Source organism: Achromobacter sp. ACM02, from assembly GCF_014851605.1.
GTDB classification, from domain to species: domain Bacteria; phylum Pseudomonadota; class Gammaproteobacteria; order Burkholderiales; family Burkholderiaceae_B; genus Achromobacter; species Achromobacter aegrifaciens.
Window position 1 is genome coordinate 113,037 of record NZ_JACUZY010000009.1, and the last position, 56,369, is coordinate 169,405.

49 protein-coding genes, 1 tRNA gene and 1 other RNA gene (2 of these 51 cut by a window edge) are annotated in these 56,369 nt (G+C 66.5%); 17 read left to right on the forward strand and 34 right to left on the reverse strand.

Features of this window, described 5'->3' with window-relative positions:
• Window positions 1–608, forward strand: the 3' portion of a protein-coding gene (locus tag IB258_RS24995) for a histidine phosphatase family protein (protein WP_013395601.1). The gene continues 37 nt to the left of window position 1, outside the view; the window shows 608 of its 645 coding nt (coding positions 38–645); the start codon falls outside the window, past its left edge; its stop codon occupies window positions 606–608.
• 4 nt (window positions 609–612) lie between these two features.
• On the opposite strand, the gene IB258_RS25000 is transcribed toward IB258_RS24995, so the two are convergent.
• The 3 genes from IB258_RS25000 to carA form a co-directional block, all read right to left on the reverse strand.
• Window positions 613–1,377: an SDR family oxidoreductase gene (locus tag IB258_RS25000; RefSeq protein ID WP_054451375.1), complete on the reverse strand. Its 765-nt coding sequence runs from the start codon at window positions 1,375–1,377 to the stop codon at window positions 613–615.
• 89 nt (window positions 1,378–1,466) lie between these two features.
• On the reverse strand, window positions 1,467–4,706 hold the full coding sequence (gene carB / locus IB258_RS25005) for a carbamoyl-phosphate synthase large subunit (RefSeq protein WP_054451376.1): 3,240 nt from the start codon (window positions 4,704–4,706) through the stop codon (window positions 1,467–1,469).
• 10 nt (window positions 4,707–4,716) lie between these two features.
• The gene (gene carA, locus IB258_RS25010) at window positions 4,717–5,871 is read right to left on the reverse strand and encodes a glutamine-hydrolyzing carbamoyl-phosphate synthase small subunit (protein WP_059380170.1); all 1,155 of its coding nucleotides are present in this window, start codon (window positions 5,869–5,871) and stop codon (window positions 4,717–4,719) included.
• Between the two features lie 219 nt (window positions 5,872–6,090).
• Here carA and tal point away from each other — a divergent pair, with 219 nt between their 5' ends.
• A complete protein-coding gene (gene tal / locus IB258_RS25015; RefSeq protein WP_192353344.1) occupies window positions 6,091–7,044 on the forward strand; it encodes a transaldolase in 954 nt (317 codons plus the stop codon).
• 62 nt (window positions 7,045–7,106) lie between these two features.
• Here the strand turns inward: tal and IB258_RS25020 are convergent, their stop codons facing one another.
• The 17 genes from IB258_RS25020 to IB258_RS25100 form a co-directional block, all read right to left on the reverse strand.
• The gene (locus IB258_RS25020) at window positions 7,107–7,634 is read right to left on the reverse strand and encodes a carboxymuconolactone decarboxylase family protein (protein ID WP_192353345.1); all 528 of its coding nucleotides are present in this window, start codon (window positions 7,632–7,634) and stop codon (window positions 7,107–7,109) included.
• Window positions 7,635–7,646: 12 nt separating this feature from the next.
• A complete protein-coding gene (locus IB258_RS25025) occupies window positions 7,647–8,441 on the reverse strand; it encodes an ABC transporter permease (RefSeq protein ID WP_054451381.1) in 795 nt (264 codons plus the stop codon).
• A 3-nt stretch (window positions 8,442–8,444) separates the two neighbouring features.
• Window positions 8,445–9,254: an ABC transporter ATP-binding protein gene (locus tag IB258_RS25030; RefSeq protein ID WP_054451383.1), complete on the reverse strand. Its 810-nt coding sequence runs from the start codon at window positions 9,252–9,254 to the stop codon at window positions 8,445–8,447.
• On the reverse strand, window positions 9,247–10,287 hold the full coding sequence (locus IB258_RS25035; protein WP_054451384.1) for an ABC transporter substrate-binding protein: 1,041 nt from the start codon (window positions 10,285–10,287) through the stop codon (window positions 9,247–9,249). Before IB258_RS25035 ends, IB258_RS25030 begins: the two co-directional genes overlap by 8 nt.
• An 11-nt stretch (window positions 10,288–10,298) precedes the next feature.
• Window positions 10,299–11,558, reverse strand: coding sequence for a CaiB/BaiF CoA-transferase family protein (locus IB258_RS25040; RefSeq protein WP_192353346.1), 1,260 nt, complete (start codon window positions 11,556–11,558; stop codon window positions 10,299–10,301).
• Between the two features lie 68 nt (window positions 11,559–11,626).
• A complete protein-coding gene (gene recR, locus IB258_RS25045) occupies window positions 11,627–12,235 on the reverse strand; it encodes a recombination mediator RecR (protein ID WP_054451387.1) in 609 nt (202 codons plus the stop codon).
• A gap of 19 nt (window positions 12,236–12,254) precedes the next feature.
• A complete protein-coding gene (locus IB258_RS25050; protein WP_042794716.1) occupies window positions 12,255–12,581 on the reverse strand; it encodes a YbaB/EbfC family nucleoid-associated protein in 327 nt (108 codons plus the stop codon).
• A 45-nt stretch (window positions 12,582–12,626) separates the two neighbouring features.
• Window positions 12,627–14,786, reverse strand: coding sequence for a DNA polymerase III subunit gamma/tau (locus IB258_RS25055; RefSeq protein WP_192353347.1), 2,160 nt, complete (start codon window positions 14,784–14,786; stop codon window positions 12,627–12,629).
• 214 nt (window positions 14,787–15,000) lie between these two features.
• Window positions 15,001–15,098, reverse strand: an RNA gene (gene ffs / locus IB258_RS25060) — signal recognition particle sRNA small type.
• A 286-nt stretch (window positions 15,099–15,384) separates the two neighbouring features.
• Window positions 15,385–15,747: a cupin domain-containing protein gene (locus tag IB258_RS25065; RefSeq protein ID WP_119450609.1), complete on the reverse strand. Its 363-nt coding sequence runs from the start codon at window positions 15,745–15,747 to the stop codon at window positions 15,385–15,387.
• A 28-nt stretch (window positions 15,748–15,775) separates the two neighbouring features.
• Complete coding sequence (locus tag IB258_RS25070) at window positions 15,776–17,062, reverse strand: FAD-binding oxidoreductase (protein ID WP_119450608.1); 1,287 nt, start codon at window positions 17,060–17,062, stop codon at window positions 15,776–15,778.
• 8 nt (window positions 17,063–17,070) lie between these two features.
• The gene (locus tag IB258_RS25075) at window positions 17,071–19,311 is read right to left on the reverse strand and encodes a N,N-dimethylformamidase beta subunit family domain-containing protein (protein WP_119450607.1); all 2,241 of its coding nucleotides are present in this window, start codon (window positions 19,309–19,311) and stop codon (window positions 17,071–17,073) included.
• Window positions 19,312–19,359: 48 nt separating this feature from the next.
• The gene (locus IB258_RS25080) at window positions 19,360–19,668 is read right to left on the reverse strand and encodes a small subunit of N,N-dimethylformamidase (protein ID WP_119450606.1); all 309 of its coding nucleotides are present in this window, start codon (window positions 19,666–19,668) and stop codon (window positions 19,360–19,362) included.
• 26 nt (window positions 19,669–19,694) lie between these two features.
• Window positions 19,695–20,486, reverse strand: coding sequence for an ABC transporter permease (locus IB258_RS25085; RefSeq protein ID WP_119450605.1), 792 nt, complete (start codon window positions 20,484–20,486; stop codon window positions 19,695–19,697).
• A 1-nt stretch (window position 20,487) separates the two neighbouring features.
• The gene (locus IB258_RS25090; protein WP_175162059.1) at window positions 20,488–21,324 is read right to left on the reverse strand and encodes an ABC transporter permease; all 837 of its coding nucleotides are present in this window, start codon (window positions 21,322–21,324) and stop codon (window positions 20,488–20,490) included.
• Between the two features lie 16 nt (window positions 21,325–21,340).
• Entirely contained in the window at window positions 21,341–22,387 is a 1,047-nt protein-coding gene (locus IB258_RS25095; RefSeq protein ID WP_175162062.1) for an extracellular solute-binding protein, read from the reverse strand.
• 28 nt (window positions 22,388–22,415) lie between these two features.
• Window positions 22,416–23,495 (reverse strand): ABC transporter ATP-binding protein, encoded by a 1,080-nt coding sequence (locus tag IB258_RS25100; protein WP_175162064.1) that lies wholly within the window; start codon window positions 23,493–23,495, stop codon window positions 22,416–22,418.
• Between the two features lie 146 nt (window positions 23,496–23,641).
• Between IB258_RS25100 and IB258_RS25105 the strand changes: the two genes are divergently transcribed.
• On the forward strand, window positions 23,642–24,436 hold the full coding sequence (locus IB258_RS25105) for an IclR family transcriptional regulator (protein WP_119450601.1): 795 nt from the start codon (window positions 23,642–23,644) through the stop codon (window positions 24,434–24,436).
• Between the two features lie 24 nt (window positions 24,437–24,460).
• On the opposite strand, the gene IB258_RS25110 is transcribed toward IB258_RS25105, so the two are convergent.
• The 4 genes from IB258_RS25110 to IB258_RS25125 form a co-directional block, all read right to left on the reverse strand.
• On the reverse strand, window positions 24,461–27,907 hold the full coding sequence (locus tag IB258_RS25110) for an exodeoxyribonuclease V subunit beta (RefSeq protein WP_192353348.1): 3,447 nt from the start codon (window positions 27,905–27,907) through the stop codon (window positions 24,461–24,463).
• A gap of 3 nt (window positions 27,908–27,910) precedes the next feature.
• Window positions 27,911–30,574, reverse strand: coding sequence for a PD-(D/E)XK nuclease family protein (locus tag IB258_RS25115; protein ID WP_119450668.1), 2,664 nt, complete (start codon window positions 30,572–30,574; stop codon window positions 27,911–27,913).
• A gap of 88 nt (window positions 30,575–30,662) precedes the next feature.
• Entirely contained in the window at window positions 30,663–30,827 is a 165-nt protein-coding gene (locus IB258_RS25120; RefSeq protein WP_192353349.1) for a hypothetical protein, read from the reverse strand.
• A gap of 7 nt (window positions 30,828–30,834) precedes the next feature.
• Window positions 30,835–32,034, reverse strand: a complete 1,200-nt coding sequence (locus IB258_RS25125; protein ID WP_192353350.1) for an MFS transporter — start codon at window positions 32,032–32,034, stop codon at window positions 30,835–30,837.
• A 309-nt stretch (window positions 32,035–32,343) separates the two neighbouring features.
• Between IB258_RS25125 and IB258_RS25130 the strand changes: the two genes are divergently transcribed.
• Window positions 32,344–32,418 (forward strand) — tRNA-Arg (locus IB258_RS25130).
• Window positions 32,419–32,793: 375 nt separating this feature from the next.
• Window positions 32,794–33,993, forward strand: a complete 1,200-nt coding sequence (gene pbpG, locus IB258_RS25135) for a D-alanyl-D-alanine endopeptidase (RefSeq protein ID WP_225588909.1) — start codon at window positions 32,794–32,796, stop codon at window positions 33,991–33,993.
• A 90-nt stretch (window positions 33,994–34,083) separates the two neighbouring features.
• Here pbpG and IB258_RS25140 read toward each other — a convergent pair whose 3' ends face one another.
• Window positions 34,084–34,470: a ribbon-helix-helix domain-containing protein gene (locus IB258_RS25140; protein ID WP_054451398.1), complete on the reverse strand. Its 387-nt coding sequence runs from the start codon at window positions 34,468–34,470 to the stop codon at window positions 34,084–34,086.
• A 224-nt stretch (window positions 34,471–34,694) separates the two neighbouring features.
• Between IB258_RS25140 and adhP the strand changes: the two genes are divergently transcribed.
• Entirely contained in the window at window positions 34,695–35,720 is a 1,026-nt protein-coding gene (gene adhP, locus IB258_RS25145; protein ID WP_054451403.1) for an alcohol dehydrogenase AdhP, read from the forward strand.
• Window positions 35,721–35,789: 69 nt separating this feature from the next.
• Here the strand turns inward: adhP and IB258_RS25150 are convergent, their stop codons facing one another.
• The 4 genes from IB258_RS25150 to IB258_RS25165 all read right to left on the reverse strand — a co-directional run bounded on the left by IB258_RS25150 (window position 35,790) and on the right by IB258_RS25165 (window position 38,939).
• Window positions 35,790–36,368, reverse strand: a complete 579-nt coding sequence (locus IB258_RS25150; RefSeq protein ID WP_054451405.1) for a DJ-1/PfpI family protein — start codon at window positions 36,366–36,368, stop codon at window positions 35,790–35,792.
• 135 nt (window positions 36,369–36,503) lie between these two features.
• A complete protein-coding gene (gene ybaK, locus IB258_RS25155; protein WP_054451406.1) occupies window positions 36,504–36,992 on the reverse strand; it encodes a Cys-tRNA(Pro) deacylase in 489 nt (162 codons plus the stop codon).
• 41 nt (window positions 36,993–37,033) lie between these two features.
• Window positions 37,034–38,017 (reverse strand): site-specific tyrosine recombinase XerD, encoded by a 984-nt coding sequence (gene xerD, locus IB258_RS25160; RefSeq protein WP_119450596.1) that lies wholly within the window; start codon window positions 38,015–38,017, stop codon window positions 37,034–37,036.
• A gap of 16 nt (window positions 38,018–38,033) precedes the next feature.
• Window positions 38,034–38,939 carry a LysR substrate-binding domain-containing protein gene (locus tag IB258_RS25165; protein WP_192353351.1) on the reverse strand — a complete coding sequence of 302 codons (906 nt, stop codon included), beginning with the start codon at window positions 38,937–38,939 and terminating at the stop codon, window positions 38,034–38,036.
• Window positions 38,940–39,124: 185 nt separating this feature from the next.
• Here IB258_RS25165 and IB258_RS25170 point away from each other — a divergent pair, with 185 nt between their 5' ends.
• The 4 genes from IB258_RS25170 to IB258_RS25185 all read left to right on the forward strand — a co-directional run bounded on the left by IB258_RS25170 (window position 39,125) and on the right by IB258_RS25185 (window position 43,751).
• Entirely contained in the window at window positions 39,125–40,807 is a 1,683-nt protein-coding gene (locus tag IB258_RS25170) for a thiamine pyrophosphate-binding protein (RefSeq protein ID WP_054452204.1), read from the forward strand.
• Window positions 40,808–40,920: 113 nt separating this feature from the next.
• Window positions 40,921–42,114 carry an acyl-CoA dehydrogenase gene (locus IB258_RS25175; RefSeq protein WP_054451413.1) on the forward strand — a complete coding sequence of 398 codons (1,194 nt, stop codon included), beginning with the start codon at window positions 40,921–40,923 and terminating at the stop codon, window positions 42,112–42,114.
• Window positions 42,115–42,237: 123 nt separating this feature from the next.
• Window positions 42,238–42,591, forward strand: coding sequence for a nuclear transport factor 2 family protein (locus IB258_RS25180; RefSeq protein ID WP_054451417.1), 354 nt, complete (start codon window positions 42,238–42,240; stop codon window positions 42,589–42,591).
• 173 nt (window positions 42,592–42,764) lie between these two features.
• Window positions 42,765–43,751: a TRAP transporter substrate-binding protein gene (locus IB258_RS25185; protein WP_054451421.1), complete on the forward strand. Its 987-nt coding sequence runs from the start codon at window positions 42,765–42,767 to the stop codon at window positions 43,749–43,751.
• 10 nt (window positions 43,752–43,761) lie between these two features.
• On the opposite strand, the gene IB258_RS25190 is transcribed toward IB258_RS25185, so the two are convergent.
• The 5 genes from IB258_RS25190 to IB258_RS25210 all read right to left on the reverse strand — a co-directional run bounded on the left by IB258_RS25190 (window position 43,762) and on the right by IB258_RS25210 (window position 49,761).
• Window positions 43,762–44,205: a MaoC family dehydratase gene (locus IB258_RS25190; protein WP_054451423.1), complete on the reverse strand. Its 444-nt coding sequence runs from the start codon at window positions 44,203–44,205 to the stop codon at window positions 43,762–43,764.
• A 69-nt stretch (window positions 44,206–44,274) separates the two neighbouring features.
• Window positions 44,275–45,510 (reverse strand): benzoyl-CoA 2,3-epoxidase subunit BoxA, encoded by a 1,236-nt coding sequence (gene boxA, locus IB258_RS25195; RefSeq protein ID WP_054452206.1) that lies wholly within the window; start codon window positions 45,508–45,510, stop codon window positions 44,275–44,277.
• Window positions 45,511–45,564: 54 nt separating this feature from the next.
• On the reverse strand, window positions 45,565–46,992 hold the full coding sequence (boxB, locus tag IB258_RS25200) for a benzoyl-CoA 2,3-epoxidase subunit BoxB (RefSeq protein WP_054451425.1): 1,428 nt from the start codon (window positions 46,990–46,992) through the stop codon (window positions 45,565–45,567).
• A gap of 58 nt (window positions 46,993–47,050) precedes the next feature.
• Window positions 47,051–48,709 carry a 2,3-epoxybenzoyl-CoA dihydrolase gene (gene boxC / locus IB258_RS25205; RefSeq protein ID WP_192353352.1) on the reverse strand — a complete coding sequence of 553 codons (1,659 nt, stop codon included), beginning with the start codon at window positions 48,707–48,709 and terminating at the stop codon, window positions 47,051–47,053.
• A 143-nt stretch (window positions 48,710–48,852) separates the two neighbouring features.
• Complete coding sequence (locus IB258_RS25210) at window positions 48,853–49,761, reverse strand: helix-turn-helix transcriptional regulator (RefSeq protein ID WP_042794737.1); 909 nt, start codon at window positions 49,759–49,761, stop codon at window positions 48,853–48,855.
• A 176-nt stretch (window positions 49,762–49,937) separates the two neighbouring features.
• Here IB258_RS25210 and IB258_RS25215 point away from each other — a divergent pair, with 176 nt between their 5' ends.
• The 7 genes from IB258_RS25215 to IB258_RS25245 all read left to right on the forward strand — a co-directional run.
• On the forward strand, window positions 49,938–50,408 hold the full coding sequence (locus IB258_RS25215) for a DUF4863 family protein (protein WP_192353353.1): 471 nt from the start codon (window positions 49,938–49,940) through the stop codon (window positions 50,406–50,408).
• A gap of 73 nt (window positions 50,409–50,481) precedes the next feature.
• Window positions 50,482–52,041 (forward strand): benzoate-CoA ligase family protein, encoded by a 1,560-nt coding sequence (locus IB258_RS25220; RefSeq protein WP_119450591.1) that lies wholly within the window; start codon window positions 50,482–50,484, stop codon window positions 52,039–52,041.
• A complete protein-coding gene (locus IB258_RS25225; RefSeq protein WP_054451434.1) occupies window positions 52,038–52,862 on the forward strand; it encodes an alpha/beta fold hydrolase in 825 nt (274 codons plus the stop codon). The genes IB258_RS25220 and IB258_RS25225 overlap by 4 nt, the downstream gene beginning before the upstream one ends.
• A 37-nt stretch (window positions 52,863–52,899) precedes the next feature.
• Window positions 52,900–54,060, forward strand: a complete 1,161-nt coding sequence (locus IB258_RS25230) for an ABC transporter substrate-binding protein (RefSeq protein ID WP_054451436.1) — start codon at window positions 52,900–52,902, stop codon at window positions 54,058–54,060.
• Window positions 54,061–54,085: 25 nt separating this feature from the next.
• Window positions 54,086–54,967 carry a branched-chain amino acid ABC transporter permease gene (locus tag IB258_RS25235; protein WP_042794742.1) on the forward strand — a complete coding sequence of 294 codons (882 nt, stop codon included), beginning with the start codon at window positions 54,086–54,088 and terminating at the stop codon, window positions 54,965–54,967.
• A gap of 2 nt (window positions 54,968–54,969) precedes the next feature.
• Window positions 54,970–56,052, forward strand: coding sequence for a branched-chain amino acid ABC transporter permease (locus IB258_RS25240; protein ID WP_119450588.1), 1,083 nt, complete (start codon window positions 54,970–54,972; stop codon window positions 56,050–56,052).
• A protein-coding gene (locus IB258_RS25245) for an ABC transporter ATP-binding protein (RefSeq protein ID WP_119450587.1) crosses the window boundary here: on the forward strand, window positions 56,045–56,369 show its 5' end (the start). It continues 440 nt past the right edge of the window; only the first 325 of its 765 coding nucleotides appear in the window; its start codon is at window positions 56,045–56,047; the stop codon falls past the right edge of the window. The genes IB258_RS25240 and IB258_RS25245 overlap by 8 nt, the downstream gene beginning before the upstream one ends.

Genomic DNA, 56,369 nt, shown 5'->3' on the forward strand with positions numbered 1-56,369 from the left:
ACTGGAACCGCCAGCGCCGCCTGCAAGGCTGGCAAGACATCCCCCTGAACGAATTCGGCGTCAACCAGGCCAGCCTGCTGGCCGCGCGCATGCGCGAAGAGGCCCGCCACACGCCCATCCACGCCATTTACAGCAGCGACCTGCAGCGCGCCCACGCCACCGCCGTGCCCGTGTCCGAACAGCTGGGCCTGCGCGTGCGCGTGGAGCCGGGCATCCGCGAGCGCGGCTTCGGCGTGCTGGAAGGCCTGGACCATGAACGCATCGATGTGCTGGCCCCCGAAGCCGCTGCCGCCTGGAAGAGCCGCGACCCGCTGCGTCCGCTGGACGGCGGCGAAACGCTGGGCCAATTCCAGTCCCGCGTCATTTCCACCGTGGACGACATCGCCAGCCGCCACGACGACGAACGCATCCTGATGTTCACGCACGGCGGCGTGCTGGACATCATCTGGCGCCATGCCTCGGGCGTGCCGTTGAACGGGCCGCGCGACGCCTCGCTGCTGAACGTCAGCATCAACCGCGTCGGCGTGCAGGGCCGTAAATGGCAGGTGCTGGACTGGGGCGACGTGGGCCACGTGACCGACGAAGTCGGCAACGACGTGGTGCCGTGAACGCTTAGCGCGCGCGGCGCGGCTTGCGCGGCGCGTTGCGTGCCAGCCTGTCGTAGACGGCATTGGGCAACAAGCGCATCAGCTTGGCCACGATGCCCATCTGCCACGGAATCACCACATAGGACGCGCCCCGCCCGATCGCGCTGCGCGCGCGGCGGGCGAAGGCGTCTGCTTCCATCAGGAAAGGCATGGAATACGGGTTGTGGGCCGTCATCGCCGTCTTGATGTAGCCGGGCGCGATCGTCACCACGTCTATGCCTTCGGCGGCCAGCTCCAGCCGCAGGCTTTCGCAATAGGTCACCACCGCCGACTTGGACGCGCTGTAGGCGCCCGCGCCCGGCAGCCCCCGCACCCCTGCCACGCTGGCGATGCCCACCAGCCTGCCCGACCCGGCCTGGCGCATGGACGCGATGAAGGGTTCGAAGGTTGCCACGGTGGCCAGCAGATTGGTGTCGACGATGGCCTTGAAGACGTCGTAGTCCTCGCCATGCTCGGTCAGGGTGCCGGCGCTGATGCCGGCGCTGGCGATGACCACGTCCACCCGGCCCTGGCAAAAGGCAATGAAATCCTGTGCCGCGGCATGCAGCGCCTGGCGGTCGCGCACGTCCACTGCATAGCAGCGGTGCTCGCCGGGCAGGCTGTCGGCCAGTTCGCGCAGCGCGTCCTCGCGCCGGCCCAGCAGGCCCAGCGTGGCGCCCGTAGACGCGTATTGCTGCGCCAAGGCGCGTCCCAGGCCGCTGCTGGCGCCGGTGATGAAGACTCTTTCCATGTGTGCCTGATGCCTGTCGTAGCGTTGCGGAATCGCGTTGCAAAAAAATAGGGCACGCTTTCGCGTGCCCTATTGTGTCGCTTGCCGGCTTAGCCTTGCAAGGAAGCGTGCAGCTCCTGCAGCGGATACACCTGCAGGCCCAGGCCTTGGCGCAGGTATTGCATGCCTTCGACCGCGGCGCGGGCGCCGGCGATGGTCGTGAAGAAGGTCACGCGGGCGGCCAGCGCCTGGGTGCGGATGGTGCGCGAATCAGCGATGGCGTTACGGCGCTCTTCGACGGTGTTGATGACCAGCGAGATCTCGCCGTTCTTCACCATGTCGACGATGTGCGGACGGCCTTCGGTGACCTTGTTCACCAGTTGAACCGGAATGCCGGCGGCTTCGATCTCGGCAGCCGTGCCACGCGTGGCGACCAGCTTGAAGCCGAGCGCGTGCAGGCCGCGCGCCACTTCCACCGCCAGGGGCTTGTCCTGGTTCTTGACGCTGATGAACACCGTGCCGGATTCCGGCAGGCGCACACCCGCGGCCAGCTGCGACTTGACGAAGGCTTCGCCGAAGCTCGTGCCCACGCCCATCACTTCGCCGGTCGACTTCATTTCCGGACCCAGGATGGTGTCCACGCCCGGGAACTTCACGAACGGGAACACGGCTTCCTTGACCGAGAAGTAAGGCGGCACGACTTCCTTGGTGATGCCTTGCGCAGCCAGGGTCTGGCCGGCCATGGCGCGCGCGGCGATCTTGGCCAATTGCAGGCCGGTGGCCTTGGAAACGTAGGGCACCGTGCGCGAAGCGCGCGGGTTCACTTCCAGCACGTAGACGTCGCCGCCCTGGATCGCGAACTGCACGTTCATCAGGCCGCTGACGTTCAATGCCTTGGCCATCATCGTGGTCTGGCGCTTGATCTCGGCGATGACTTCCGCCGACAGCGAGTACGGGGGCAGGCTGCAAGCCGAGTCGCCCGAGTGCACGCCGGCCTGCTCGATGTGTTCCATGACGCCGCCGATGAAGACGGTTTCGCCGTCGGCCAGGCAGTCCACGTCCACTTCGGTGGCGTTGTTCAGGAAGCGGTCCAGCAGCACCGGCGAGTCATTGCTGACCTTCACGGCCTCGCGCATGTAGCGCTCGAGGTCCTGCTGCTCGTGCACGATTTCCATGGCGCGGCCGCCCAGCACATAGCTGGGACGCACGACCAGGGGATAGCCGATTTCGGCGGCGTGGGCCAGGGCCTCGCCTTCGGTGCGCGCAGTGCGGTTGGGCGGCTGGCGCAGGCCGAGCTTGTTGAGCAGCTTCTGGAAGCGCTCGCGGTCTTCGGCCACGTCGATGGATTCAGGGCTGGTGCCGATGATGGGCACGCCGTTGGCTTCCAGGGCGCGCGCCAGCTTCAGCGGGGTCTGGCCGCCGTACTGGACGATCATGCCGACCGGGTTTTCCTTGTGGACGATTTCGAGCACGTCTTCGAGCGTCAGCGGCTCGAAGTACAGGCGATCCGAGGTGTCGTAGTCGGTGGACACGGTTTCCGGGTTGCAGTTGACCATGATGGTCTCGTACCCGTCATCGCGCAGCGCCAGCGCGGCGTGCACGCAGCAATAATCGAACTCAATGCCCTGGCCGATGCGGTTCGGACCGCCGCCCAGCACCACGATCTTCTTGCGGTCGGTGGGCGCGGCTTCGCACTCTTCCTCGTAGGTCGAGTACATGTAGGCCGTGCGGGTGGCGAATTCGGCGGCGCAGGTGTCGACGCGCTTGTAGACCGGACGCACGTTCAGCTGGTGGCGCAGCTTGCGCACTTCGGATTCCGAGGAATCCAGCAGGAAGGCCAGGCGGCGGTCGGAGAAACCGCGGCGCTTGAGTTCCCACAGCGTGGCGTAGTCCAGGTCAGCCAGCGTCTTCTGTTCCAGCGCCAGCTCGATGTCGACGATTTCCTTGATCTGCGACAGGAACCACGGATCGATGTGCGTGATGTTGTGCACTTCGTCCAGCGTGAAACCCTGCGCGAAGGCATCGCCCACGTACCAGATGCGTTCCGGACCGGGTTCGCCCAGTTCGACCTGCAGCTTTTCGCGGTCGGTGGTCTTCTGGTTCAGGCCGTCCACGCCCACTTCCAGGCCGCGCAGCGCCTTCTGGAAGGATTCCTGGAAGGTGCGGCCAATGGCCATGACTTCACCCACTGACTTCATCTGGGTGGTCAGGCGCGCGTCGGCAGTGGGGAATTTTTCGAAGGCGAAACGCGGCACCTTGGTGACCACGTAGTCGATCGAGGGCTCGAACGAGGCGGGCGTGGCGCCGCCGGTGATTTCGTTCTTGAGCTCGTCCAGCGTGTAGCCCACGGCCAGGCGCGCGGCGACCTTGGCGATGGGGAAGCCGGTAGCCTTGGACGCCAGCGCCGACGAACGCGACACGCGCGGGTTCATCTCGATGACGATCATGCGGCCGTTCTTGGGATTGACGGCGAACTGCACGTTCGAGCCGCCCGTATCCACGCCGATCTCGCGCAACACCGCGATCGATGCGTTACGCATGATCTGGTATTCCTTGTCGGTCAGCGTCTGAGCCGGCGCCACGGTGATGGAGTCGCCCGTGTGCACGCCCATCGGGTCCAGGTTTTCGATGGAGCAGACAATGATGCAGTTGTCCGCCTTGTCGCGGACCACTTCCATCTCGAATTCCTTCCAGCCCAGCAGCGACTCTTCGATCAGCAGTTCGCTGGTGGGCGAAGCTTCCAGGCCGCGGCGGCAGATGGTTTCGAATTCTTCGGCGTTGTAGGCGATGCCGCCGCCCGAACCGCCCATGGTGAAGCTGGGGCGGATCACGGCGGGGAAACCGGAGGTGCCGACTTCGGCCGCGATGCGGCGCTGCACTTCCCAGGCTTCGTCCATGCTGTGGGCGACGCCCGACTTGGCCGATTCCAGGCCGATGTCGGTCATGGCCTGCTTGAACTTCTGGCGGTCTTCGGCCTTTTCGATGGCGTGCTCGTTGGCGCCGATCAGCTCGACGTTGTGCTTCTTCAGCACGCCGTGGTGGGCCAGGTCCAGGGCGCAGTTCAGCGCGGTCTGGCCGCCCATGGTGGGCAGCAGCGCATCGGGCTTTTCACGCTCGATGATCTTTTCGACGGCTTGCCAGGTGATGGGCTCGATGTAGGTGACGTCGGCCGTTTCCGGATCCGTCATGATCGTGGCCGGGTTGCTGTTCACCAGGATGGTGCGGTAGCCCTCTGCCTTGAGCGCCTTGCACGCCTGTGCGCCGGAATAGTCGAATTCGCAGGCCTGCCCGATGATGATGGGGCCGGCGCCGATGATGAGTATGCTTTTTAGGTCTGTACGCTTGGGCATGATGCAATCTTTACTTTTGGCCGGACATCAGGGCGATGAACTTGTCGAACAGTTCAAGGATGTCGTGCGGACCCGGGCTGGCTTCGGGGTGACCCTGGAAGCAGAAGGCCGGGCGGTCGGTGAGCTCGAAGCCCTGCAGCGTGCCGTCGAACAGCGAGACGTGCGTCACGCGCGCGTTGGCCGGCAGGCTTGCCGCGTCGACAGCGAAACCGTGGTTCTGGCTGGTGATGAACACGCGCTTGGACTGGAGGTCCTGCACGGGGTGGTTGGCGCCGTGGTGGCCGGTCTTCATCTTGAGCGTCTTGCCGCCCAGCGCCAGGCCCATGATCTGGTGGCCCAGGCAGATGCCGAACACCGGCAGCTTCTTGTCCAGGAAGGCGCGCGTGGCTTCGATCGCGTAGTCGCAGGGCTCGGGGTCGCCAGGGCCGTTGGACAGGAACACGCCGTCGGGATTGAGCTTCAAGACTTCCTCGGCGCTGGTCTGGGCCGGCACCACCGTCAGGCGGCAGCCGCGGTCGGCCAGCAGGCGCAGGATGTTGGTCTTGATGCCGAAGTCGTAGGCCACGACGTGGAACTTGGACTGGTCGGGCTTGGAGAAGCCCTCGCCCAGTTGCCAGGTGCCTTCGGTCCATTCGGCGCGATCCTTGAGCGACACCACCTTGGCCAGGTCCTGGCCGGCCATGCCGGCAAAACCGCGGGCCAGCTCGACGGCGCGCTCGGCGTCGGTGCCGACGAAGATGCAGGCGCCCTGGGCGCCCTTTTCACGCAGGATGCGGGTGAGCTTGCGGGTGTCGATGCCGGAAATGGCGACGACGCCTTGCTCGGAGAGGTACTCAGGCAACGATTGCGTGGAACGGAAGTTCGACACGCGGGCGGGACAGTCGCGGACCACCAGGCCGGCGGCAAAGACGCGCTTGGCTTCCACGTCTTCGGCGTTGACGCCGGTATTGCCGATGTGCGGATAGGTCAGCGTGACGATCTGGCCGCTATAGCTGGGATCGGTGAGAATTTCCTGGTACCCGGTCATCGCGGTGTTGAACACCACTTCGGCAACGGTATGCCCAGGCGCACCGATCGACACGCCTCGAAAAATGGTACCGTCCGCCAGAGCCAGAATTGCAGGAGGGAAGCGGTTGATCCCCTCGGGAAAGAGTTGCGGCAGCACAGTAAACCCCGGTTTTAGAATCGATAATCAAACCTTCGGATTATACCTTGAGCGGCCGTTTTTCTCGGGGAACCGCGCCAAATAAGGCCGGAAACGGGGTTTTGGCCTGTTTTTCCGCGTCCCGCCGTCCCCCTCCGCCGTCCGGCCGGCAGCGCGCCTGCGGCCTCGGTGATACGCTAGGACACCTTCAACCCTAGCCTGCAGCGAGCCGTACCGTCCATGCCCAGCCAACTTGACGCCCTGCGCAACCACACCACCGTCGTCGCCGACACGGGGGATTTCGAAGCGATGAAGGCGTTGCGTCCCACCGACGCCACCACAAACCCGTCCCTAATTCTTAAGGCCGTCCAGCAGGACGCCTACCGTCCCCTGCTGGAAAAGACCGCGCGCGAACACCGCGGCGCGCCCACTGCCGAACTCATGGATCGCCTGCTGGTGGCCTTTGGCCGCGCCATCCTGGACATCGTGCCCGGCCGCGTGTCGACTGAAGTCGACGCCCGCCTGTCCTTCGACACCCGCGCCACCATCGAACGCGCCCGCAGCCTGATCGCCCTGTACGAAGCCGCTGGCGTGCCGCGCGAGCGCGTGCTGATCAAGATCGCCTCGACCTGGGAAGGCATCCAGGCGGCCCGCGCCCTGCAATCGGAAGGCGTGCGCTGCAACCTGACCCTGCTGTTCTCGCTGCCGCAGGCCGTGGCCTGCGCCGATGCCCGCGTGCAGCTGATCTCGCCCTTCGTCGGCCGCATCTACGACTGGCACAAGAAGTCCGCCGGCGCCAACTGGGTCGAGGCCGACAATGCCGGGGCGCGCGATCCCGGCGTGCTGTCCGTCACGCGGATCTACCAGTACTACAAGCACTTCGACATCCCCACGGAAATCATGGGTGCGAGCTTCCGCAACGTGGGCCAGATCCTGGCGCTGTCGGGCTGCGACCTGCTGACCATCAGCCCCGAGCTGCTGACCAAGCTGGCCGGCACCGAGGGCGACGCGCCCGCGCAATTGCGCGCCGACGACGTGCCCGCCAACATTGCCCCCATCGGCGCGGACGAGGTCACCTTCCGCACCCTGCTCAACGAGGATGCGATGGCCAGCGAAAAACTGTCGGAAGGCATCCGCCTGTTCGTGGCGGACGCGGTCAAGCTGGATGCGTTGATCGAGGCGCAGCGCGCCTGAGCGCGACTTTCCGCTGCCACATCCGCAAGCATGCGCGCGGCCCTTGCGGCCGCGCGCGTACGTCAGCGGTGATCGTGTGAATGCACCTGCAGCGCTTCCAGGAAGCGCGACACCATGTTGTAGGCCGCCACCGTCGCGGTCAGCTCCACGATGAGCTTTTCGGAGCCCATCGCCGCCTTCGCCGCCTGGAACACCGGTTCCGGCACCTGCACATGTCGCGTCATGGCATCGGTGTAGGCCAGCACCGCCCTTTCGCGTTCATCGAACAGGTCTGACGCTTCCCAATCATTGAGCGCGTCCAGCTGCGCTTGCGAAACGCCTTCCTTCAGCGCGATCGGCGCATGCTGGTCGGCCTCGTAGGGCGCGCCGTTGATGGCCGCCACGCGCATGATGACCAGCTCGCGCAGATCGCCAGGCAAGGTGCTGAGCTGGCGGATCGAGGTCAGGTAATTGAGCCAGCCGCCGGCCACCGCGGGGCTGTGCAGCAGCATCTGGTACAGGTGCAGGACGCTGCCGCGTTCGGCGACGATGCGGTCGACCAGAGGCTTGGCTTCGGGATGGGTCAGGTCGGCGTAGGGTAGACGGGCCATGGGAAACTCCGGTCAGATCTTTTCGGTTTCGCCGGACCTGGGCTGCCATTTCATCAGCCGCTTTTCGCCCATGCCGACGATGGCGTCCAGCACCAGCGCAAAAGCCGTGAGCACGATGATGCCCGCGAACACGGTGTTGACGTCGAAAGTGCCTTCGGCCTGCAGGATCAGGTAGCCCACGCCGCTGGCCGAGCCCAGATACTCGCCCACCACCGCGCCCACGAAGGCCAGGCCCACGGAGGTATGCAGGCTGGAAAACACCCAGCTGGTGGCAGACGGCAGGTAAACGTGCCGCAACAGCTGGCGGCGGCGCGCGCCCAGCATCCTGGCGTTGTCCAGCAAGGTGGGGCTGACTTCGCGCACGCCCTGGTAGACATTGAAGAACACGATGAAGAACACCAGCGTCACGGCCAGCGCCACCTTGGACCAGATGCCCAGGCCGAACCACATGCCGAAGATGGGCGCCAGGATGACGCGCGGCATCGAGTTGGCGGCCTTGATGTAGGGATCGAGGATCGCGCTTGCGCCGGGCGACAGACCCAGCCACAGGCCAAAGGCCAGGCCGGCGATGGTGCCGATGAAAAACGCCAGCACGGTTTCGGTCAGCGTCACGCCCAGGTGGGTATAGATGTCCGCGTTGGTCACGAACCAGGCCCAGATGCGGCCCCACACTTTCAGCGGCTCGCCGAAAAAGAAGGCCACCTTGGGATCGCGCGACGCGAAATGCCAAACGAGAAGAATGATGACGAGCAGCAGCAACTGCCAGAAGCGCAGGCTGGCCGAACCGGGTTTGATCAGCTTGGACATGGCCTAGGCTCGCTTCTGTTGGGCGTAGCCCTTAAGAACTTCTTCGCGCAGCACGCCCCAGATGGCGGAGTGCAGCTCCACGAAGCGCGGATGCGTGCGCACTTCGGCCACGTCGCGCGGACGCGGCAGGTCGATGGCGAATTCGCCGATGGGGTGCGTGCCGGGCCCTGCCGACAGCACCACCACGCGATCGCTCATGGCGATGGCCTCGTCCAGGTCGTGCGTGATGAAGAGCACGGCCTTGCGCTTGGCCATCCACAGGTCCAGGACCTCGTTCTCCATGAGCTGGCGCGTCTGGATGTCCAGCGCCGAGAACGGCTCGTCCATCAGGATGATGTCGGGATCGCGGATCAGCGTCTGCGCCAGCATCGTGCGCTTGCGCATGCCGCCCGACATCTGATGCGGATAACGGCCCTCGAAGCCGCCCAGGCCCACGCGGCGCATCCATTCGCGGCCGCGCTCCAGCGCCTGTTGCCGAGGCACGCCGGCAAAGTCCAGGCCCGCCACCACGTTGTCCAGCGCGCTGCGCCAGGGCAGCAGGGCCTCGCCCTGGAACATGTAGCCGGCCCGCTCATTGATGCCGGACAGGGGCTGTCCGAACACCTTCACGCTGCCCGAGGACGGCGCCAGCAAGCCGGCGCTGACGTTGAGCAGGGTGGACTTGCCGCATCCGGTCGGACCCACCACCGACACGAACTCCCCTGGCGCGATGGCCAGGGTCGTGTCGCTGACGGCGGTGTAGCGCTGCGAGCGGTCGTCGCGGGAGACAAAGGTGCAGCTGATGTTTTCCAGCGACAGCGCGGCTTCAGCCATTGGGGTACTTCTCGTTGGCGCGGCGCGCGTAGTCGTTGGTCCAGACCTTGGACGGGTCGATCTTGGAGCCGTCGAAATCCGCCTGGTAGGCAGCCAGCGCCTTGAGCGCAGTGGCGGCGCCATCCTCGGGGATCAGGCCGTCCGGCGACAGGCCTTCCAGGCTCTTGGCGATGGCGGCCTTGTAGACGGCCGGATCGCCCAGCAGATAGGTTTCCGGCACGACCTTGGCGATTTCGTCGGCGCCGGCCTTCTGGATCCACTTGTCGGCGCGCACCAGCGCGTTGGCCAGGGCCTGGGTGGTGTTGGGATTGGCGTCAAGGAAGGCCTGCGGGGCGTACAGGCAGCCCGCCGGCATGTTGCCGCCGAAGATTTCCTTGGTGTCCTTGAGCGTGCGCGTATCGACGATGATCTGGATGTCGCCCGGCATTTCCAGCATCGACACCACGGGGTCGGTGTTGGAGATGGCGTCGATCTGGCCGCTGCGCAGCGCGGTCACTGCGCCGGCGCCGGCGCCCACGCCGATGATGGACACATCCGAGGCCTTCAGGCCGTGCTTGGCGAGGAAGAAGCTGACCACCATGTTGGTGGACGAGCCCGGCGCGGTCACGCCGATCTTCTTGCCCTTCAGGTCGGCGGCGCTCTTGTAGTTGGGCAGGTTCTTCTTGGACACGCCCACGCCTATCATCGGCGCGCGGCCCTGCAGCACGAAGGCGCGGTAGGCCTGGCCCTTGGATTGCATGGACAAAGTGTGTTCGAACGCGCCCGACACGATGTCGGCGCTGCCTCCCACCACGGCCTGCAAGGCCTTGGAGCCACCCGCGAAGTCGGCGATGCTGACGTCCAGCCCTTCGTCCTTGAAGTAGCCGCGGGCTTCCGCGATGGACAGGGGGAGATAGTAGATCAGCGGCTTGCCGCCGACTGCGATCTGGACCTTGGTCTTCTCCAGCTTCTGCGCGCGCACGATGGCGGGCGCCATGCCCATGACGCCGGCGGCGCCGGCCATCTTGAGCAGATCACGGCGAGTGACTGACATGTGCTTGTCTCCTAGTTGTCGGGCAGACCGATAGCGCCGGTCTTTGCCAGCTCTTCTATAGCCGCTGAATCATACCCCAGCGATTTCAGGACTTCCTCGGTATGTTCCCCTAATACGGGCCCCACCCAGCGCGTCTCGCCGGGCGTCTCCGACAGCTTGGGCACGACGGCCGGCAGCTTGACCGGCGTGCCGTCAGGGAAGCGGTGCTGCTCTATCATGCGGCGCGCCAGGAACTGCGGATCGCTGAACATGTCGGCCACGCTGTAGATCTTGCCCACCGGCACGTCGGCGCCCTTCAGCGCGCCCAGCGCCTCTTCGATGCCGCGCACGCCGCACCACTGCTGGATGGCGCCGTCGATCTCGTCCACGCGCTTGGCGCGGCCGTCGTTGCGCACCAGCCCCGGATCCGTGGCCAGATCGTCACGGCCGATGGCGCGCATCAGCCGGTGGAAGATCGCGTCGCCGTTGCCGGCGATGACGATGTTCTGGCCATCACGGGTGGTGTAGGTATTCGAAGGCACGATGCCGGGCAGCGCGCCGCCGGTGCGCTCGCGCACCACGCCGGCCACGTCGTACTCGGGCACCAGGCTTTCCATCATGTTGAACACGGCCTCGTACAGCGCCACGTCCACCATCTGGCCCTGCCCTGCCTGGCACTCCGCGCCCTGCTTGCCGTTCCAGCGTCCGCCGGTGGCGTCGCGGTGCCGCAGCGCCATCATCGCGCCGATCACGCCGTGCAAGGCGGCGATGGAATCGCCGATGGAGATGCCCACTCGCAGGGGCGGCCGGTCGGGATGGCCCGACACGTAGCGCAGCCCGCCCATGGATTCGCCGATGGCGCCAAAGCCCGGCTGGTCCTTCATGGGCCCCGTCTGCCCATAGCCGGACAGGCGCACCATGATGAGCGCGGGGTTGATGGCGCGCAGCTGCTCGTAGCCCAGCCCCCACTTCTCCAGCACGCCCGGCCGGTAGTTCTCGACCACCACGTCGGCGTCCAGCGCCAGCTTGCGGGCGATCTCCCGCGCGCGTGGATCTTTCAGGTTGAGTGCGATGGATTGCTTGTTGCGGGCCTGCACCGTCCACCAAAGGGAATTGCCCTCGTGCAGATGGCGCCAGCTGCGGATGGGGTCGCCGCCGCCCGTGCCGTCAGGCCCGTGGGGCGTTTCCACCTTGATGACATCGGCGCCGAATTCGCCGAAGATGCGCGCGGCGAACGGGCCGGCAATGAGCGTGCCGAGTTCCAGGACCTTCAGTCCGGTCAGCGCTGACATGGCTTGTCTTCCTCACGGTTTTTGCCGTTGCCGATACGTTGCCGGCAAGGCGTTCTGGTACTGCGGAATCAGGTGGTCTTGCGCTCCATCAGGGCCCAGGCGATGGTCCCGGCGTCGACGTATTCCAGCTCGCTGCCGGCAGGCACGCCGCGCGCCAGCCGCGTGACCCGCAGGCCGCGCTCGCCCAGCGCTTCGCCCAGGAAGTGGGCGGTGGTTTCGCCTTCGGCGGTGAAGTTGGTGGCCAGGATGACCTCCTGCACCACACCGTCGGTCGCGCGCTTGATCACCCGCTCGAAATCCAGCTCGCGCGGACCGATCCCTTCGAGCGGCGCGACGCGGCCCATCAGCACGTAATACAGGCCGCGATAGCCGTGGCTGGACTCGATCATGTTCTGATCGGCCGGCGTCTCGACGATGCACAGCAGCGAGGGATCGCGCTTGGGATTGATGCAGGTGCCGCAGACTTCCTCTTCCGAGAAACTGTTGCAGCGGGCGCAATGCTTCAGGTCCCGCACCGCGCCCGCCAACGCCTGCCCCAGCATGTCCGCGCCTTGCGGGTCATGCTGCAGCAGGTGATAGGCCATGCGCCGGGCAGAACGCACGCCCACGCCGGGCAGGCGCCGCAGCGCCTCGATCAGCGAGACGAGCGGCTCGGGTTCAGGCAGTAGCGGGTCCATTGCGGCTTTGGGGCTGCGTTCAGAACGGCAGCTTCATGCCCGGGGGCAGCGGCATGCCGGCGGTGACCGAGGCCATCTTTTCCTGCGAGGTGGCTTCGGCCTTGCGCAGCGCGTCGTTGAACGCGGCGGCGACCAGGTCTTCCAGCATGTCCTTGTCGTCGCCCAGCAGCGACGGATCGATGGCCACGCGCTTGACGTCGTGGCGGCAGGTCATGGTGACCTTGACCAGGCCGCCGCCGGAGGCGCCTTCGACCTGGATCTCGGCCAGCGCGTCCTGCGCCTTCTTCATGTTTTCCTGCATTTGCTGCGCCTGGCGCATCAGGCCGGCCAGTTGTCCTTTCATCATGATCGATGCTTCCTTGAACGAGGGGAATGAGAGATGGCCGCCGCTTCAGGCAGCGGCGGCGGGGGAATCTACGTGGCGGATCGAGCCGGCGACGACCTGGCCGCCGAAATCGGCGACGAGCGCCTGTACGAACGGATCGACCGCGACCGCCTCTTCGGCGGCCTGCTGGCGGGCGGCGCGTTCGGCCTGGGCCACGGCATGCGCCGTCGCCTCGCCCGTCACGCCGACCTCGACGTCCAGCCGTATGCCTTGGCCGAAATGTTCGCACAACACCGTCTGCAGACGGACGCGGCTTTCGCTTTCGGCCAGCGTCTTGACGGCCACGCGCAGGATGACGGCATCGCCCTGCACGCCGGCCCATGCGCTCTGGCGCGCCAGTTCCGCCGCCAAGCCGGTGACCGGCAGGCGCGCAGCCAGCTCGGGCCAGGTTTCCGACGTCATGTCCGTCAGGCGGGCGCGCGACGACTGCCGCTTGCGCGCGGGCGCCGGACCTTCGCGGCGGGCCGCTGGCGGCGGCGCAGCCGAGGGCGCGCTGGCCAGGGTTTCGAAATCATCGTCGTCGGGATCCGACGTAAAGCCGTTGTCCGGCGCAAAGCCGCCTTCGGCTTCGAACGGGATTTCTTCGTCGACCCAGGCGGGCGGGCCTTCGCCATCATCGGCTTGGGGCGCGGGCGCGATGGCTGCGGCGGTCGCGGGCGTGATCGCCAGCGCGGCCGAACCAGCGGTCTTGCCAGCTTCGGATTCGGACATGGCCGGCGCATCGGCAGGCAGTTCTTCCCAGGGCGGCACGCTGCCGGGCTGGGTGGCTTGCGAAGTTTGTTCCAACGCGGCCGGTTCGGGTTCCGCCGCGGCAGGCGCCGGTTCAGCCTTCTGCGCGACGGCTGCGGGAGCCGCGGACTCAGCCGGAGCAGGAGCCTGCGCGGCCACGGGCGGCGCCGGAATCGCGGCGACCGGTGCAGGCTCCGCAACCGCTGGTGCGGCTGCGGGCTGAACGGCTGCCGGCGCGGGCTGGGGCTGCGCCGCGGCGGGCGCAGGCGCGGCAACTGCCGCCGGCGCTGCGGCCGCATCGGCAGTCTGACGGGCCGGCGCGGCGGGCGCTTCGAGCGCGGTCTGCGGGCCGGCGTCGCCATTGAGCGCCAGCATGCGCAGGCAGGCCATGATGAAGCCCGCGTACTCGTCGGGCGCCAGGGTCAGTTCGCTGCGGCTGTGCACCGCCACGGAATAGAACAGCTGCACCGCGTCCGGGTGCAGAGCCAGCGCCAGCCGGGCAATGTCGCCGGCCAGCGGATCCTCGGCGGGGGTCACGCCGCGCACGCGCTGCTCGATGGCGACGCGCGACAGCAGCACGGCCAGGTCGGCCAAGGCGCCAGCATAGGACAGGCCGCGGATGGCCAGTTCATCCGCCACCGCCAGCACGCTCTTGGCGTCGCCAGCGGACAGCGCATCCAGCAGGCGCACCAGATGCCGCTGGTCGATGGTGCCGAGCATGCCGCGCACGGCGTCCTCGGTCAGGTTGCCAGCGCTATAGGCAATGGCCTGGTCGGTCAGCGACAGCGCGTCGCGCATGGAGCCCGCGGCCGCCTGCCCGATCAGCCGCAAGGCCGGCACGTCGAAGCCCACCGCTTCCTGGCCGAGCACGGCCTGCAGATGGCCGACGATGGAATCGGCCGGCATCTGCTTCAGGTTGAACTGCAGGCAGCGCGACAGCACCGTCACCGGAATCTTCTGCGGGTCGGTGGTCGCGAGGATGAATTTGACGTGCGGCGGCGGCTCTTCCAGTGTCTTGAGCATGGCGTTGAACGCATGCCCGGTCAGCATGTGGACTTCGTCGATCATGTAGACCTTGAAGCGCCCTGCTCCCGGCGCGTACACCGCCTGCTCCAGCAACTGCGTCATTTCCTCGACGCCGCGGTTCGAGGCCGCGTCCAGCTCGAGGTAGTCGACGAAACGCCCGGCATCGATCTCCGTGCAGGCGCGACAGACACCGCAAGGCTTGGACGTGATGCCTGTTTCGCAGTTGAGGGACTTCGCCAGGATGCGCGAGAGCGTGGTCTTGCCGACGCCGCGGGTTCCCGTGAACAGCCAGGCGTGATGCAGGCGTTGGGTGTCGAGCGCATGCGTCAGCGCGCGCACCACGTGATCCTGTCCCACGAGGGTATCGAACGATCTCGGCCGCCACTTGCGGGCCAGTACCAGATAAGTCATGGGTGGATTGTAGAGCCTGTTTCGCAAGCTGGCCCGAAATGGCCGGTCCAGCTGCCGGGGTTCGGCGCGAAGCATGGCAACCCATGCTCAGCGCGGCCTGAAACGCAAAGGGGACGGGCTTATTCCCGTGGAACGTATCCTTGGAAAATAACCCCGTCCCCCTTGAAAGCGGCGACATCATGGATAGTCATGACGCGCTGCTTTGAAGAATCCGGTTGGCGAGCCTTACTCCGGCACTGACCCTAAACGACTATGGCTGCTTCGTTCCCGACCTGACCAGGTTCACCGCCGAACCATGCGGAGGGGCCCGCCAGCCGAGATTCTAGCAGAGCTGCGCTTCGCTTGCTTGCTAGCCTCTCGGCTGGCGGGCCCCGGGGGGCTGAATGTGCGCCCCCTCCCCAGCCCTCCCCCCGAGGGGGAGGGGGTTGGGACGTCGCTTCGCTGGTCCTTTTGGCTCGCTTCGCTTTGCCTGGCTTGGACTGCTTTTGCGCGCCTTTCCCCCTCGTTTGGCTATCTCCACTGGGCTGCGCTTTTCTTGATATGCCTGATCGCGAATGGGAGGGGTGACGGGTTGCAGGGTTGGCCGGGCGATGGCTTCTTATTTGGACGTGGCGGCGGCCAGAACATAGAGTTTGCGGACAGTGGCGTGGATGTGCCAGACGCCTTGGGTGCCGGGGGGCATGGCCAGGGTGTCGCCTGCGCGGAATTGCAGGGGGGGCTGGCCGTCGGGCGTAAAGGTGCCGGAGCCGGCAAGGATGTGCATGATCTCGCCTTCCTGGACCTCGCGGCGGAACTGACCGGGGGTGCATTCCCAGATGCCGGCGCTGGTGGCTTCGGCGCCGGGGATCACTATCTTGCTTGCGCGCAGCGTGCAGGCGGGGTCGCTGAGCGGGATGCCGACGGGGCCGAGCTCGTCGAGCTGGGCGGAGTCGCCGGTCTGGGGGATGTGCTGGATGGACATGGGTGCTCCGGGGTTGGGGTTGGCGCCTCTACGAGAGCTTGTCGCACAGGCCGTAGTAGGCAACGCCGAGGGCGATGTAGAAACGCTTAAGGCCGTGGAACGGCAGCGGCGTGATCGGGGTGACCGGGTATGGCATGGGTTCGCCGGCGGCGATGGTGCGGGCGAGGTAGCGGCCCATCTGCGTCGCCAGCGCAACGCCGCGACCGTTGTAGCCCAGCAGGATGTGCAGGTTGGGCGAAGGCTGGTGCACGTGCGGCACGAAGTCGCGCGTCAGGGCGATGCGGCCGGCCCAGCGGTAGGTAAACGGAATCCGGGCCAGCTCGGGAAACAGCATGCGCGCCCCCCGCACCAGGTGGTCCCAGTCTTGCTGCGCGACGGGGTCAGCGAACTGGCCCCGGCCGCCCAGGACGAAACGGCCCTCATGGTCGCGGCGGAAGTACAGCAGCAGGCGGCGGGAGTCCGAGGCCACGACGCCGCCGGGCATGATGTGACCGCAAGCCTGCGCGTCCAGCGGCCCCGTAGCGACGATGAAGCTGTTGGCCGCGATGACGCTGCGCTGCAGGCCTGGCCACAAGCCGTTGGTATAGCCGTTGGTGGCGATCAGCGCGTGGTCTGCCCGGACCGTGGCGCCCTGCTCCGTGCGTGCCAGCCAATGCTGGCCTGAACGCTCCAGCGCCTTGACGCGGGTATGGCCGTGCACGGCAGCCCCGGCGGCTTGCGCCGCCGCCAGCAGGCCGCGTGTGTAGAGCAACGGCTGGATGCTGCCGGCGCGCCGGTCTATCCAGCCGCCCAGGAACCGGTCAGTGCCCAGACGCGCGCTGACCGCTTCCCGGTCCAGGATTTCCACCGGCGCGCCGCGCTCCAGCCACTGCCGCGCCCGATCCGACACCGCCTCCAGGGCCCGGGCCGAGTGGGCCGGCTGTATCCAGCCGGCGCGCGTGGCATGGCAGGCGATGGCGTGCCTATCGATAAGTTCGAACACCGCGTCGGCGGCCGACCCCACCATGCTCAACAGCGGCTCCCCCCGTTCCTTCCCATAACGGGCCAAGATCGCCCGCGGGTCGTGCTTGATGCCCGGAATGACCTGCCCGCCGTTGCGGCCGGAGGCACCCCAGCCTGGGTCCTGGGCATCGAGCACGCAGACGCGCAGCCCCGATTCGCTCAGATGCAAGGCCGTGGACAGGCCGGTAATGCCCGCGCCGACGATGACGACGTCGTATTGGACGGAACCGGTCAGGGCCGGCGTCGCGGGCGCCTGTCCCGCGGTCTGCTGCCACAAGGATTGCCGGGCATCGGCCGAGTCTGGTGCGCGCATGGTGGGTATCAGCGTCCGCTGGCCTGGGGAAACACGAAGGGCGTGGCGTCGGCGAACCGGGCAAGCACGTTCGCGGTGATGCGCGACACGTTGTTGTCGTAGCCGTTCCAGGCCAGCGACGCGCCCCACGTGATCGAGCCCGTGGAGAACACGGCGCCGCCGTTCAGGCATTCGTAGAACACCAGGTCCGCATAGCAGTGCTTGGCTTCCTCGCCGTTGATGGTGGGATGGTGATAGGTGGTCTCTTCGGGCACCACGTTGTAGTAGCGCGTGTGCTTTTCCGAGCGGGCCACGATCAAGGTGTGCGGCGGCGTGCCCAGGCGGTAGTCGACGCGGTCGATCTCGTCGCCCGCGGCGCCGCCCCCGCTGCTGCCGAAATCGCCGATGATCTCGTCCTCCACGCCGTCGAACATGAAGGCGACGCGCGGATCATGGCTTTCGGGCCGCCGGCGGTAATAGGATGAGGCGTCGAACCCGGTCGCGGTCGTGCCGATACCGGTCAGCGTCTGCGGCGCGATCCCGATGCGGCGCCAGGTGCCGCCGTATTCGCCGGTATAGCTGTGGTAGCTCTCGCCCGCCGGCGTCTCGCTGTAGCGGGCGCCGGTCTCGGTCCGGCGCAGTTCCATCAGCCAGGGCTTCTCGGGATGGTAGGCGCAACGCCAGTAGAAGCCGTTGCCGCCCATGTACATGAGGCGACCGCCCCGCCCCTGGTATGCCACCATTGCCTGCCACATGCGCGTGGTCCAGTACTCGGGGTGCGCGCCGGTCATGACGACCTTGTAGCCATCCAGTGCCTGCAGACCCTCCGCGTGCAGCATGTCGTCCGTGATGACGTCGTAGTCGAAACCCTTTTCATCCAGCCAGTCCAGGAAATGCGTGTCGCCATTGAGCGACCAGGTGCGGCATTGCAGGTGCATGCTGAAAACCGGTCGCAGGCGCGAGGCGTAGTAGACGCCGTAGCCATCCGAATGCGTGTCGTACATGGACAGGCCAAGCTCGCGATGCTCGCCCAGATAGGTCTCCCATGGATACAGGACCATGAAGTTGCCGGACTTCATTTCCATGCCCTCTTCATCCAGGCGGTAGTGCGAGTTCGAGTACGCCATGTAAGTGGCCGTCGACGCCAGGAACGCGATCCGCTTGCGTGGGCCGCCCGCCTTCGGGCGCACGATGAAGGTGATGCGCTCCTGCTCTCCCGCCGCGCCGGTAAGGCGCGCCGCATACAGGCCGCTGGGCAGGTCATCCGGCACGGCCAGGCTGAAGTCGGTTTCCCAGCCCGCGTCTTCCAGCGTGTCGTCATGGAAGTGCAGCGCGGCGAAATGGTCTGGGCGTTCGCGCCAGAACATGACGCTGGAATCCCAGCGCAGGCCGGGCACGCCGCGCGCGGGCAGGTTCTCGATGCGCCCCTCGGACCAGGGCCGGGCTGCGTCGACGATGACGTCGGTGTCGATGCGTTGCGAAAAATCCCATGCGGCCAGAGGCGGCGCGGCATGGCGGCGCGCCGCGGCCTCGACGCGTAGCTGCGCCAGGTCGGCATCGCCCGCGGCATACGGCAGCAACGTGGGCGAATCGAGCCGCCCGTTATAGTGCCGGGCATAGCGTGGAAACGGCTTGCCGGTGGCGGCCGCGCCCATCGTCAGCGGCAGGCTCGCCAGCGCAGCCGGATCCACCGCTGTCAGCCGGCCACTAGCCTGCGCATGGGAATCCACGGCCAGCAAGGGATTGGTGGGAGTCTGCCGCAGCGCGACCGTTCCCGCATCCAGGTCCATGTTCACCGCCACCAGGTACCACTGTCTCGCGGCCATGGGCAACGCCAGCGTGAGACGCTCGCTCTTGCCCCCACTGCCCTGCTCCCAGAACAGACGGCCGTCTCTGTCCAGGCCCAGCGCGTAGCCGACGTGCGCGGCCTCGTCCCAGCGCGACAGAATCGCCTGATCGCCGCCGTTGCAGGGCAAGGTCGGCATCACCGCCAGGATCCAGCTCTTGCAGCCCGAGACAGGCTCGCTGAACGCCGGCGCCACCGCGCGCGAGCCGGTTTCCGTGCCTTGCGGACGTCCGGCGATACCGGTGGCGATACCAGACAACACCACGGTTTCCTTCAGCCCCGGCGCGCCCGGCGACACGTCGCCGCTGCGGATGCGCACCAGATCGGCGTCGTAGCGCAGTGCCTGCGCACAGCTGACTTTGAATTCTATGGTCTCTCCCGGCGCGATCGTCCAGGTGCTGGGATACCCCAGGATCTCGTACATACAGGCTCCGTCGATTGGGTTCAGGCCACACGGCGTGGCGGCCGGCGTTCAGTCCAGGTCGGACGGCCAGGGATAAGGGGAATGAATGGCCCAGCGGATCTTCAGCAAAGCCCACTGCGCATCGGCCAACTTGGCGTAGCGCTGCGGCGCCAGCTCGACCGGATCGCCCCGCCCCTCGCCCAGCGTGCCAATGGCATATTCCGAATAGGGCTTGGTGCAGACGATGACCTGCTTGCCGGCCATGGGCTCCATCCGCAAGCGGTTGAGCAGGCGGTTCAGCTTCAACGGCCGGTTCTTGGTGGTGGTCGTCCTGAAGTGCTTGAGCAATTCCGCATCTTCGGGCTGGATCTCATACATATCGGGCTCCGGACATAAAAAGGGGTTCAGTGGTCGCGCTCCGGCGCGGCGAACATCTCCAGCCCGACCGTGCGCTCCAGCAGCAGCACCAGCGCAAGCGTGAAGACGATCAGGGACGTGGCGATGGCGGCGATCACCGGGCTGGCGCTTTCCTGTATCTGCGTGAGGATGCGCACGGGCAAGGTGTTGACATCGGGGGCGACCAGGAAAACGGTGATCGTCGCCTCGTCGAACGACACGATGAAGCAAAACAGGAACGCAGTGATCAAGCCGGGCTTGAGCATGGGCAGGGTTACAGTGCGCAGCACCTGCGCGGGCCGCGCACCCAGGCTCATGCTGGCTTCTCCCAGCGCGGGATCCAGCTTGCGCAAGGAGTTCAGGATGGGGCGATAGGCGAACGGCAGCGTAATGATGCAATGCGCCAGCACGATGCCCAGGTACGAGCCGCTGACGCCCAGCAAGCCGAGCAGTCCGAGGAAGGCCACGCCCAGCGCCGCGTTGGGAAACACCAGCGGCAGCATGATCAGGGACTCCATCAGGCCGCTACCCCTGATGCGGCTGCGGTCCAACACCAACGCGGCCAACAGGGCCGCCGAGGTGCTGATGAACGCCACCAGCAAGGCGATGCCGGCGCTGACGGCCAGCAGGCCCAGCCACTGCGCGTCGGTAAAGAATTCCAGGTACCAGCGCCACGACAGCGAGGCCAGAGGCAAGGTGAAATAACCCGTGGAGGTGAACGACGACACCGCCACCACCAGGATGGGCAAAGGCAGGAAGCCGAACAGCAGCACCAGCAGCAAGCGGTAGAGCCAGCGCATATCAAACTCCCATTCCGGACACGCGCGCGGCGACGCGGCGTTCAAGCCATTGCAGCGGGATGACCAGCGAGAACGCCGCGAACAGCAGGACGATCGCCATGCTGGCGGCCTTCGGGTAGTCGAAGACCTGCAACACGTCCTGGTAGATCTGCGTGGCCAGCATGCCGTCGCGCACGCCGCCCAGCAGCAGCGGCGTGACGATGGCGCCGGTGGACAGCAGGTAGACCAGCATGGCCCCGGTAATAACGCCCGGCAGACTCAGCGGCAAGGTGACGTGCATAAAGGTCTTCACCGGGCCAGCCGACAAGGTTTGCGACGCCTCGTCCAGCGCGCGGTCCAGGTGCAGCAGCACCGCCAACACCGAAACGATGAAGAATGGACAGAAGACATGCACCAGGCCGATTACGACGCCGGTCATGTTGAAGATCAACCGCATGGGCGTATCGATCAGACCGAGCGACAATAGCAGCGAGTTCAAGGTGCCCTTGGGGCCCAGGATCACCACCCAGCCGTAGGTGCGCACCACCACGCTGACCAGCCACGGCGTGATGACCAGCATCATCAGGAGATTCCGATTGCCCCGGTAGCGCGAGATAGCATAGGCGATGGGATAACCGACCAGCACGGAGAACAGCGTGACAACCAGCGCGATCCCTATCGTGCGCAACAGCACCGCGACGTAGTCGGCCCGAGCGAAGAAGCTGGCGAAGTTGCCCAAGCCGAAACCTTCCCCGGTGCGCAGCGATTCGACGACGAGATAGGCGATTCCCGTGACGAACATGAGGATCAGGATCGCTGGAGGAAGCAGCAGTATCAGCGGCGGCCGGGTCGATTTCATCGAGGCGGCTCCGGGCTTACCGGCCAGCGCCCGCCATGGCGCGCTCGACCAGCTCGATGCGCGACTTGCGGGATTCGGCGATGTAGTTCCAGTCCGGCTGGTAGAGCTGGTCGCGCAGGGCTTTCAGCGGTTGTCCCAGTTCTTTTTCAGTGGCCGCAGACAACTTGGCCATGCTGTTCAGCGGCAGATAGCCGGCGACGTCGGCGATGCGCGACTGCCCTTCCGGCTGCGCCACGTAGTTCAGCCACTTCAGGTAGCTGGCGCGGCCCTGCGCCTTCTTGGGCACAACCACGATGTAGGGCAGGATCAGCGCGCCCTCCTTGGGGATGACCATCTCGATATTGGTCTGCCCGTCGCGCTTCATCTGCCAGACGCGGGTCGAGTAATAGGGAGCCGCCGTGACCTCGCCGCGCTGCAGCAGTTGGTTCATCTGCGCCATCGAGCTGTACATCGCCAGCGAGTTCTTGCCCAGCGCGGTCAGCAGGGCCAAACCCTTGGCGGTGTCGCGCTCATTGCCGCCTTCGGCCACCGACATGATGGTCAGGTCATAGGCCGAGCTGTAGACCGGGCGGGTAACGGATAGCTTGCCCGCCCATTTGGGATCGCCGAGCGCTTTCCACGACGAAAAATCGGAGGGTTTGGCCAGGTCCTTGTTGACCGCGATACCGTAGTAGGCGAAATAGGTGCTGACGCCGATCAGGCGCCCGCCGGGCGTCTTGAGCAGGTACTTCTCAGGCACGTTCTTCAGCGCCGGCACCTCGCTCATGTCGAAATCTTCGAGCAGACCGTCGCTGTACATCTGCGAGGCCTCGAAGAATGACGACAATGCCGCGTTGAATTTGGGTGCGTCCTTCTGCGCGCGCACCTGGGCCTCGGGCGTGGGCACTTCGACGATCTTCACGCCGATTCCGGTCTCTTTGGTGAAGGGCTCGGCGTAGGCCTCGCGCCACGCCGCACCGACGCCGCCGCCCCAGGTGGCCATGGTGATTTCCTGCGCGCCGGCTGCGCCGCAAACGGCCATGAACGCGGCGGTGGTCCAGTTGGCGAATCGATGGATGCTCATTGTGCGACTCCAGTAAGAGTGAACAGCGCTAGAGGGAAACGACCGAAATGCGGCTGTCGTCCCAGGTCAGTCCAACGGCTGCGCCCTGTTCGGGCAGGGGCAGTCCGTCCTGCGCAGGCCAGTCGGCGATCAAGGTGCGGGCGCCGGCCTGTAGCCAGACGCGGGTGTTCTGTCCGGCGTAGACGCGGCGTTCCACGCGGGCCTGCAGGCGCGCGCCGGCCATCGGCGTCAGCTTCAGGTGCTGGGGGCGCAGCGACACACCCACGGCACTGCCCGCGGCGAAACGCGGCTCCGGCAGATCAAAGGCACAGCGGAGTTCGGCGCAGTCCACGCGCGCCGCGCCGGTCTGCACCACGCCTTCGAAGAAGTTCGTGTCGCCCACGAACTCCGCAACGAAGCGGGTCTGCGGCTTTTCGTAGATGGTGGCGGGATCGCTGACCTGGTCGATCAGACCGTTGCGGAACACGGCAACGCGGTCGGACATGGTCAGGGCTTCTTCCTGGTCGTGCGTCACGAAGATGAAAGTGGTGCCGAGCTTTTCCTGGATCAGCTTCAGCTCGGTCTGCATCTGGCGGCGGATTTTCATATCCAGGGCGCCGAGTGGCTCGTCCAGTAGCAGCACCCGCGGCTCCATGACGATGGCGCGCGCCAGCGCCACGCGCTGCTTCTGTCCGCCGGAGATTTGGCCGATGTAGCGCGCGCCATAACCCTCCAGGCCCACCATCGCCAGCGAGCGCTCCACCTTGCTGCGGATGGCGGCAGGCGTTTCGCGACGCATCCTCAGGCCGTAGCCGATGTTCTCCGCGACGGTGAGATGCGGAAACAAGGCAAGGTTCTGGAAAACCATCCCGAGGGGACGGCGGTATGGCGGCGCGGACAGGATCGACAGCCCGTCGATCCGCACCTCGCCGGAGGTGGGCGTTTCGAAGCCGGCGATGATCCGGATGAGCGTGGTCTTGCCGCAGCCGCTCGGGCCCAGCAGCGTCAGAAACTCGCCTTCGCGCACATCGAGGCTGACGCCCTTCAATGCCGCCGACGCCCCAAACGTCTTGCTGACGTTCTGGACCTGGAGGATCGGCGTCCCCGCTGTTTTCTGACCCTGCCCCATGCTCACACACTCCGGCAAAACAGATGAATGAGCGCAGAATATTGGAACGAATATGCTTTGGGCAATAGTAAAATCCCGCATGAAGATTTAATATTACCGCTAGGCGATAATTAACACCCAAAATACGGGAAAACGAGGAGCCCAAAATGCTGGAACAGGCCGAACTGGAAGTCGACGATGGCATGTTCAATCACTCGTTCGCGAGAGGGCTGAAAGTGCTGTTCGCGTTCCGCGGCGCGCAAAGCGCAATGTCCTTGTCGGAAGTGGCGCAAGCCGTGGGCACCAGCGTCAGCACGGCCCAGCGCACCGTGTACACGCTGGAAAAACTGGGCCTCATCAGCAAATCGCCCAAGACGCGCAAGTTCAGCCCCACGCTGCGAGTGCTGGAACTCGGCTACAACTACATCGCGGCCGACCCGCTGGTCGAAGCCGCCAATCCATTTCTGGCCGAACTGTCCAACATCACCGGGGAAACAGTCAACCTGACCGAACCCCTGGACCACGAAATGGTATACGTGTCCCGGGTCGTGGCAGCGAAGTTCATTCCCATCCACATGCCCATCGGCAGCCGCATCCCGATGTACTGCACGGCCAGCGGCCGCGCCTACCTGGGAGCGCTGCCGGAAGACGCCGCCCAGGCCATACTCGATGCATCGCCGCTGCAGCGCCATACGCAATGGACCGAGACCGATCCAACCAGGTTGATGGAGATCGTCCGCCAAGCGCGGCGCGAAGGCATCGCGTACAACAAGGAAGAGCTGTTCCTGGGCGACATGACGATTGCCGCGCCCATCATGGGCCAGCGCGGCACGCCCGTTGCCGCCGTGCACATAGTGGCGCCAACCAGCCGCTGGACCCTTGAAGAGGCGCTGGCGCGACTGGGTCCGCTAGTGTTCGACTGCGCCCGCGGCATCAACAATTCGGTGCGCTCGTTTACCTGACGGCCACCGGGCCGGCGGCCCGCGCTACAACAGGTCGATCCAGGCGCGGGCCCGCGGAAAGTAGAGGGCGGCGCGCGCTGCGCGGCCGTCCAGCGCCGTGACCTGCGCGCAATAGCGCAACAGTTGGTCGCCGTGGCGTTGGCGCATGCGACCGGCGAAGGCGGTGGGGGTTTCGCCGGGGTGCGGGCGGCCGGTTTTGTAGTCGACGATGAGCCAGCCGTCTTCGGTGCTGAGGGCCAGGTCGATGACGGACACCTTGCCGGCGGCGTCGATCAGGGGCCATTCGCGGCGGGCGCCGGATTGGGACAAAAGCCACAGGCCGCGTTCGTCGGCCAGGGTGGCTTGCAGGGTTTCGAGCACGGCCTCGGAGGCGGCGTCGGCCTGGCTGGCGGGGATGCCGGCGCGCGTGAGTTGGCGGCGCATGGCGGGCAAGCGTTCGGCCAGCGCGTCGGCGGACCAGGCCTGAACGCCGTCCTGGCCGATACGCGCCAGCCAGGCATGCGACAAGGTGCCGATGGCGGCGTCGTAGCCGGCCTCCAGTTGCCAGGCGGGATGTTCGCCGCCATCGCCCCAGGCGCCGCGCGCTGCGGCGCCAAAGCCGGGGCTGACCGCCACGTCCGCCACGCGCGCCAATTGCGCCAGGCCCGCGCGGTCCACGCGCCGCAAGGGTTCGCCCTGCCACTCGGGACCGTCGGCTTCCTGCACCACCGTTTCGCCATCCAGCGACGGCGGTGTCGGTGTGGCCAGGCAGGGCCACAAGCGGCCCAGCAGGCTGGCGGAGGACGGCGTCTTGACCTGACCGCTGGCTTCGTCCACCGACACGTGGCCCACGAGGTGCAGGCGCTTGCGCGCCCGCGTCGCTGCCACATACAGCAGGCGATCGATTTCGTAGGATGCGCGGCGCGCCTCGCGCGCGCCCAGGTAGCGCGACAGGGGGTCGGCCTCGGTTTCGGCGCGCGGCTTTACCGGACCGAACAGCACGCGGCCGCCGCTCTGCTCAAAGCGCACGAGCGGCGCCTGATCGCCGCGCGGCGCGCGGTGCAGGCCGTACAGGATGACGGTTTCGAACTGCAGTCCCTTGGACTTGTGCATGGTCATGATTTCGACCGCGCCCGTGTCTTCGTCCGCCGCGTCCGGCGCGGCGAACAAGCGCGCGATGCCGGCGTCCAGGGCCGCGACGTCGATGGCGCCGTGCGGCGCCAGGCGCTCGACCAGCTGGAACAGGCTTTCCGCATCGTTGGCGACAGACAGGCCGGCGTACAACGCCGGGCCGCCCAGGCGGCGCCACAGCGACTCCACCCACGCCGCGAAAGGCATGGCGCCCGAGGCGTTGCGCTTGTCGAGCAGGATGCCCGCCACCTGACGCAAGCGCTCGAACTCGTCGGCGCCGAGCACGCTTTGCGCCGATGGCGTGTCCGGCGCTGCGGGCGCCGCGTCGAACAATGACCCCTGAGGCGCGCTGGTGGCGGATGAAGGTACGGTCTGCGGCGCGATGCGCAGGGCGCGCTCCAGCAGCACCGGCACCGGCGTGATGTGGTCGTCGCCGAATAAGCGCTGCAGGGATGTCAGCGTCAAGCCGCAGTACGGCGCGCGCAGCACCGACAGCCAGGCCAGACGGTCGCCTGCATGCGACAACGCCCGCACCAGTTGCACCAGGTCTGCCACCACCGGCCGCAGAGCCAGCGGCACCAGGTCCACCGCGCGGCAGCGTATGCCTTCCTGCGCCAGGCGGCGGGTCAGGTTGCCCAGATGGCTGCGTGCCCGCACCAGCACGGCGACGGGATGCTTGGCCCCCTTGTGGTCGATCAGCGCCTGGCGTACCAGGTCCACCGCAATGTCTTCAGCCTGCGCTTCCGCGGGGGCCGCGCCATCGCGCGACCAGGCCGGGTGAAAGCGCACAGCGGGTTCCGGCAGCGCTTCATGGAAAGCGGTGGACGGGCTGTAGGCGATGGCTCCCGCCGCCGCATCGCTGCGCCGGGGCAGCAACTGCGCAAACGACTGGTTGACCCATTCGACGATGCCCGCCTGCGAGCGGAAGTTGTCGGTAAGGTTGAGAAAATCCGGCTGCAGTTCGCCTACGCCGATGTCGGCGACTTCCAGGAACAGGCCCACTTCCGCCTTGCGGAAACGGTAGATGGACTGCATCGGGTCGCCCACCAGGAACAGACTGCGGCCGTCGCCCTGCTGCCAGCCCGAGGTCAGCGTGCGCAGCAGGTCCAGCTGGGTCTGGCTGGTGTCCTGGAATTCGTCGATGAGCAGATGGCGGATCGAGGCGTCCAGCTTCAGCAGCAGTTCGCCCGGATCGTCGGCGCTGCCCAGCGCGGCCGCGGCGCGCTGCGAGATTTCGATGAAATCCACCTCGCCCGTGTCGGCGAAGCGCAGCCGCAACTGCGCCACCGCCAGCGCCAGCGTCATCAGCTGCGCGCCCAGCACTTCCCATTGCGCATCGGTGAAATGTGGCGCGGGCACGTCGCGCACCGCATGCAGGCGGCGCACCCAGACTGCATCCGGGTCGGCGGCTTCCAGCCACGCCACGAACGGGTCCTTGTGCGCGCACTTGGCAGGAAAGCCCAGGTTCTTGTTGACGGTCTTGCGCAAGGTGCCGGTGCCCGTCAGCAGCAGATGCGCCACGGCTTGCCAGAGCTCCAGCGCTTCGGCGTCAGGCGGAGGCTCTTCTGTCCAGTCCAGCAAGGCCAGCAGCTTGTTTTCGGTCTCTCCATCCTGCAGATTGGCGGCAGCCAGCCGCGCCGGGCCGCATAGCGCTTCGGCCCAGCCATAGGGCATGGCCTCGCTGAGCGCGTCCAGGTCTTCGCCGATGGCCTCGGCCAGCATGGCTTCCATGCCCTCGCGGTCGGAGCCGTGGCGCAGCAGTGGCAGCCACTGGTCACGTTGACCCAGCATGTCGGCGATGGCCTCCTTGGCGGCCTGCACGTCCACGTCCAGATGCTTGAGGAGGATGCGCACGGCCTCGTAGTCGTCGGCAAGGTCCAGGGTGGCGCGCGCCGCCGCCTCGTAGTGGGTGCGCGCATCATCCGTGATCTCGGGCATGCCGCCCAGCTCCGACAACCAAGGCATGCTGCGCACCAGGCCCGCGCAGAAGGAGTCGATGGTGCGGATGGCCAGGCGCGCGGGATGGTCCAGCAGATGCCAGCCCTGCTCGTCGTTGCGCGCCAATGCGGCGCGCGCGAGTTCCCAGCTGCGGCGCTCGTGCATGGCTTCGGGCGGCGCATCCAGTCCGCGGCGCAGCTTGCTCAGCACGCGCGCGTGCATCTCCGACGCGGCCTTGCGCGTGAAGGTGATGGCGACGATTTCTTCCGGACGGTTCACAGTGGCCAGCAGCGCCAGGATGCGATCCGTCAGCAGCTCGGTCTTGCCCGAGCCGGCGGGCGCCTGCACCAGAAACGAACGGGTCGGATCCAGCGCGTCGGCGCGCGCCATATGGTCATGCGGCAAGCGTTCTTGTTCAGCCATGGCTCATGCGTCCTCGTCGTCCAGATGCAAACGCAGGAACGGCAATGCATCGCAGTATTTCAGGTCGTCGCGGCGATACGCGACGTTGGCCGCGTAGCCCGCGGCGTACTCGTCGGCCAGCGCTTCGATGGCACTGCGCCAGCGCTGCCGGATCTCCGGCCAGGACAGCCCGTCGAAGTACTTGCTGTCGCTGGCCAGCGTAACGCCGGGCACGCCCAGGTCCTCGTCGGCCAGGCCTTGTGCGGCGACCTGCCGCGCATGGATCTGTGCCAGCACCAGGCCCGCCACTTCGCCGCCCGCGGCGTCCGCCAGCACCGAGGCATAGAACGGCAACTGCACGTTCACGGGGCGACTGCGCGACCAGTCGGGTTCGGGCTTGGCCGCCGCCACGCCGGTCTTGTAATCGACGATGACATTGCGGCCATCGCCGAGGGTATCGATGCGGTCCAGCCGCAGCTTCAGGTTGAGCGCGCCGCGCTGCCATTGATGGTTCTTTTCCACCTGCGCCACCGCGAAGGGCAGGCGCTGCGCTTCCATATCCAGCCAGGACGCCAGCACGGCCTGGGCGCGCTGGCATTCCAGCGTGCGCAAGGCGGGCGCGTAGTCTTTCAGTTCCTCGTCCGCGGCTTGCGCCACCGCCTGCTCCAGCAAGGCAGGCAGGCGGCCCGTGGCCATGACTTCGTGTAGCGCGTCCTGGTCGGGCATCATGCCCCACACCAGTTCCAGCGCCTTGTGCAAAAACTGGCCGCGCACGTTGACCGTGGCCGCATCCGCATAGGGCGCCATTTCGCGGCCGCCCAGGCGATGCCGCACGAAGGCCCACAGCGGATTGCGCGCCTGCGTGTCCAGCACGTCCAGGCCGCCGCCGCCACGATTGCCGGCCGCCAGAGCGGGCCCTTGCGCGTCGTCCAGCGATTCCTGCGGCAAGGCCGGCAACGCTTGCGCCGCCGCGGGCGTCCAGTCCGTCAGCGCTGCCGCCGCGATCAGCGGCGACGGACGCAGCTCGCGTTCGCCGTCCATGTGCGCGTGGCTGACGATGATCTCGGGCGCGCAGCGACACAATGCCGCGTACATGCCTTCGGCCCATTCGCGTTCGCGCTCGGGCGTGGCGCGCGGCGCCTTGGCCTGGCGCAACACTGCCAGCGGCAACAGCGGATTGGGCTTGGGCGAGGCCGGCAACACGTCATCGGTCAGGCCCAACACCCAGACGCCGTCCCAATAGCCGCCCTCGGCTTCCAGCAAACCCAGCACGTCCAGGCGCGCCTGCGGATCGCGTTGCGGCTGGAACGAGGCGGAACGCGCCACGCTTTCCAGCAGGTTCACGGCGGCCACGCCGCCCAGGCGCCCGGCGGCCGGCGCCAGCGCCGAAAAACTGCCCAGCGCATCGCCCAAGGCGCCCATCACCTGATAGCCGACGCTGTCCAGCACGCCTTCGCCGGGAAAGCCCAGCGCCATCAGCGCGGCCTTCATGCGCAACATCCACACGTCGCAAGTGGCCTGGCGGCCGCCCTGCGTCCAGATTTCCATGGCCTGATTCCAGGCCTGCGCCAACGCTGGCAAGTCCGCCAGCAGCTTGCGCCAATCCTGCGGGCCGACATGCAGTTGCGCCTGGCGCCGCCAGCGCGCGTCGATCGAGGCCAGCCGCGCGCGGTCGCGCACGTCGCCCGCGCAATGCCCGCCCAACAGGGCCGCGCCCAGCACCTCCACGCCACAGCCCTTGCCCGGCGCGCATTCGGCCAGGGCGCGCAACCAAGCGAGCGCGGCGCGCGCCATCGGCCATTCGTTCAACGGCCGCCCCACCGCCACGTTGAAGGCGTACGCGGCTTCGCCGCCACGCCCGGCCAGGGCCTGGCTGAGCACCCGCCGCGCGAACGGCGATTCCGCCTCCAGCTGGGGCGAGACGATGGCGTAGCGGCCATGGGGATGCATTTTCAAGCGCTCGGCCGCCCAGGCCGCGGCAGCGCGCCATTCCGCGCCTTGATCGGCGGCCTCGAACCTGCGCGCCGGCGTTTCAATGCGCTGCGCGTCGCGCCACTGCGCAACGGCCGCGCCCTGCTCTTCAAACGCCTGCAGCAGCCGGCGAAAGCGCGGCGACATGTCCGTGAATCCGGCCAGCACAAGTTGGCGCGGCACGGGCAGGCGTCCGTCCTCCAGCGCCCGCAGTACGCGCGCATAGCCCTGGTTGGCATCCTCGGCATCGATGCCGGCCAGCGCCTGGCGGTAGCGAACCCGCCATTTCGCGAAGCCGCGGTATTCGTCGGTATCCGCGCCCGAAGGCACGTGCAGTTGCCATTCGTCCATCAGCAGGTCTGCATCCATCGACAAGCGCGCGGCCTGGCTCGCATCCAACAGCACGCGCTCGGCTTCTTCAGCGCGGATCGCCTCGGTCCACACCAGTTGCGTGGCGAAACTGTCCAGCCGATAGGCAGGCACATCGCCATCCGTCTCGAACGCGAGTTCATTGGCGGCATCGGCCAGCCAGGCGGACAGCGGCAATATACGCGGCAATTCGCTGACCTGGCGCTCCTGGCGCAGCAGGCCCGCCAGCTCCAGCGTAAGCCGGCGCGACAGGCGGTTGTTCACCGTCAGCACCAGCGTGTCGGCGGCAGGCATGCCGCCGATGTCCGGCAGCGATAGATCGGGATAGGAGGGCGATGAGTCCTGCATGGGCATCCGTAGCGCCCGCCCGCAGGCGGCGCGCGATGAGGGGAGAAATACCGCCGTAGGATACCGCGAGGCCGAGCGGAAAAAGCGCCTAGAAGCCGCAGAGCGCGGCCAGGTTTTCCCAGTGGATCTGCATTTCCGGCGTGGTGTAGCCCCAGAACGCCAGGCCCAGGACGGCAACCAGGGCCAGCGCGCCAATCGCGCGCCAGCTGCGATGGCGGCGGGCGGCGGGCGCGGAACGATTGGCAGGGTTCATGAACGTCTCAGGCCGCGGTCGGCTGGGCAACCGGCTGTTCGCGCACCGGCAGGCACAACAGCGCCGCGATGACGGCCAGGGCCACGCCCAGCCACCAGACGGCGTCGTAATTGCCGGTCTTGGCATAGGCATATCCGCCCAGCCACACGCCGATGAAACTGCCCAGCTGGTGCCCCAGGAAGACGATGCCCGACAGCGTGGCCGCATAGCGCAGGCCGTAGATCTGGCCGATCAGGCCTTGCGTGAGCGGCACGGTCCCCAGCCAGAACAAACCCATCCACGCGGCGAAGGCGTACAGCACCCATGGCGACAACGGCATCCAGAGCAACAGCAGAATGCCGAAGGCGCGCATGCCGTACACCACGGCGAGGAGCCGTTTCTTGCTGTACTTGCCGCCCAGCTTGCCGGCATAGAACGAGCCCAGCACGTTGAACAGGCCGATCAGCGCAATGGCGGTCGCGCCCTGCCCCGCGCTCAGGCCGCCGTCCGTGACATAGGCGGGCAAGTGCAGCGTGATGAAGGCGGTGTGGAAGCCGCAGACGAAGTAGCTCCAGAACAGGAAATGGAACGAGGGGTGGCGTACCGCCTGCTTGACCGCCGAGGCCAGCGATTGCTGCGGCCCGGTGTGGGCCTGCGGACGTCCGCGCAGGAAATACGCCAGGGGGGCGCCGCAAGCGACGAACAGCGACAGCACCCACAATGCGCCCGTCCAGTCCAGGCCGCTGATCAGCACCTGTCCCGTGGGCACCACGGCAAACTGACCGAGCGAGCCGCCAGCGCTGGCGATGCCCATCGCCGTGCTGCGGTAGGCGGGCGGAACCGCGCGGGCCACCACGGGCAGGATCACCGGAAAGGTCGTGCCGGCCTGGCCCAATCCGACCAGCACGCCGGCCGTCAGATAGAGCGTGGCTTCATCCGTGGCGAAGCGCGTGCCTATCATGCCCAGCATGTACAGCAGCGCGCCCAGCGCGATGGTGCGGCCCGAACCGTAGCGGTCGGCCATGATGCCCATGAAGATACAGGCCACGCCCCACACCAGGTTCTGCAAAGCGAAGGCCATGGAGAACACTTCGCGTCCCCAGCCTTGCGCCAGCCCCATCGGCTGCATGAAGAGCCCGAAGGTGGCACGCACCCCCATCGCGAGCAGCACCACCAGCGTACCCACGATCAGGGTACGGATGAAATTCGTATCGGTTTGGTTAGACATGAAACCCGTTTTTCGTTGTTTTGTTCGTCGCCCCCTCCACGGGACGGTCCGGCGCGCAGCGCGGGACCCGGTCATCATATACAAATAGCCTCCGCGCTCCGGCAATAGCCACCTTGGGCGTCGGGTCCAGCGAGCCGGGTTGCAGGGCAACGGATTTGGGGCTTGCGCCGCCTGCTGATAGACTTGCGTCCTGCGCCGAAACCCGTGCCCCCAGTGATAAACTCAGGGCCGACAGAATCGTAGCGATATCAAGGCCTTAGCAAGCAAGCGCGATCACTCGACCGACGCTGCCGCCTGATCAGCAATAGTCTCGCCGTAGTTAAATGGATATAACCGGCCCCTCCTAAGGGTCAATTGGTGGTTCGATTCCACCCGGCGAGGCCATCTCTGGCGTCGGTTCCGACGCCCCCCCTTCCCTGCATCCCCCTACGCGCCCGAAGCCCTGCACTTTTGTGAGCGCGGTTTGCCTGCTCCGGCATGGACAAAAACCTCGCGCGTTCAGCCGGATGAGGGTTAATCCGGGCTACGCTCACGCGCGGCCTGCCGTTAGCTTCTCGCACTTGTCTTGTGACGAATTGAAGCTGCGTCAATACGTCACTATTATTTTTTTGGACGATGATAGCGAATCGCCTTGCGCGCAACTTGAAATTGCTGTTTAAATTCGACGCGTAAGCCTCTAATTCATCTGGACTTTTTCTGGCCCGACGAAACGCCGGCTTAAGAAACATTTACTGACAGACTGACAAGCCAGCTCAAACCATGGCATTTCCCTGGAAACGTGCGATTGCGAACGCGATAGCGCCTGTGGCGCTGGCGGTGTGCGCGCTCCTGCCCCCCGCCGCCCAAGCCGCGAAGAATACGGACCCTTGCAAGACCAACGCCAAGTCGTCGGCCTGCAAGGCGCAACAAGCAAAGAAGGCTCCGGCCCCCAAAGCCAGCTCCGGCAAGAGCGCCTCCGGCAAACAAGCCGCCTCCTCCGCCAAGAAAGCTCCCCCCAAATCCTCCTCCGGCAAGAAAGCCGCCGCCCCCAAAGGCGGCAAGCAGGTCGCAGCCAAGGGCACGCCGCCCAAGAAGGGCGCGGCCGCCGGCAAGAACGGCAAGCCAAACAAACCGTCGCGCGCGCAACGGGCCGCCGCTGCCGCCGCAGTCGGTTCGGCCGCCATGCCGCCGCCCGCCTCCTCGGTGCGCGCCGAAGCCGCCGCCCTGCGTTCCAGCACCGCCTACGTGCAGGATCTGGAAACGTCCACGGTCATCTTCGCCAAGAACGAAAACGTAGTGCGCCCCATCGCTTCGATCTCGAAGCTGATGACGGCCGTCGTCGTGGTCGACGCCAACCTGCCCATGGACGAAATGCTGGAGATCACCGACGAAGACGTCGACGGCCTCAAGCACACCACCTCCCGTCTGCGCGTGGGCACCAAGCTGTCGCGCGGCGACATGCTGCACCTGGCTCTGATGTCGTCCGAGAACCGCGCCGCCAACGCGCTGGGCCGCCACTATCCGGGCGGCCTGCCGGCTTTCGTGGCCGCCATGAACGCCAAGGCGCAGGCGCTGGGCATGACCAGCACCCGCTTCATCGAACCCACCGGCCTGTCCAGCGACAACGTCTCGTCGCCGCACGATCTGGCCCGACTGCTGCGCGCGGCCTCCCAGCGCCCGCTGATCCACCGCTACTCCACCGATACCGAGTACGACGTCGAGGTCAACAACCGCACGCAGACCTTCCGCAACACCAACCTGCTGGTGCGCAAGCCCGACTGGGACATCAAGGTGTCCAAGACCGGCTACATCAACGAAGCCGGCGAATGCCTGGTCATGCTGGCCCGCATCAACGGCCGCGATCTGGCCATCGTGCTGCTGGATTCGCAAGGCAAACTCTCACGCATCGGCGATGCGGTGCGCATCCGCCGCATCGTGCAGAACGAAGTGGCGATGGCGTCGATCCAGTCTGGCGGCTGAACGCCTGCTGCGCTGCCTCCACATGAACAAAGGGCCCGAGAATTCGGGCCCTTTGCTTTTTGCCGTGGCGGCGGCGCCAGTGTTGACGGATTAGGCAGCCTTGCGTTTCGGGCGCAGAGGCTGGGCGTCGTACAGCGTGGGCGGCAAGCCTTCCAGCACGGCCTGCGGGTTGAGCGAACGGATCGGCACGGCCGCATCCAACGGAATGCGGCCCTCCGCCTGCAACAGTTGGTAGCGCAGGCAGCATACGCGCAGGAACGACGTGAAATTGGCGGCCTCGCCGCGATACTCGATCAGTTCGTCGTACAAACGTTCGATCAGCTGCGTCACGCGCATGCCGTCCCGGCCGGCGATTTCTTCCAATACCTGCCAGAACAACTGTTCCAGCCTCAGGCTGGTAGCCACGCCATGCAGCCGCAGCGAACGGGTTTCGGGCGCGTAGGACTGTTCGCTGGCGCGGATGAAGATTTCACACATGGGAGCTCCTGGAACTCGGGACTGGGCGCGAGGCCTGGGCCGGGAGGCCTACGGCTGACTGTACGCCGTTTGCCGCGGCCCGGGCAAGGGCGCGGCGGCCGGCCTCTTTCTGCAACCACACGTTTCCGGCATCGGCGGGCAGCCCGCTCGGTTGATATAAATCATGGTCGGGAAAGCGTCCACGTTCGAGCATAAGGAATCTTGATCAGACTTCGGAGGCAGTGATGGATAAAACCATGAAAGCAGCGGTTGCACGAGCATTCGGCAAGCCCCTGGCAATCGAAGAAGTCGCGGTGCCGCGCCCGGGTCCGGGCGAATTGCTGGTAAAGATTGAAGCCTGCGGGGTCTGCCACACCGACCTGCACGCGGTCGAAGGCGACTGGCCCGTCAAGCCCAACCCGCCCTTCATTCCCGGTCACGAGGGCGTCGGCCATGTGGTCGCGGTGGGCGCGGGCGTGACCCATGTGAAGGAAGGCGACCGCGTCGGCATACCCTGGCTGTATTCCGCCTGCGGGCATTGCGAGCATTGCCTGGGCGGCTGGGAAACGCTGTGCGAAACACAGAAGAACGCCGGTTACTCCGTGAACGGCGGCTTCGCCGAATACGCGCTGGCTGACGCCAACTACGTGGGCCTGCTGCCCAAGAACGTCGGTTTCGTCGAGGTCGCGCCCGTGCTGTGCGCCGGCGTGACCGTCTACAAGGGCCTGAAGATGACGGACACCCGTCCGGGCAACTGGGTAGTGATCTCGGGCATTGGCGGATTGGGCCACATGGCGGTGCAGTACGCCAAGGCCATGGGCCTGAACGTGGCCGCGGTGGACATCGACGACGCCAAGCTGGACTTCGCCCGCCGCCTGGGCGCCGAGGTCACGGTCAACGCCAAGACTACCGACCCGGCCGCCTACCTCAAGCGCGAGATCGGCGGCGCGCACGGCGCGCTGATCACGGCGGTATCGCCCAAGGCCTTCGAGCAGGCGCTGGGCATGGTGCGCCGCGGCGGGACCGTGGCGCTCAACGGCCTGCCGCCGGGCGACTTCCCGCTGTCGATCTTCGACATGGTGCTCAACGGCGTCACCGTGCGCGGCTCCATCGTGGGTTCGCGCCTGGACCTGCAGGAATCGCTGCAGTTCGCCGAAGAGGGGAAGGTGCACGCCACCGTCGCCACCGAAAGCCTGGAGAACATCAACGACGTGTTCGACCGCATGCGGCGCGGCCAGATCGAAGGCCGCATCGTGCTCGATTTCGCCTGATTTCCAAGCCGTAAAGGAAGAGCGCCAGGGCCGCATGTTTGCGGCCCTGGCGCTTTGTGGCGTTGAAGATCAGGGCGTGATCTTCGTGCCCAACACCGCCAGGAATTGCGACATCCAGGCCGGATGCGCGGGCCAGGCCGGCGCCGTCACCAGATTGCCGTCGGTGTAGGCCTGGTCGATGCCGATCTCGGCATAGGTGCCGCCTGCCAGGCGCACTTCCGGTGCGCACGCCGGATAGGCGGAGCAGGTGCGGCCCTTCAGGATGCCGGCCGCGGCCAGCAGTTGCGCGCCGTGGCAGACCGCCGCGATGGGCTTGCCCGCCTTGTCGAAGGCGCGCACGATGTCCAGCACCTTTTCGTTCAGGCGCAGATACTCCGGCGCGCGGCCGCCCGGAATCACCAGGCCGTCGTAGGACGACGGCTCGACGCGATCGAAGTCATAGTTCAGCGCGAAATTGTGGCCGCGCTTTTCGGTGTAGGTCTGTGCGCCTTCGAAGTCATGGATCGCAGTCGCGATGGTGTCGCCCGCCTTCTTGTCCGGGCATACCGCATGCACCGTGTGCCCCACCGTCAGCAGAGTCTGGTACGGCACCATGGTCTCGTAGTCCTCGGCGTAGTCGCCGACCAGCATCAACAGTCGCTTGCTCATGTTTGTCTCCTAGGGATGGCGGAAAGCCGGTTCAGCGCCCGTGGCCGGGCTCCGGTTCTTGATCTACGCCCCTATTGTGACGCCGCCATCGGCTTGGGTGGTGGTATGGGAATACCACGCCCACGCCAGCCCGCCCTATTCCAGCGCGACGGTTACGCCCTTGGCGCCCAGCAGCGTGACCAGTACCTTGGGGTCTATGCCGATCAGATACCCGCGCCGCCCGCCGTTGATGTAGACCACCGGGTAGTCCAGCACTTCGGCCTCGACCCATACCGGCATCTTCTTGCGCGTGCCGAAGGGCGACGTGCCACCCACCTGATAGCCCGAATGGCGCTGCGCGACCTCGGGTTTGCAGGGCTCGACGCGCTTGAGCCCGGCCTGGCGCGCCAGGTTCTTGGTGGAAACTTCGCGGTCGCCGTGCATGACCACGATGAGGGGTTTGGCGGATTCGTCCTCCATCACCAGGGTCTTCACCACCGCATGCGGATCCAGGCCCAACTGGCGCGCGGCTTCGCCCGCGCCGCCATGGTCGATGTAGTCATAGGTATGTTCCGTGTACGTCACCTTGTTCTGCTTGAGGAACTGGGTGGCGGGCGTTTCGGAAACGTGGCGGGCTTTGCTCATGGTTATGCGTGAAAGAAGAATTTCGAAGCGGCGCGCGCCGGCTAGCCGCGGGGATGGTGGGTCGCGTGCAGCGCCTTCAGGCGTTCGCGCGCGACGTGCGTGTAGATCTGCGTGGTGGAAATGTCGGCATGCCCCAGCAGCATCTGCACCACGCGCAGGTCGGCGCCGTGGTTCAGCAGGTGCGTGGCGAAGGCGTGCCGCAGCACGTGGGGCGACAGCGGCGCGCGCACGTCCGCCAGCAAGGCGTACTTCTTCACCAGTTGCCAGAACGCCTGGCGCGACATCGCTTCGGCCCGGCCGGTGATGAAGAGCGCATCGCTCACGCGCCCGGCCGCCAGCTCTGGCCGCGCGGACTTCAGGTAGCGGTCGATCCAATGCGCAGCCTCGGCGCCCAACGGCACCAGTCGGTCCTTGCCGCCCTTGCCCAGCACCACCCGCACCACGCCTTCGTTCAGGCTCACGTCCAGCGTGCGCATGCCCACCAGCTCGGACACGCGCAAGCCCGTGGCATACAGCGTTTCCAGCATCGCGCGGTCGCGCAGGCCACGGGCCTGCTCCAGGTCGGGCGCGCGCAGCAAGGCATCCACCTGCTGCTCGGACAGCGTCTTGGGCATGCGCGGCGGCTGCTTGGCCGCGATCAGCGTCAGGCAGGGATCGCGTTCGGCGCGGTGCTCGCGCAAGGCCCAGGCGTAGAAGCGGCGCAGCGCGGCCAGCCTGCGGTTGGCGGTGGTGGCGCGGGTTTCCTCGTGGCGGAAGGCGAACCAGGCTTCGATGTCAGCCTTGCCGGCATCGCGCAAGGGCTTGGCGGGTCCAGCAGGCAGCGCGTGGGCCTGTGCCGCATCGCCATGGCGGTCGGCCATTTCGCGCGCATAGGCTTCGGGGTCTTCCAGCCAACGGGCAAAGCCCGTCAGGTCGCGCCGGTAGGCAGCCAGGGTGTTGGCCGACAGGCCGTCTTCCAGCCAGACGGCGTCGATGAAGGCGTCGATATCGGCCTGGGATTCAAGCGGGGGGCGGGTCGCGGGCATGCCAGGATTCTACGGCTCAGCGTCCGCCCACGCCCGCGGCGGCGGACTTCAGCCAGCTCTCGAAGAGCTTGAGCGCCTCGGAGCGTTCGCTGCGCTGCGGATAGCCGAAGTAGTAGCCCTGGCTGACCGACAGCGATTGCGGCACGGGCATCGCCAGCGTGCCCTGGTCCAGCGCGGGCTGGGCCAGGAAGCGCGGCATCAGCCCGACGCCCAGGCCGGCCTGCACCGCCGCCATCACCATGGTGAAGAGTTCGTAGCGCGGGCCGCCGGCGGCGTGCGGACCATAAAGATGGCTATTGGCCGCGTACCACTGGCGCCAGGCGTCGGGCCGTGACGCCAGGTGCAAATGGGTCATGCCGGACAAGGCGCTGGCGCCCGGCTCCGCCGCCCGCGCCGCCAGCTCCGGCGCGCACACGGGCACCAGTTCGCGCTCGGGGAACAGCAGCACGCCCTGGGTCCCTGGCCACAATCCGTCCCCGTGATACAGCGCTCCGTCGAAGGGCTGGTCCTTGAACTGGAATGGCAACGTGCGCACGGACAGGCTGACCGTGATGTCGCCATGCTCGCGCTGGAAATCCGCCAGGCGCGGGATCAGCCAGGTCGTCGCCAGGGTGGGCACCACGGCGATATGGATGCTGCGGCCCATGCCGGTGCGGCTGACCAGGCCGAAGGTGTCTTTTTCGATCTGGTCCAGATGGTGGCGGATGCGGCCGGCATACTCGGCCCCATGGTCGGTCAGCACGATGCGCCGGCGTACCCGGGTGAACAGTTGCACGCCCAGGCGCGCCTCCAGGCTGGCCACCTGGCGATAGACGGCGCTGTGCGTCAGGGACAGTTCCTCGGCCGCGCGGGAAAAGCTGCCCAGACGGGCTGACGCTTCAAACGCCTGCAGGGCGCTCAGGTTGGGAATGCCGTTTCTCATATCGAGGGAACCGCCAGGTGCCGGCGGGCGTCCCCGCCGCTCGGCCGCGCGGATCTTGCCGCGGCGCAGCATGGCAGGTCGTGCCGGTGGGTCAATAGATTGTGCAATTTTATCAATTGCATTGTGCGATCAAGGAACATTATGCTCGGATGTCCTAACCTCGGCTCATCATGACTACCACCCCCATGTCCCAGCAAGAATCCCGCCTTGGCGGTCACATCCTGGTCGACCAGCTGGTTGCGCAGGGCGTCAAACATGTTTTCTGCGTCCCCGGCGAAAGCTATCTGGCAGTGCTGGACGGCCTGCACGATGCGGACATCAAGGTCACGGTGTGCCGCCAGGAAGGCGGCGCGGCCATGATGGCCGACGCCCACGGCAAGCTGACCGGCGAACCCGGCATCTGCATGGTGACCCGTGGCCCGGGCGCGTCCAACGCGCTGGCCGGCGTGCACATCGCCAAGCAGGACTCCACCCCCCTGATCCTGTTCGTCGGCCAGATCGAGCGCGGCATGCGCGAACGTGAAGCCTTCCAGGAAATGGATTACCGCGCCGTGTTCGGCACGCAAGCCAAGTGGGTCACCGAGATCGACCAGGTCGAACGCATTCCCGAACTGGTGTCGCGCGCCTTCCACATCGCCACCTCGGGCCGTCCCGGCCCGGTCGTGATCGCGCTGCCCGAGGACATGCTGGTCGAAGCCGCCAAGGTCGCCGACGCGCCGCGTTACGAAATCATTGATTCCGCCCCCACGGCCGGCCAACTGGCCGACCTGGAAAAGCTGCTGGCCGAAGCCAAGAATCCGGTCGCCATCCTGGGCGGCACGCGCTGGGACGCCCGCGCGGTGCAGCAGTTCGCCGATTTTGCGCAGCGCCATGCGCTGCCCACGGCCGTGTCTTTCCGCCGCCAGATGCTGTTCCCGGCCGACCACCCCTGCTTCATCGGCGACGTGGGCCTGGGCATCAATCCCGCGCTGCTCAAGCGCGTCGCCGACGCGGACCTGATCCTGCTGGTGGGCGGCCGCATGTCGGAAAACCCCAGCCAGGCCTACACGCTGCTGGACATACCGGTACCCAAGCAGAAGCTGGTGCACGTGCATCCCGATACCGCCGAGCTGGGCCGCGTCTACCGCCCCACCCTGGCCATCAATACCTCGCCCGCCGCCTTCGCGCAGGCGCTGGCCGGCCTGAAGGCGCCGGCTCAGCCCGCCTGGGCCGCCGGCACGCAGGCCATGCGCGAGTCGTACCTGAAATGGAGCGACCCCAGCGCCATCACGACGCCTGGCGCGCTGCAGATGGGCCAGGTCATGGCCTACCTGGAAAAGACGTTGCCGGCAGACGCCATCATGACCAACGGCGCCGGCAACTACGCCACCTGGCTGCACCGCTTCCATCGTTTCACCCGCTACGGCACGCAGCTGGCGCCGACGTCGGGCTCCATGGGCTACGGCCTGCCCGCGGCCGTGGGCGCCAAGCGCGTGTCGCCGGACAAGACCGTGGTCTGCTTCGCCGGCGACGGCTGCTTCCTGATGCACGGCCAGGAATTCGCGACCGCGGTGCAGTACGACCTGCCCATCGTCGTGGTGCTGGTGGACAACGGCATGTACGGCACGATCCGCATGCACCAGGAAAAGCACTACCCCGGCCGCATTTCCGCGACCGAGCTGAAGAATCCGGATTTCGCCGACTACGCGCGCGCCTTTGGCGGCCACGGCGAACGCGTCGAAACCACCGAGCAGTTCGGCCCGGCCTTCGAACGCGCCCTGGCCAGCGGCAAGCCGGCCATCCTGCACTGCTTCATCGATCCGGAAACCATCACCCCGGGCACGACCCTGGAAAAAATCCGCGACGCAGCGCTCAAGGCGCAGCACTGAAGGCGGGACGGAACGGCGCCGCCGCGCGCCCGCCGTTCCATTCGCCGCTTGCCGCCTGAATTATTTTAGGTTTAAACTTTCTAGCATTCCGAAATCCATAGCGGAGACCCAGCATGTCCTCGAATCCTTCCTTTCACTGGCAAGACCCCCTGTTGCTGGACCAGCAACTGACCGAAGAAGAACGCATGGTGCGTGACGCAGCCTACGCCTATGCGCAGGACAAGCTCGCCCCGCGCGTTCTGAACGCGTTCCGCAACGAACAGACCGACCCGGCCATCTTCTCCGAAATGGGCGAACTGGGCCTGCTGGGCGCCACCATCCCCGTCGAATACGGCGGCGCCGGCCTGAACTACGTCAGCTACGGCCTGATCGCCCGCGAAGTCGAACGCATCGACTCCGGCTACCGCTCCATGATGAGCGTGCAGTCGTCCCTGGTGATGGTGCCCATCAACGAATTCGGCAGCGAAGCGCAAAAGCAGAAGTACCTGCCCAAGCTGGCTCGCGGCGAATGGATCGGCTGCTTCGGCCTGACCGAACCCAACCACGGCTCCGATCCCGGCGGCATGGAAACCCGCGCCGTCAAGACGTCCGACGGCTACAAGATTTCCGGCAACAAGATGTGGATCACCAACTCCCCCATCGCCGATGTCTTCGTGGTGTGGGCCAAGTGCGTCGGCGGCGACTTCGACGGCAAGATCCGCGGCTTCATCCTGGAAAAGGGCATGAAGGGCCTGTCGGCCCCGGCCATCCACGGCAAGGTCGGCCTGCGCGCCTCGATCACCGGCGAAATCGTCATGGACGAAGTGGAAGTGTCCGCCGACCAGATGATGCCCGGCGTGTCCGGCCTGAAGGGTCCGTTCACCTGCCTGAACTCCGCCCGCTACGGCATCGCCTGGGGCGCCGTCGGCGCCGCTGAAGCCTGCTGGCACACCGCCCGCCAGTACACGCTGGACCGCAAGCAATTCGGCCGCCCCCTGGCCGCCAACCAGCTGATCCAGAAGAAGCTGGCCGACATGCAGACCGAAATCACGCTGGCCCTGCAAGGCTGCCTGCGCCTGGGCCGCATGAAGGACGAAGGCACCGCCGCCGTCGAAATCACCTCCATCATGAAGCGCAACTCCTGCGGCAAGGCACTGGACATCGCCCGCCTGGCGCGCGACATGCTCGGCGGCAACGGCATCTCCGACGAGTTCGGCGTGGCCCGCCACCTGGTGAACCTGGAAGTAGTCAACACCTACGAAGGCACCCACGACGTGCACGCCCTGATCCTGGGCCGCGCGCAGACCGGCATCCAGGCGTTCTATTGATCGCTTGTTCGGTTCCGACGAAACCGCCCTACGGGGCGGTTTTTTTTTGCCCTGCACCGACGATCGGCAAGGTCTCCCAAATTTCGTTTACAACGTAAGTCCCCCCAAAAAAAGGAAGCACACATGACTCCGCGGCAACTGGTCGAAGAATGGGTCCTACGGTTCAATGCCGCCGATGCCGCAGGCCTGGCGGAGCTTTACGATGAAGCGGCGGTGAACCATCAGGTCACCCAGGAGCCCATCGTCGGACGCGAGGCCATACGCGCGATGTTTGAACGGGAGTTCGCCCAGGCCGACATGACCTGCATCGTGGAGACGATCCATGAAGCCGGCGAGGTTGCTGCCCTGGAATGGCGCGATCCCCTGGGACTGCGCGGCTGCGGATTCTTTACGGTGCGCGGCGGCAGGATCGTGTTCCAGCGGGGTTACTGGGACAAGCTGTCCTTCTTGAAGATGCACGGCCTGCCCATCCAGTAATTGCCGCCAGGCCGCTCTCGTCCCCGCAACAACCCGCGCATTGCCGAAAGCCCGTATAGGCGAGCCCTTGCACTCGCCGTACGCTTTGCAGCATCGGCCAGGCACAGGGCCGGGCGCTCCCGCGCCCTGCCGCGTGTCCCGACCAGGTTTCCCCCCGAGCCCAGGAGCCGCGCATGCAAGGCTGTCCCACCCTCCGCCTGATGACAGGCATTGCCATGGCGTTCATGGCCCATGGCGCCTACGCCGTCACCACCCTCACGATGGCCACCGAGTATCCGGCCACCTCCATGCCCGGACAAGGCGTATCCACGTTTGCCGAACTGGTCCGCGCCAAGACCGCGGGCAACGTGGTCATCGACGCCAGCTATGACGCGTCCAAGGGGATCAAGTCGGCCGACATGATCGATGCGGTGCAAGCGCGCAAGGTGGATGCGGGCGATGCCTTCGCCGGCGCACTGGCGGCCAAGTATCCCTTGTTCGGCGTGTCGTCCCTGCCGTTCCTGGCGGACTCGTTGTCCAAGGCGCGCAACCTGAACAAGGCCGCCCGCCCCGCCTACGAGAAGCTGCTGGCGGCGCATGGGCAGAAGCTGCTGTACACCACGCCGTGGCCGGCGTCCGGCATCTGGTCCAAGCAGAAGCTGGACAGCGTCGCGGCCTTGAAGAAGCTGAGCATCCGCACCTACGACGCCACGTCGCAGGACGTCATGCAGAAAGCCGGCGCCCGCGCGCAGAACATTTCCTTCGCGGATGCGATGCCGCTGATCGCCTCGGGCGAGGTGAACGCGGTACTGTCGTCAGGCGACGGCGGCGCGGGCCGCAAGCTCTGGGAGCACCTGCCCAACTTCGCGGAAATCAACTACGCGATGCCGATCTCGGTGGCGACGATGAACCTGCAGGCGTATCAGGCGCTGGATGCGCGCACGCGCCGCGCCATCGACCAGGCGGCGGCGCAGACCGAAACCGAACAATGGAAGCGCATCGACGGCCGCCTGCAGCAGAACTACGCCAACATGCGCAAGAACGGCGTGGCGATCAATACGTCGGTGCCGCTGCCCGTGCAGCGCGCGCTAAAGGATGCCGCGGCAGACTCGGTCAAGAACTGGAAGGCAGCAGCCGGTCCTGAAGCCGCCGCCATCCTGAAGCAGACAGGCAAGCGCTAGACGGCCAGCCTCAGTTTTCGCCGGACAGATCGAACAGGCTGGTCGCGTCCAGCTCCAGCACGCCTTCGTCGTGCTGGTTCAGGACCGTCCAGGCCCAGGTAATGATGCCCAGGTCGGGACGCGACGACGAGGTGCGCACGCCCTGCACGCGCGCTTCGAGGCGCAGGGTGTCGCCCGGACGCACCGGCGTGCGCCAGCGCACCTCGCCCAGGCCGGGCGAGCCGAAGGATTCGGAATCGTGCAGCGCCGCGTCCACGGCCATGCGCATCGCCAGCGCACAGGTATGCCAGCCGCTGGCGATCAGGCCGCCCCAACGCCCTTCGGAGGCGCGCTTGGGATCGGTGTGGAACCACTGGGGATCGAACTTGCGTGCGAACTCCAGGATCTCGGCTTCCGTCAGGGTGACCGGACCGCCCTTGATGACCATGCCGTCCTTGAACTCGGCGAACTTCATTTTGTGGATTCCCCCCGCAAATGCAATCGGCGCGCCAGTGCGCGCCGATTGCCACGCATGTTTGTGGATTCAGTACGTTTCGAAATGCAGGCGCCCTTCGCGGCGCAATGCATCATGCAGGATAGACCAATCCTGGCCCGCTTGCACCGTCACATCGCGCAGGGCGTCCAGCACGCCTACTTCCATGCCCTTCAGCCCGCACACGTAGATGCAGGTATTGCGGTCCGCCAGCAGTTCCCGCACCGCGCCTGCGCGGTCGCGGATCAGGTCCTGCACGTAGCGCTTGGGTTGCCCGGCTTCGCGCGACAGCGCCAGGTTGATGTCGATGAAATCTCGCGGCAGCTTCATTAGCGGCCCGAAGTACGGCAGTTCACGCTCGGTGCGCGCGCCGAAGAACAGCAGCAGCTTGCCGTTTTCGCCGGTCTCGATGCGGCGGCGGTAGCGCTCCGTCATCGCGCGCATGGGCGCCGAACCCGTGCCGGTGCAGATCATGATGAGATTGGCGCGGGGGTGATTGGGCATCAGGAAGGTGTGGCCGAACGGCCCGATCACCTGCACCTTGTCGTTCTTGGCCAGGTCGCACAGGTAGTTCGAGCACACGCCATGCGCGGCGGCGCCCGCATGGTCCTCGGTGACGCGCTTTACGGTCAGCGAAAGATTGTTGTAGCCGGCCCGCTCGCCGTCGCGCGGACTGGCCAGCGAGTACTGGCGCGCGTGGTGCGCCCGGCCCTGCGCGTCCACGCCGGGCGGCAGGATGCCGATGGACTGCCCTTCCAGCACGGGAAACGGCAGCTCGCCGAAGTCGAGCACGATATGGTGGATGTCGCTTTCCGTGTCGGCGCCGGTCACGCGGTAGTTGCCGACCACGGTGGCCGTCATCGGCGTCTTGTGCGTGTACAGGTTGACGTATGGATGGGCGGCGGACCAGGGCGGGACCGTTGCGCCGGGCGCGGTGGACGGCGCGGGCGCGGCAGGCTGCGGCGTATCCGGCTCATCGCCGGCCGGCGCGGCGGCAGCCGTTTCCGGCAGCGCCTTCTCGCCCGGCAGTTCTTCCCAGCCCAGTTGTTCCTGCACGCCATAGGCTTCGGCGCGTACCATCAGCCGCCAGTTGTCGATCGCCCCCGTGGGGCAAGGCGGCACGCAGGCCATGCAGCCGTTGCAGATCTCGGGGTCCACCACGTAGTTGTTCGAGTCGTGGGTGATCGCCTTGATCGGACAGGTTTCTTCGCAGGTATTGCAGCGGATGCAGATCTCGGGATCGATCAGGTGCTGCTTCAGGACTTCTGCTGGTAAGGGAGCGTTCATCTCGGTCTTCCCCATGCTCCGGTAGGCGGCCGTGGAAACAGCCGCCGCCCCGCTTTAGTTGAAACGGACGTACTCGAAATTCACCGGCTGGCGGTTGACGCCCATGACGGGCGGCGCGATCCAGTTGGCGAACTTGCCCGGCTCGGTGACGCGGCCCATCAGCGATGCAACGAAGGCGCGGTCCTCGGGCGTCGGCAGCCATTTGTGACTGTTGGCCTGCCATTGCGATTCGGACAGGATCTCGCCTTCGGGCGACATGCGGATGCCTGCCAGCGTGCCGATCTGGCGGTTGAAGGCCTTGTGCGGCACTTGCAGCCGGAACGGCAGGCCGCTCTTTTCGATGACCTTGTTCCAGCGCCCGATTCCAGCGACCGAATCGCGGATGAAGTCGTCGCGCAGCACTTCGTTCAGGGCGTTCAGCATCGGCACCTCGATCTCGCGCAGCCTGCCGTTTTCCACGGTCAGCACGCGGTAGGTGTCGTTCTTCAGCTGGTGGTCGTCGGTGCGCTTGCTTTCCTCGTAGCGGCCCTTCAGGCCCGAGCCGTAGAAAATGGCCGCATTGGAGGACTGATCCGCGCCGAACAGGTCGATGGTGACGCTGTAGTGGAAGTTGAGGTAGCGCTGGATGGTGGGCAGGTCGATCACGCCGGCCGCGCGCACCGCTTGCGGGTCATCGGTCTTGAGCTGGTTCATGACCTCGCAGGTGCGCTGGATGACGCGCGAGATGCCGGATTCGCCCACGAACATGTGGTGCGCTTCCTCGGTCAGCATGAACTTCGTGGTGCGCGCCAGCGGATCGAAGCTGGACTCCGCCAGCGCGCACAGCTGGAACTTGCCGTCGCGGTCGGTGAAATAGGTGAACATGTAGAAGGCCAGCCAATCGGGCGTCTTCTCGTTGAACGCGCCCAGGATGCGCGGATTGTCGGAATCCCCCGAGCTGCGCTGCAGGAGCGCGTCCGCCTCTTCGCGGCCATCGCGGCCGAAATAGCGGTGCAGCAGGTAGACCATGGCCCACAGGTGGCGGCCTTCCTCGACGTTGATCTGGAACAGGTTGCGCAAGTCGTACTGCGAGGGCGCGGTCAGGCCCAGGTGGCGCTGCTGCTCGATCGAGGCCGGTTCGGTGTCGCCCTGCGTGACGATGATGCGGCGCAGGTTGGCGCGGTGCTCGCCGGGCACATCCTGCCAGACGTCACGGCCCATGTTCTCGCCGAAATGGATCTTGCGCTGCCCGTCCTGCGGCGCCAGGAAGATACCCCAGCGGTAGTCCGGCATCTTGACGTGGTCGAAGTGCGCCCAGCCGTCGGGCTGCACACTGACCGCCGTGCGCAGATAGACGTCGAAGCCGTGGGAGCCGTCGGGCCCCATGTCCTGCCACCACTGCAGGTAGTTGGGCTGCCAATGCTCCAGCGCGCGCTGCAAGGTGCGGTCGCCGGACAGATTGACGTTGTTGGGGATCTTATCGGTGTAGTTGATTCCAGACATGTCTCGCTCCTGTTCCTTTGGGGTGGCCGCGTTCACGCGGCGCGGTGACGCGGGGCCGTCAGACCCGGTTCCAGTCGAATGCGGCTTGCTCGCCCTTGCCGTAGAGCTTGAGCGCGCCCTTGTCGCCGGCGGCGTTGGGGCGGTTGAAGATCCAGTTCTGCCAGGCCGTGAGGCGGCCGAAGATGCGGGTCTCCATCGTTTCCTGGCCGCCGAAGCGCAGGTTGGCTTCCAGCCCGGTCAGGGCGTCGGGCGACAGCGCGCGGCGCTCTTCCAGCATCATGCGCACTTCGTCGTCCCAATCGATGTTGTCCGGCGCATAGGTGACCAGGCCCAGCTCCAGCGCGTCGGTGGCGGACAGTTGCTGGCCGGCTCGCGCGCGCACCGCTTCCAGGGGCGCTTCCTCTTCATAGAAGCGGCGCTGCAGGCGGCTCTGGCCGTTGACCAGCGGATAGGCGCCGAAATTGCGCTCGCCCACCACGATCTGCGCGGGCGCGGATTCGTCTTCGTTGTCCAGCATGTAGCTGCGGTCGGCAGCCAGCGCCAGTTCGAGCAAGGTGCCTGCAAAGCAGGAGCCGGGTTCGATCAGCGCGAACAGGCTGCGCGAGGTCACGTCCAGGCGCGCCAAGGTGCGGCGCAGCATGCCGGCGGTTTCGCGCACGAACCAGTGGTCCGCATGCTGTTGGAGCGCGGCATCCGCGGCCAACACCAGCGCGGCGTCGCCTTCGGTCTTGATGATCCAGGTGCCGATGTCCAGTTCGTTGGTGCGCATCGACAGGATGGCATCGTCCAGTTCGCGCGCCATCTGCAGCGGCCACCAGGCCGCGCCGGCCGCGACGATGTCCTGCAGCTCGGTTTGCACCGCGCCCTCGGGCGCGCGCACCGTCCAGGTGGCCTGGCGCTTCTCGCGGTCCAACTTGATGTCCACATAGCGGTAGGACAGGCCATCGGCGCTTTCCGTGCGCTGCACCGGCGTCAACACGATGCCTTGCTCGCCTGCCGGGCGGTCGCTGCCCTGCGCCAGCGCCTGCGCGCGCTCACGCACGGCCTCCTCGAAGCGGGCCGGCTTGACCACTTCGTCCACCAGGCGCCAATCCTTGGCGCGCTGGCCGCGCACGCCCTCGACCAGGGTGCAGAAAATGTCGGCATGGTCGTGGCGCACGCGGCGCTTGTCGGTCACGCGGGTCAGGCCGCCGGTGCCGGGCAGCACGCCCAGCAGCGGCACCTCGGGCAGCGCGACCGCCGACGATCGGTCGTCGATCAGCATGATCTCGTCGCAGGCCAGCGCCAGCTCGTAGCCGCCCCCGGCGCAGGCGCCGTTGAGCGCGGCGATGAACTTCAGGCCGCTGTGGCGGCTGGAATCTTCAATGCCGTTGCGGGTTTCGTTGGTGAACTTGCAGAAGTTCACCTTCCAGGCGTGCGAGGACAGACCCAGCATGAAGATATTGGCGCCGGAACAGAAGATGCGGTCCTTCATGCTGGTCACGACCACGGTGCGCACTTCCGGGTGTTCGAAGCGGATGCGCTGCAAGGCGTCATGCAGTTCGATGTCCACCCCCAGGTCGTAGGAATTCAGCTTGAGCTTGTAGCCCGGACGCAGGCCACCGTCCTCGGCAACATCCATGGCCAGCGTGGCGACCGGGCCGTCGAAGCTCAAGCGCCAGTGGCGGTACTGCTCGGGGTCGGTCCGGAAATCAACCCGGTTGAGGGTGCTGCTCATAGTGTGTCTCCTCGTACGCCTGCCAAAACAGGAAAAATACTGCACTACATGAATTATTGTGCAGATTAGAGGACAAAAAAAGCCCCGTCAAGCGGGGCATGCACAAAAATGCATATTGCCGGCCTGACCGGCATCGAATCCGCCTATAGCGGCAGGCCGCAGGCCTTGCGCACCTGGGTGCGCAGACCGGCAAAGCTTTCCTGCACGTCCAGGTTGCTGGTGACCCAGGTGAGGTCGGCCTTGGCGTAGAAGGCTTCGCGTCCGGCCAGGATGCGCTTGAGGTCCGCCATGGCCTCGTTGTTGCCCGACATGGGACGGAAATCTCCCTGTGCCATGACCCGGCCCATGTGCTCCTCGGGCGTGGCGCGCAGCCATACCGTGTAGCAGTGCGCCAGCAGCAGATTGAGGGTGGCGGGCTCGGACACCAGCCCGCCCGGCGTGGCCAGCACCATTTCCGGGTAGATCTGCACAGCCTCTTCCAGCGCCCGCCGTTCGTAGCGGCGATAGGCATTGGGGCCGTACAGATTGTGGATTTCCAGGATGCTGCAGCCGGCCACGCGCTCGATCTCGCGATTCAACTCCACGAACGGATAACCCAGGTCATCGGCCAGCATCTGGCCCAGCGTGGACTTGCCCGCGCCGCGCAGGCCGATCAGCGCCACGCGCTGGGTGCGGTTGGGGCGCTGCGCCCCCGCCCCTACGCCGAACAGCTGGGTCAGGGCCTCGCGCGCGCGCTGCAGGTCGGATTCCGTGCGGCCGCTGAGCAGCTCGCGGATCAGCAGCCAGTCGGGCGATTCGGTGGTGACGTCGCCCACCAATTCGGCCAGCGCGCAGTTGAAGGCGCGTGCGATCTGCAGCAACACCAGGATGGAGGCATTGCCCACCCCATGTTCCAGATTGGCCAGATGGCGCTCCGATACGCCAGTCACCTGCGACAGGCTCTTGCGGGTCATGCCGCGTATGGCCCGCAGGCGGCGCACCCGCTCGCCCAAGGCCACCAGGAACGCTTCCCGCCTGGGTTCGGATGGCGCCGCATCTAGCGCTTGATTCATGTTTACGTGACTCCGCAAAAACCCTGATTACCACGTTTTATGCACTATAGTGCTTGACCATAATCAATGGAAGCACTATTTTTCCATTCAATCAGTCCAAAGCGCCTCATGTGCAAAAAAGCAGCAGTCGATTTCATGTCGATTCTGAAGCGCCGACAGTGTAAAGGAGGAGCCCGGTGAGTACGCCTGATCAATTCCATGCCCTGATGCGCGAGGTCACGCGCCTGACGCAAGGCCAGCCGCTGGACGCGGCGCTGCAGGAAAGCCTGAACCGCGAGGCCGGCCCGCAAAGCGCCCTGTTCCAGGAGATCTACGCCACCTGTAGGCAGGGCGTGGCCGAGGGCTGGATGTGCAGCCGGGAAGGCGGCGGCATCCGCTACGGCCGCGTCATCAAGCCCGCGCCAGACCTGGCGGACTGCTCGGTGGACGTAGTGGACATGAACAATCTTGCCGGCCCGCACCACGCGCACCCCAATGGCGAGATCGACATGATCATGCCGCTGACCGAGGGCGCCCGCTTCGACGGCCACGGCGCCGGCTGGCTGGTCTACGGCCCCGGCAGCGCGCACAGCCCGACCGTGAGCGGCGGCCGCGCGCTGGTGCTGTATCTGCTGCCGGGCGGCGCCATCGAATTCACGCGCACCTGAGAGGCCCCGCCCCACCCGCCGCCAGAAAAACACACACAGCGCGGCTCCCCCCACAGGACATCAGGAGACAACCGTGAACGCCTGTCCCGACGAACTCAACTTCGCCAGCCACCTGGCGGCGCTCAATGCGCCGCGCGCCGCCAAGCCGGCCTACATCGACGACACGCGCCAGATCAGCTACGGCGAACTGGCGGAGCGGGTGGCGCGCATGGCCGGCGCGCTGCGCCAGCTGGGCCTGCGGCGCGAGGAGCGCATCCTGCTGCTGATGCAGGACACTGTCGACTGGCCGGTGGTATTCCTGGGCGCGCTGCATGCGGGCGTGGTGCCGGTGGCCGTGAACACCCTGCTTACCGCCGATGACTACGCTTACATCATTGGCCACAGCCGCGTGCGCGCCGTGTTCGTATCGGGCGCCTTGCTGCCGGTGGTGCAGACCGCGCTGGGGCAGGCCGCCGCCGATGTCGAACACCTGGTGGTTTCCCAGCCCGCCGGCCCCTTACCCGAAGGCGGGCGCGAATTCGAATCGCTGCTGGCCGCCGCCCCGCTCGCGCCAGCGGCGCGCACCCTGTCCGACGAGATCGCTTTCTGGCTGTATTCGTCCGGCTCCACCGGCAAACCCAAAGGCGTGGTCCACACCCATGGCAACCTGTGGCACACGGCCGAACTCTATGCCAAGCCCGTGCTCGGCATCCGCGAGGACGACGTGGTGTTCTCGGCCGCCAAGCTGTTCTTCGCCTACGGCCTGGGCAATGGCCTGACCTTCCCCCTGTCCGTGGGCGCGACCGTCATCCTGATGGGCGAACGCCCCACGCCGCAAGCGGTCTTCAAACGCCTGACGCAGCATCGGCCTACCGTGTTCTACGGCGTGCCCACGCTGTACGCCAGCATGCTGGCCTCGCCCGACCTGCCGGCGCGCGAACAGGTCGCCATGCGCATCTGCACGTCCGCCGGCGAAGCGTTGCCGCGCGACATCGGCGAACGCTACACGCGCCACTTCGGCTGCGAGATCCTGGACGGCATCGGCTCCACTGAGATGCTGCACATCTTCATCTCCAACCAGACCGGGCAGCTGCGCTACGGCACCACCGGCAAGCCCGTGCCGGGCTATGAAGTGCAGTTGCGCGACGAGAACGGCGCCCCGGTGCCGCCCGGCGCCATCGGCGACCTCTACATCAAAGGCCCCAGCGCAGCCCTGATGTACTGGAACAACCGCGACAAGACGCGCCAGTGCTTCCTGGGCGACTGGCTCAAGAGCGGCGACAAGTACACCTGCGACGCGGACGGCTACTACACCTATGCCGGGCGCAGCGACGACATGATCAAGGTCAGCGGCCAGTACGTGTCGCCAGTGGAGGTCGAGAACATCCTGGTGCAGCACGAGGCTGTGCTGGAAGCGGCCGTGATCGGCGTGCCGGACCACGACGGGCTGGTCAAGACCAAGGCCTACGTGGTGCTGCGTCCCGGCTTCGAGCCCGACGCGCAGACCGGGGCTGCGCTGCAGAATTACGTGAAGCAGCATCTGGCGCCGTTCAAGTATCCGCGCCAGATCAATTTCACGGAAGAACTGCCCAAGACGGCCACCGGGAAGATACAGCGCTTCCGCCTGCGCCAATTGGAAGAGGCCACGCTATGAGCGCCTGCGCCGTGGCCGAGACCGTGTTTGCCGAGTTTCATGCCGGCGGCCGGGATCTGCGCCTGGAATACCAGTGGATAGGGTCCGACAGCCCCGGCGCCCCGTTGCTGGTCTTCCTGCACGAAGGACTGGGGTCCGTATCCATGTGGAAGGACTGGCCCGAGCGCGTCTGTGCAGCAGCCGGGTGCCGCGGACTGGTGTATTCGCGCTACGGCTACGGGCAATCGACGCCCCGGCCGCCAGCAGAAAAGCGGCCGGTGGATTTCATGCACATCGAGGCGCGCGAGGTGCTGCCCGCGCTGTTGATCGCGCTGGGCGTGGACGCCCGGCGCGACAAGCCGGTGCTGTTCGGCCACAGCGACGGCGGCTCCATCGCCCTGCTGTATGCGGCCATGCATCCCGACGCGGTGGCCGGCGTGGTCGCCGCCGCGCCCCATATCCTGGTCGAAGACGTGTCGGTCGCCAGCATCGCGCAGGCGCGCCAGGCCTATCTGGACACGGACCTGCGCGCCCGGCTGGGGCGCTATCACGCGGACCCGGATTCGGCGTTCTGGGGCTGGAACGACATCTGGCTGGACCCGGCTTTCCGCCGCTGGAACCTGGACGAATACCTGCCCCGCATCGCCTGCCCCGTGCTTGCCATCCAGGGCGTGGACGACGAATACGGCAGCTTGGCGCAGATACGCGGCATACGCCGGCTCGCGCCCCAGACCGAACTGCTGGAACTGCCCGACTGCGGCCACTCGGCGCACAAGGACCAGCCAGCCCGCGTTATCCAGGCCGTCGCCAGCTTTATCGGCGGCCTGGAAAAACCCCGCTGACCACTGCGTCGGCCCATAACAAGCACGGAGACTAACCATGAACCACGCCCTGACCCGGGCTGCGCTCGCCGCGGCTCTGACGCTCGCCGCCACCGGCGCCCAGGCCGCCGACAAGATCAAGGTCGGCTTCATGCTGCCCTACAGCGGCACCTACGCCGCGCTGGGCAACGCCATCGAGAACGGCTTCAAGCTGTACGTCGCCGAACAAGGCGGCAAGCTGGGCGGACGCGAGATCGAATACTTCAAGGTGGACGACGAGTCCAACCCCGCCAAGGCCGCCGAAAATGCCAACCGCCTGATCAAGCGCGACCAGGTGGACGTGTTGATCGGCACCGTGCACTCGGGCGTGGCGATGGCGCTGGCCAAGGCCGCCAAGGACGCCGACACCACGCTGATCGTGACCAATGCGGGCGCCAACGCCATCACCGGCCCGCTGTGCGGCCCGGGCATCTTCCGCACCTCGTTCACCAATTGGCAGCCGGCGTACGCCATGGGTCCGGTGGCCTTTGCCAAGGGCCACAAGACGGCAGTCACCATCACCTGGAAGTATGCGGCCGGCGACGAAGCCATCGGCGGCTTCAAGGAAGGCTTCGAGAAGGCCGGCGGCAAGGTCGTGAAGGAACTGAGCCTGCCGTTTCCCAACGTGGAATTCCAGCCGCTGCTGACCGAGATCGCGGCGCTCAAGCCCGACATGGTGTTCACGTTCTTCGCGGGCGGCGGCGCCGTGAAATTCGTGCAGGATTATTACGCCGCAGGCCTGGGCAAGACCATCCCGCTGTACGGCTCGGGCTTCCTGACCGACGGCACGCTGGAGGCCCAGGGCGCTTCGGCGCAAGGCCTGCTGACCACCCTGCACTATGCCGACGGCCTGAACACGCCTCGCGACAACGCCTTCCGCGCCGACTACAGCAAAGCCTACAAGGCGCAGCCCGACGTCTACGCGGTGCAGGGCTATGACGCGGCGCAGCTGATGCAGTCGGGCCTGGCCGCGGTCAAGGGCGACTTCGCCAAGAAGGAAGACTTCCGCAAGGCCATGCGCGGCGCCACGGTGGACAGCCCGCGCGGCCCCTTCACGCTGTCCAGCGCGGGCAACCCGGTGCAGGACATCTACCTGCGCCGCGTCGACGGGCTGGAGAACAAGGTCGTGGATATCGCCGTGAAGAAGCTGGCCGACCCGGCCCGCGGCTGCAAGCTCTGACCGCAATCCGCCACAGGGAGGCCCCATGGACATCAGCATCCTGCTCATCCAGAGCCTGAACGCTTTCCAGTACGGCTTGCTGCTGTTCCTGGTGGCCAGCGGACTCACGCTGATCTTCGGCATCATGGGCATCATCAATCTTGCCCACGGCAGTTTCTACATGATCGGCGCCTACATGGCGTTCGCGCTGGGACCGGCCGTCGACCGCTGGCTGGGCGGCGGCTTCCTGGCCACGCTGGCGGTCTGCGTGCTGGCCGCCGGCGCCCTGGGCTATCTGCTGGAGGCCGCCTTTTTCAGCTACCTGTACAAGCGCAACCACTTGCAGCAGGTGCTGATGACCTACGGCCTGATCCTGGTCTTCGAAGAACTGCGCAGCATCCTGGTGGGCAACGACGTGCACGGCGTGCCCCTGCCTGCCTGGCTGCAGGGCAGCATCGCGCTGGGCGACGTCATGACCTATCCGGTCTACCGGCTGTTCATTTCCGCCGTCGGCATCGCGGTGGCGCTGTTGCTGTACTGGGTCATCACGCGCACGCGGCTGGGCATGATGCTGCGGGCCGGCGCCAGCAACCGCGAGATGATCGGATCGCTGGGCATAGACATCAACAAGCTCTACCGCCTGGTGTTCGCGGCAGGCGTGGCGCTGGCGGCGCTGGCAGGCAGCATCGCCGCGCCGGTGTCCTCGGTCTATCCCGGCATGGGCAACGGCGTACTCATCATCTGCTTCGTGGTGGTGGTGATCGGCGGCATCGGCTCGATCCGTGGCGCCTTCCTGGCCGCGATGCTGGTGGGCGTGGTGGAAACCTTCGGCCAGGTGCTGTTCCCGTCCGCGGCGGGCGTGCTGGTGTACCTGCTGATGGCCTTCATACTTCTTTGCAAGCCCGAAGGGCTGTTCAAGCAGGGCTGACCATGTTGAACCGACTCTTGCCCATTGCGGCGCTGCTGGCGCTGGCCGCTTTCTCCTGGAGCGGCAGCGACTACTACACCGGCCTGGCGATCAAGATCATGATCTATGGAATCTTCGCGCTCAGCCTGCAGCTGCTGGTGGGCGGCGCGGGACTGGTCAGCCTGGGCCACGCCGCCTTCTTCGGCATCGGCGCCTACGTCGCGGCGCTGCTGTCGCCGGAATCCGAAGCCGCCGGCCTGTGGTGGCTGCTGCCGGCCGCCCTGCTCGCCGCCGCGGCCTATGCGTTGGCGACCGGCGCGCTGGCGCTGCGCACCCGCGGCGTGTACTTCATCATGGTCACGCTGGCCTTCTCGCAGATGGCCTACTACGTGTTCCACGACACCAAGATCGGCGGCGGCAGCGACGGCATCTACCTGTACTTCCGGCCCGAACTGTCCCTGGGCGGCTGGCTGCCGTTCGACCTGGGCGATGCCCGGACCTTCTACTTCTTCGTGCTCGCCTGCCTGGCGCTGACCTGGGGCTTCCTGGCGCTGCTGCGGCGCTCGCCTTTCGGCGCCGCGCTCGCCGGCATCCGCATCAACGAACAGCGCATGCGCGCGGCCGGCTACTCGACCTATCCCTACAAGCTGGCCGCCTATGTCATCGGCGCCACGCTGGCCAGCCTGGCGGGCTTTCTGTTCGCGCTGAAGGACGGCTTCGTCACGCCCGAGCTGCTGGCCTGGGAACAATCGGGCCTGGTGCTGCTGATGGTGATCCTGGGCGGCATGGGCAGCCTGGGCGGCGCGGTGCTGGGCACTGTGGCGCTGGTGCTGATGCAGGAACTGTTCCAGTCGCAGGAGATTTTTGGCGAATACGCGCGCCACTGGCACCTGCCGCTGGGCGTGGCCATCATCGCGCTGGTGGCCTTGCTGCCCAACGGCCTGGCCGGGCTGCCGGCTCAGCTGCGCCAGCGCCGCGCGGCGCACGTTGCCGCCCCCGGCCTGGACGCCGACACCGCCCGCGCCGCGCCCAAACCGGATGCCGCGCATTCCAGCCGTCAGCAGGCCCCCGCCCGCCTGCCCATCCAGGGAGAGCCCCATGTCTGATGTCCTGCTGGCCGCAAGCGCGGTCACGCGCCGCTTCGGCGGCCTGACGGCGGTGAACGGCGTGTCGCTGGAATTGCAGCGCGGCCAGGTCCACGCCGTCATCGGCACCAACGGCGCAGGCAAGTCCACGCTGATCAACATCCTGTCGGGCGAACTCGCGCCCAGCAGCGGCCAAGTGATGCTGGCCGGCCGCGACATCACGGCCTGGCGCCAGCCCGACCGGGCGCGCGCGGGCCTGGGCCGCAGCTACCAGCGGTCCACCATCTTTCCCGAACTGAGCGTGTTCGAAAACTGCAGGCTGGCCGCCCAGGCTCGCC

What these genes read in the sequence shown, in the direction of transcription:
- IB258_RS25080 (WP_119450606.1), bottom strand. Translation starts at nt 19,668, where the DNA reads ATGTATGAGATCCAGCCCGAAGATGCGGAATTGCTCAAGCACTTCAGG.
- IB258_RS25075 (WP_119450607.1), bottom strand. Translation starts at nt 19,311, where the DNA reads ATGTACGAGATCCTGGGGTATCCCAGCACCTGGACGATCGCGCCGGGA.
- IB258_RS25165 (WP_192353351.1), bottom strand. Translation starts at nt 38,939, where the DNA reads ATGAGAAACGGCATTCCCAACCTGAGCGCCCTGCAGGCGTTTGAAGCG.
- IB258_RS25105 (WP_119450601.1), top strand. Translation starts at nt 23,642, where the DNA reads ATGCTGGAACAGGCCGAACTGGAAGTCGACGATGGCATGTTCAATCAC.
- IB258_RS25240 (WP_119450588.1), top strand. Translation starts at nt 54,970, where the DNA reads ATGTTGAACCGACTCTTGCCCATTGCGGCGCTGCTGGCGCTGGCCGCT.
- IB258_RS25020 (WP_192353345.1), bottom strand. Translation starts at nt 7,634, where the DNA reads ATGGCCCGTCTACCCTACGCCGACCTGACCCATCCCGAAGCCAAGCCT.
- IB258_RS25040 (WP_192353346.1), bottom strand. Translation starts at nt 11,558, where the DNA reads ATGTCAGCGCTGACCGGACTGAAGGTCCTGGAACTCGGCACGCTCATT.
- carB (WP_054451376.1), bottom strand. Translation starts at nt 4,706, where the DNA reads ATGCCCAAGCGTACAGACCTAAAAAGCATACTCATCATCGGCGCCGGC.
- IB258_RS25035 (WP_054451384.1), bottom strand. Translation starts at nt 10,287, where the DNA reads ATGTCAGTCACTCGCCGTGATCTGCTCAAGATGGCCGGCGCCGCCGGC.
- IB258_RS25000 (WP_054451375.1), bottom strand. Translation starts at nt 1,377, where the DNA reads ATGGAAAGAGTCTTCATCACCGGCGCCAGCAGCGGCCTGGGACGCGCC.
- IB258_RS25025 (WP_054451381.1), bottom strand. Translation starts at nt 8,441, where the DNA reads ATGTCCAAGCTGATCAAACCCGGTTCGGCCAGCCTGCGCTTCTGGCAG.
- IB258_RS25030 (WP_054451383.1), bottom strand. Translation starts at nt 9,254, where the DNA reads ATGGCTGAAGCCGCGCTGTCGCTGGAAAACATCAGCTGCACCTTTGTC.
- recR (WP_054451387.1), bottom strand. Translation starts at nt 12,235, where the DNA reads ATGGACCCGCTACTGCCTGAACCCGAGCCGCTCGTCTCGCTGATCGAG.
- IB258_RS25235 (WP_042794742.1), top strand. Translation starts at nt 54,086, where the DNA reads ATGGACATCAGCATCCTGCTCATCCAGAGCCTGAACGCTTTCCAGTAC.
- IB258_RS25125 (WP_192353350.1), bottom strand. Translation starts at nt 32,034, where the DNA reads ATGTCTAACCAAACCGATACGAATTTCATCCGTACCCTGATCGTGGGT.
- tal (WP_192353344.1), top strand. Translation starts at nt 6,091, where the DNA reads ATGCCCAGCCAACTTGACGCCCTGCGCAACCACACCACCGTCGTCGCC.
- IB258_RS25050 (WP_042794716.1), bottom strand. Translation starts at nt 12,581, where the DNA reads ATGATGAAAGGACAACTGGCCGGCCTGATGCGCCAGGCGCAGCAAATG.
- xerD (WP_119450596.1), bottom strand. Translation starts at nt 38,017, where the DNA reads ATGCCCGCGACCCGCCCCCCGCTTGAATCCCAGGCCGATATCGACGCC.
- IB258_RS25210 (WP_042794737.1), bottom strand. Translation starts at nt 49,761, where the DNA reads ATGAATCAAGCGCTAGATGCGGCGCCATCCGAACCCAGGCGGGAAGCG.
- IB258_RS25095 (WP_175162062.1), bottom strand. Translation starts at nt 22,387, where the DNA reads ATGAGCATCCATCGATTCGCCAACTGGACCACCGCCGCGTTCATGGCC.
- IB258_RS25185 (WP_054451421.1), top strand. Translation starts at nt 42,765, where the DNA reads ATGCAAGGCTGTCCCACCCTCCGCCTGATGACAGGCATTGCCATGGCG.
- adhP (WP_054451403.1), top strand. Translation starts at nt 34,695, where the DNA reads ATGGATAAAACCATGAAAGCAGCGGTTGCACGAGCATTCGGCAAGCCC.
- IB258_RS25120 (WP_192353349.1), bottom strand. Translation starts at nt 30,827, where the DNA reads ATGAACCCTGCCAATCGTTCCGCGCCCGCCGCCCGCCGCCATCGCAGC.
- pbpG (WP_225588909.1), top strand. Translation starts at nt 32,794, where the DNA reads ATGGCATTTCCCTGGAAACGTGCGATTGCGAACGCGATAGCGCCTGTG.
- IB258_RS25225 (WP_054451434.1), top strand. Translation starts at nt 52,038, where the DNA reads ATGAGCGCCTGCGCCGTGGCCGAGACCGTGTTTGCCGAGTTTCATGCC.
- IB258_RS25070 (WP_119450608.1), bottom strand. Translation starts at nt 17,062, where the DNA reads ATGCGCGCACCAGACTCGGCCGATGCCCGGCAATCCTTGTGGCAGCAG.
- IB258_RS25115 (WP_119450668.1), bottom strand. Translation starts at nt 30,574, where the DNA reads ATGCAGGACTCATCGCCCTCCTATCCCGATCTATCGCTGCCGGACATC.
- boxA (WP_054452206.1), bottom strand. Translation starts at nt 45,510, where the DNA reads ATGAACGCTCCCTTACCAGCAGAAGTCCTGAAGCAGCACCTGATCGAT.
- IB258_RS25090 (WP_175162059.1), bottom strand. Translation starts at nt 21,324, where the DNA reads ATGAAATCGACCCGGCCGCCGCTGATACTGCTGCTTCCTCCAGCGATC.
- boxC (WP_192353352.1), bottom strand. Translation starts at nt 48,709, where the DNA reads ATGAGCAGCACCCTCAACCGGGTTGATTTCCGGACCGACCCCGAGCAG.
- IB258_RS25170 (WP_054452204.1), top strand. Translation starts at nt 39,125, where the DNA reads ATGTCCCAGCAAGAATCCCGCCTTGGCGGTCACATCCTGGTCGACCAG.
- IB258_RS25110 (WP_192353348.1), bottom strand. Translation starts at nt 27,907, where the DNA reads ATGGCTGAACAAGAACGCTTGCCGCATGACCATATGGCGCGCGCCGAC.
- IB258_RS25230 (WP_054451436.1), top strand. Translation starts at nt 52,900, where the DNA reads ATGAACCACGCCCTGACCCGGGCTGCGCTCGCCGCGGCTCTGACGCTC.
- IB258_RS25180 (WP_054451417.1), top strand. Translation starts at nt 42,238, where the DNA reads ATGACTCCGCGGCAACTGGTCGAAGAATGGGTCCTACGGTTCAATGCC.
- IB258_RS25065 (WP_119450609.1), bottom strand. Translation starts at nt 15,747, where the DNA reads ATGTCCATCCAGCACATCCCCCAGACCGGCGACTCCGCCCAGCTCGAC.
- ybaK (WP_054451406.1), bottom strand. Translation starts at nt 36,992, where the DNA reads ATGAGCAAAGCCCGCCACGTTTCCGAAACGCCCGCCACCCAGTTCCTC.
- IB258_RS25190 (WP_054451423.1), bottom strand. Translation starts at nt 44,205, where the DNA reads ATGAAGTTCGCCGAGTTCAAGGACGGCATGGTCATCAAGGGCGGTCCG.
- IB258_RS25140 (WP_054451398.1), bottom strand. Translation starts at nt 34,470, where the DNA reads ATGTGTGAAATCTTCATCCGCGCCAGCGAACAGTCCTACGCGCCCGAA.
- IB258_RS25055 (WP_192353347.1), bottom strand. Translation starts at nt 14,786, where the DNA reads ATGACTTATCTGGTACTGGCCCGCAAGTGGCGGCCGAGATCGTTCGAT.
- IB258_RS25150 (WP_054451405.1), bottom strand. Translation starts at nt 36,368, where the DNA reads ATGAGCAAGCGACTGTTGATGCTGGTCGGCGACTACGCCGAGGACTAC.
- IB258_RS25085 (WP_119450605.1), bottom strand. Translation starts at nt 20,486, where the DNA reads ATGCGCTGGCTCTACCGCTTGCTGCTGGTGCTGCTGTTCGGCTTCCTG.
- IB258_RS25175 (WP_054451413.1), top strand. Translation starts at nt 40,921, where the DNA reads ATGTCCTCGAATCCTTCCTTTCACTGGCAAGACCCCCTGTTGCTGGAC.
- boxB (WP_054451425.1), bottom strand. Translation starts at nt 46,992, where the DNA reads ATGTCTGGAATCAACTACACCGATAAGATCCCCAACAACGTCAATCTG.
- IB258_RS25100 (WP_175162064.1), bottom strand. Translation starts at nt 23,495, where the DNA reads ATGGGGCAGGGTCAGAAAACAGCGGGGACGCCGATCCTCCAGGTCCAG.